The organism is Hyphomicrobium sulfonivorans (assembly GCF_013306565.1).
In the GTDB taxonomy this organism is placed as follows: Bacteria; Pseudomonadota; Alphaproteobacteria; order Rhizobiales; family Hyphomicrobiaceae; genus Hyphomicrobium_A; species Hyphomicrobium_A sulfonivorans.
In genome coordinates this window covers 459,564-516,087 of the sequence record NZ_PZPO01000001.1, presented here as the reverse complement: position 1 = coordinate 516,087, position 56,524 = coordinate 459,564, and the positions used below count along the sequence as shown (strand labels likewise).

50 protein-coding genes, 1 tRNA gene and 1 pseudogene (2 of these 52 only partly in view) are annotated in these 56,524 nt (G+C 61.7%); 23 read left to right on the top strand and 29 right to left on the bottom strand.

The genetic code is table 11. The annotated features are described in order from the left end of the window. Window positions 1–96, bottom strand: a pseudogene (gene rplU / locus C6Y62_RS02325) (50S ribosomal protein L21); its annotated part reaches 207 nt to the left of the window's first position; the annotation flags it as partial. Between the two features lie 385 nt (window positions 97–481). Between rplU and C6Y62_RS02320 the strand changes: the two are divergent. Next, window positions 482–1,453 (top strand): hypothetical protein, encoded by a 972-nt coding sequence (locus tag C6Y62_RS02320; protein ID WP_338074308.1) that lies wholly within the window; start codon window positions 482–484, stop codon window positions 1,451–1,453. Between the two features lie 43 nt (window positions 1,454–1,496). Here C6Y62_RS02320 and creD read toward each other — a convergent pair whose 3' ends face one another. Further along, on the bottom strand, window positions 1,497–2,903 hold the full coding sequence (gene creD, locus C6Y62_RS02315) for a cell envelope integrity protein CreD (RefSeq protein ID WP_173952628.1): 1,407 nt from the start codon (window positions 2,901–2,903) through the stop codon (window positions 1,497–1,499). 241 nt (window positions 2,904–3,144) lie between these two features. On the opposite strand from creD, the gene C6Y62_RS02310 reads away from it, so the two are divergent. From C6Y62_RS02310 to C6Y62_RS02300, 3 genes are read left to right on the top strand one after another with little or no spacing between them, the layout of a single operon-like run. After that, window positions 3,145–3,732 (top strand): GbsR/MarR family transcriptional regulator, encoded by a 588-nt coding sequence (locus C6Y62_RS02310; protein ID WP_173952627.1) that lies wholly within the window; start codon window positions 3,145–3,147, stop codon window positions 3,730–3,732. Between the two features lie 16 nt (window positions 3,733–3,748). Then, window positions 3,749–4,531: a DUF4166 domain-containing protein gene (locus C6Y62_RS02305; protein WP_246274233.1), complete on the top strand. Its 783-nt coding sequence runs from the start codon at window positions 3,749–3,751 to the stop codon at window positions 4,529–4,531. 40 nt (window positions 4,532–4,571) lie between these two features. After that, window positions 4,572–4,802 (top strand): hypothetical protein, encoded by a 231-nt coding sequence (locus C6Y62_RS02300; RefSeq protein ID WP_157066794.1) that lies wholly within the window; start codon window positions 4,572–4,574, stop codon window positions 4,800–4,802. Window positions 4,803–4,992: 190 nt separating this feature from the next. Here the strand turns inward: C6Y62_RS02300 and C6Y62_RS02295 are convergent, their stop codons facing one another. Continuing rightward, window positions 4,993–5,445 carry a hypothetical protein gene (locus C6Y62_RS02295; RefSeq protein WP_173952626.1) on the bottom strand — a complete coding sequence of 151 codons (453 nt, stop codon included), beginning with the start codon at window positions 5,443–5,445 and terminating at the stop codon, window positions 4,993–4,995. 365 nt (window positions 5,446–5,810) lie between these two features. On the opposite strand from C6Y62_RS02295, the gene C6Y62_RS02290 reads away from it, so the two are divergent. The 5 genes from C6Y62_RS02290 to C6Y62_RS02270 all read left to right on the top strand — a co-directional run bounded on the left by C6Y62_RS02290 (window position 5,811) and on the right by C6Y62_RS02270 (window position 10,817). Continuing rightward, complete coding sequence (locus C6Y62_RS02290; protein WP_068463251.1) at window positions 5,811–5,996, top strand: hypothetical protein; 186 nt, start codon at window positions 5,811–5,813, stop codon at window positions 5,994–5,996. Window positions 5,997–6,302: 306 nt separating this feature from the next. Further along, window positions 6,303–6,392: transfer RNA gene (locus C6Y62_RS02285), tRNA-Ser, on the top strand. 448 nt (window positions 6,393–6,840) lie between these two features. After that, window positions 6,841–7,365, top strand: coding sequence for an RNA polymerase sigma factor (locus C6Y62_RS02280; protein WP_173952625.1), 525 nt, complete (start codon window positions 6,841–6,843; stop codon window positions 7,363–7,365). Window positions 7,366–7,443: 78 nt separating this feature from the next. Next, the gene (locus C6Y62_RS02275; protein WP_173952624.1) at window positions 7,444–8,370 is read left to right on the top strand and encodes a FecR family protein; all 927 of its coding nucleotides are present in this window, start codon (window positions 7,444–7,446) and stop codon (window positions 8,368–8,370) included. A 98-nt stretch (window positions 8,371–8,468) separates the two neighbouring features. Beyond that, entirely contained in the window at window positions 8,469–10,817 is a 2,349-nt protein-coding gene (locus C6Y62_RS02270; protein WP_173952623.1) for a TonB-dependent receptor, read from the top strand. Window positions 10,818–11,236: 419 nt separating this feature from the next. Here the strand turns inward: C6Y62_RS02270 and C6Y62_RS02265 are convergent, their stop codons facing one another. From C6Y62_RS02265 to C6Y62_RS02215, 11 genes are all read right to left on the bottom strand, one after another. Continuing rightward, window positions 11,237–11,821 (bottom strand): energy transducer TonB family protein, encoded by a 585-nt coding sequence (locus tag C6Y62_RS02265; RefSeq protein WP_246274231.1) that lies wholly within the window; start codon window positions 11,819–11,821, stop codon window positions 11,237–11,239. 238 nt (window positions 11,822–12,059) lie between these two features. After that, window positions 12,060–13,088 carry an energy transducer TonB family protein gene (locus tag C6Y62_RS02260; RefSeq protein ID WP_173952621.1) on the bottom strand — a complete coding sequence of 343 codons (1,029 nt, stop codon included), beginning with the start codon at window positions 13,086–13,088 and terminating at the stop codon, window positions 12,060–12,062. Further along, window positions 13,088–13,672 carry a TonB system transport protein ExbD gene (gene exbD / locus C6Y62_RS02255; RefSeq protein ID WP_173952620.1) on the bottom strand — a complete coding sequence of 195 codons (585 nt, stop codon included), beginning with the start codon at window positions 13,670–13,672 and terminating at the stop codon, window positions 13,088–13,090. The genes C6Y62_RS02260 and exbD overlap by 1 nt, the downstream gene beginning before the upstream one ends. A 6-nt stretch (window positions 13,673–13,678) precedes the next feature. Continuing rightward, window positions 13,679–14,902, bottom strand: coding sequence for a tonB-system energizer ExbB (gene exbB, locus C6Y62_RS02250; protein WP_246274229.1), 1,224 nt, complete (start codon window positions 14,900–14,902; stop codon window positions 13,679–13,681). Continuing rightward, window positions 14,880–15,401, bottom strand: a complete 522-nt coding sequence (locus C6Y62_RS02245) for an RrF2 family transcriptional regulator (protein ID WP_173952619.1) — start codon at window positions 15,399–15,401, stop codon at window positions 14,880–14,882. Before C6Y62_RS02245 ends, exbB begins: the two co-directional genes overlap by 23 nt. After that, complete coding sequence (locus C6Y62_RS02240; protein ID WP_173952618.1) at window positions 15,392–15,796, bottom strand: YbaN family protein; 405 nt, start codon at window positions 15,794–15,796, stop codon at window positions 15,392–15,394. Before C6Y62_RS02240 ends, C6Y62_RS02245 begins: the two co-directional genes overlap by 10 nt. A 55-nt stretch (window positions 15,797–15,851) precedes the next feature. Then, on the bottom strand, window positions 15,852–16,247 hold the full coding sequence (locus C6Y62_RS02235) for a hypothetical protein (protein WP_173952617.1): 396 nt from the start codon (window positions 16,245–16,247) through the stop codon (window positions 15,852–15,854). Between the two features lie 215 nt (window positions 16,248–16,462). Then, window positions 16,463–17,089, bottom strand: coding sequence for a biliverdin-producing heme oxygenase (locus C6Y62_RS02230; RefSeq protein WP_173952616.1), 627 nt, complete (start codon window positions 17,087–17,089; stop codon window positions 16,463–16,465). A 402-nt stretch (window positions 17,090–17,491) separates the two neighbouring features. After that, window positions 17,492–19,993, bottom strand: a complete 2,502-nt coding sequence (locus tag C6Y62_RS02225) for a TonB-dependent receptor (RefSeq protein ID WP_173952615.1) — start codon at window positions 19,991–19,993, stop codon at window positions 17,492–17,494. A 290-nt stretch (window positions 19,994–20,283) separates the two neighbouring features. Next, window positions 20,284–21,243 carry a FecR family protein gene (locus tag C6Y62_RS02220; protein ID WP_173952614.1) on the bottom strand — a complete coding sequence of 320 codons (960 nt, stop codon included), beginning with the start codon at window positions 21,241–21,243 and terminating at the stop codon, window positions 20,284–20,286. Window positions 21,244–21,308: 65 nt separating this feature from the next. Next, window positions 21,309–21,929, bottom strand: coding sequence for an RNA polymerase sigma factor (locus tag C6Y62_RS02215; RefSeq protein WP_173952613.1), 621 nt, complete (start codon window positions 21,927–21,929; stop codon window positions 21,309–21,311). Between the two features lie 374 nt (window positions 21,930–22,303). On the opposite strand from C6Y62_RS02215, the gene C6Y62_RS02210 reads away from it, so the two are divergent. Next, on the top strand, window positions 22,304–23,152 hold the full coding sequence (locus C6Y62_RS02210; protein ID WP_173952612.1) for a fumarylacetoacetate hydrolase family protein: 849 nt from the start codon (window positions 22,304–22,306) through the stop codon (window positions 23,150–23,152). A 117-nt stretch (window positions 23,153–23,269) separates the two neighbouring features. Here C6Y62_RS02210 and C6Y62_RS02205 read toward each other — a convergent pair whose 3' ends face one another. The 3 genes from C6Y62_RS02205 to C6Y62_RS02195 form a co-directional block, all read right to left on the bottom strand. Continuing rightward, window positions 23,270–24,646 (bottom strand): vWA domain-containing protein, encoded by a 1,377-nt coding sequence (locus C6Y62_RS02205; protein ID WP_173952611.1) that lies wholly within the window; start codon window positions 24,644–24,646, stop codon window positions 23,270–23,272. 177 nt (window positions 24,647–24,823) lie between these two features. Continuing rightward, window positions 24,824–28,066, bottom strand: coding sequence for an SLC5/6 family protein (locus tag C6Y62_RS02200; protein WP_173952610.1), 3,243 nt, complete (start codon window positions 28,064–28,066; stop codon window positions 24,824–24,826). Window positions 28,067–28,397: 331 nt separating this feature from the next. After that, window positions 28,398–29,552 (bottom strand): thiolase family protein, encoded by a 1,155-nt coding sequence (locus C6Y62_RS02195; RefSeq protein WP_173952609.1) that lies wholly within the window; start codon window positions 29,550–29,552, stop codon window positions 28,398–28,400. A 240-nt stretch (window positions 29,553–29,792) separates the two neighbouring features. On the opposite strand from C6Y62_RS02195, the gene C6Y62_RS02190 reads away from it, so the two are divergent. From C6Y62_RS02190 to C6Y62_RS02165, 6 genes are all read left to right on the top strand, one after another. Continuing rightward, on the top strand, window positions 29,793–30,296 hold the full coding sequence (locus tag C6Y62_RS02190; protein WP_068463205.1) for a Fur family transcriptional regulator: 504 nt from the start codon (window positions 29,793–29,795) through the stop codon (window positions 30,294–30,296). 5 nt (window positions 30,297–30,301) lie between these two features. Next, window positions 30,302–31,213, top strand: coding sequence for an ATP-binding cassette domain-containing protein (locus tag C6Y62_RS02185; protein ID WP_173952608.1), 912 nt, complete (start codon window positions 30,302–30,304; stop codon window positions 31,211–31,213). Beyond that, window positions 31,207–32,022, top strand: coding sequence for a metal ABC transporter permease (locus C6Y62_RS02180; protein ID WP_173952607.1), 816 nt, complete (start codon window positions 31,207–31,209; stop codon window positions 32,020–32,022). The genes C6Y62_RS02185 and C6Y62_RS02180 overlap by 7 nt, the downstream gene beginning before the upstream one ends. A gap of 194 nt (window positions 32,023–32,216) precedes the next feature. Next, complete coding sequence (gene ispG / locus C6Y62_RS02175; RefSeq protein WP_420844136.1) at window positions 32,217–33,494, top strand: flavodoxin-dependent (E)-4-hydroxy-3-methylbut-2-enyl-diphosphate synthase; 1,278 nt, start codon at window positions 32,217–32,219, stop codon at window positions 33,492–33,494. Between the two features lie 30 nt (window positions 33,495–33,524). Further along, complete coding sequence (locus C6Y62_RS02170; protein ID WP_173952606.1) at window positions 33,525–34,064, top strand: EF-hand domain-containing protein; 540 nt, start codon at window positions 33,525–33,527, stop codon at window positions 34,062–34,064. Window positions 34,065–34,354: 290 nt separating this feature from the next. Then, the gene (locus C6Y62_RS02165) at window positions 34,355–35,059 is read left to right on the top strand and encodes an outer membrane protein (RefSeq protein ID WP_173952605.1); all 705 of its coding nucleotides are present in this window, start codon (window positions 34,355–34,357) and stop codon (window positions 35,057–35,059) included. A gap of 87 nt (window positions 35,060–35,146) precedes the next feature. Here C6Y62_RS02165 and C6Y62_RS02160 read toward each other — a convergent pair whose 3' ends face one another. Continuing rightward, a complete protein-coding gene (locus C6Y62_RS02160; RefSeq protein ID WP_173952604.1) occupies window positions 35,147–36,046 on the bottom strand; it encodes a polyprenyl synthetase family protein in 900 nt (299 codons plus the stop codon). A 383-nt stretch (window positions 36,047–36,429) separates the two neighbouring features. On the opposite strand from C6Y62_RS02160, the gene mtgA reads away from it, so the two are divergent. The 3 genes from mtgA (at window position 36,430) to C6Y62_RS02145 (ending at window position 39,197) form a co-directional block, all read left to right on the top strand. Next, window positions 36,430–38,118, top strand: coding sequence for a monofunctional biosynthetic peptidoglycan transglycosylase (gene mtgA, locus C6Y62_RS16160; RefSeq protein WP_198491317.1), 1,689 nt, complete (start codon window positions 36,430–36,432; stop codon window positions 38,116–38,118). A gap of 224 nt (window positions 38,119–38,342) precedes the next feature. After that, window positions 38,343–38,528: a 50S ribosomal protein L32 gene (gene rpmF, locus C6Y62_RS02150; protein WP_068463193.1), complete on the top strand. Its 186-nt coding sequence runs from the start codon at window positions 38,343–38,345 to the stop codon at window positions 38,526–38,528. A gap of 258 nt (window positions 38,529–38,786) precedes the next feature. After that, entirely contained in the window at window positions 38,787–39,197 is a 411-nt protein-coding gene (locus C6Y62_RS02145; RefSeq protein ID WP_068463191.1) for a hypothetical protein, read from the top strand. Window positions 39,198–39,366: 169 nt separating this feature from the next. Here C6Y62_RS02145 and phaR read toward each other — a convergent pair whose 3' ends face one another. Next, window positions 39,367–40,032, bottom strand: coding sequence for a polyhydroxyalkanoate synthesis repressor PhaR (phaR, locus tag C6Y62_RS02140; RefSeq protein WP_173952603.1), 666 nt, complete (start codon window positions 40,030–40,032; stop codon window positions 39,367–39,369). A gap of 244 nt (window positions 40,033–40,276) precedes the next feature. Between phaR and C6Y62_RS02135 the strand changes: the two genes are divergently transcribed. After that, on the top strand, window positions 40,277–41,464 hold the full coding sequence (locus C6Y62_RS02135; protein ID WP_068463188.1) for an acetyl-CoA C-acetyltransferase: 1,188 nt from the start codon (window positions 40,277–40,279) through the stop codon (window positions 41,462–41,464). Window positions 41,465–41,567: 103 nt separating this feature from the next. Further along, entirely contained in the window at window positions 41,568–42,296 is a 729-nt protein-coding gene (phbB, locus tag C6Y62_RS02130; RefSeq protein WP_068463187.1) for an acetoacetyl-CoA reductase, read from the top strand. 303 nt (window positions 42,297–42,599) lie between these two features. On the opposite strand, the gene C6Y62_RS02125 is transcribed toward phbB, so the two are convergent. From C6Y62_RS02125 to gloB, 3 genes are all read right to left on the bottom strand, one after another. Next, window positions 42,600–44,519, bottom strand: coding sequence for an NYN domain-containing protein (locus C6Y62_RS02125; protein WP_173952602.1), 1,920 nt, complete (start codon window positions 44,517–44,519; stop codon window positions 42,600–42,602). Window positions 44,520–44,754: 235 nt separating this feature from the next. Beyond that, complete coding sequence (locus C6Y62_RS02120; RefSeq protein WP_173952601.1) at window positions 44,755–45,204, bottom strand: cupin domain-containing protein; 450 nt, start codon at window positions 45,202–45,204, stop codon at window positions 44,755–44,757. A 4-nt stretch (window positions 45,205–45,208) separates the two neighbouring features. Next, the gene (gloB, locus tag C6Y62_RS02115; protein WP_068460885.1) at window positions 45,209–45,982 is read right to left on the bottom strand and encodes a hydroxyacylglutathione hydrolase; all 774 of its coding nucleotides are present in this window, start codon (window positions 45,980–45,982) and stop codon (window positions 45,209–45,211) included. 152 nt (window positions 45,983–46,134) lie between these two features. On the opposite strand from gloB, the gene C6Y62_RS02110 reads away from it, so the two are divergent. Further along, window positions 46,135–46,929, top strand: coding sequence for a methyltransferase domain-containing protein (locus C6Y62_RS02110; protein WP_338074309.1), 795 nt, complete (start codon window positions 46,135–46,137; stop codon window positions 46,927–46,929). On the opposite strand, the gene smc is transcribed toward C6Y62_RS02110, so the two are convergent. From smc to C6Y62_RS02090, 4 genes are all read right to left on the bottom strand, one after another. Continuing rightward, complete coding sequence (gene smc / locus C6Y62_RS02105; RefSeq protein WP_173952600.1) at window positions 46,911–50,372, bottom strand: chromosome segregation protein SMC; 3,462 nt, start codon at window positions 50,370–50,372, stop codon at window positions 46,911–46,913. The genes C6Y62_RS02110 and smc overlap by 19 nt on opposite strands. 103 nt (window positions 50,373–50,475) lie before the next feature. Further along, the gene (locus C6Y62_RS02100) at window positions 50,476–51,279 is read right to left on the bottom strand and encodes a DsbA family protein (protein ID WP_173952599.1); all 804 of its coding nucleotides are present in this window, start codon (window positions 51,277–51,279) and stop codon (window positions 50,476–50,478) included. Window positions 51,280–51,293: 14 nt separating this feature from the next. After that, window positions 51,294–51,947: a DsbA family protein gene (locus C6Y62_RS02095; protein WP_173953050.1), complete on the bottom strand. Its 654-nt coding sequence runs from the start codon at window positions 51,945–51,947 to the stop codon at window positions 51,294–51,296. 199 nt (window positions 51,948–52,146) lie between these two features. Then, entirely contained in the window at window positions 52,147–52,752 is a 606-nt protein-coding gene (locus C6Y62_RS02090; RefSeq protein WP_173952598.1) for a DUF721 domain-containing protein, read from the bottom strand. Between the two features lie 151 nt (window positions 52,753–52,903). On the opposite strand from C6Y62_RS02090, the gene mutY reads away from it, so the two are divergent. Next, complete coding sequence (gene mutY / locus C6Y62_RS02085) at window positions 52,904–53,947, top strand: A/G-specific adenine glycosylase (RefSeq protein ID WP_246274331.1); 1,044 nt, start codon at window positions 52,904–52,906, stop codon at window positions 53,945–53,947. Window positions 53,948–54,012: 65 nt separating this feature from the next. Here the strand turns inward: mutY and C6Y62_RS02080 are convergent, their stop codons facing one another. The 3 genes from C6Y62_RS02080 to C6Y62_RS02070 form a co-directional block, all read right to left on the bottom strand. Then, entirely contained in the window at window positions 54,013–54,453 is a 441-nt protein-coding gene (locus tag C6Y62_RS02080) for a hypothetical protein (RefSeq protein WP_173952596.1), read from the bottom strand. After that, entirely contained in the window at window positions 54,401–55,627 is a 1,227-nt protein-coding gene (locus C6Y62_RS02075) for an AAA family ATPase (RefSeq protein ID WP_173952595.1), read from the bottom strand. Before C6Y62_RS02075 ends, C6Y62_RS02080 begins: the two co-directional genes overlap by 53 nt. Window positions 55,628–55,712: 85 nt before the next feature. Continuing rightward, window positions 55,713–56,524: the final stretch of a hypothetical protein gene (locus C6Y62_RS02070; protein ID WP_173952594.1), read on the bottom strand. It continues 1,114 nt past the right edge of the window; the window shows 812 of its 1,926 coding nt (coding positions 1,115–1,926); its start codon lies beyond the right edge, outside the window; the stop codon is at window positions 55,713–55,715.

The following is a 56,524-nucleotide window of genomic DNA, read 5'->3' as shown; positions in this document are numbered from 1 at the left end:
ATCCGAACCGGCCTCGCCGGCGATCTTCTCGATTTTGATGACGTCGTCAGCAGCAACACGGTACTGCTTGCCGCCCGTCTTGATGACAGCGTACATAGCTATTCCTTCAGCATTTTCCGCGCCCTATGGCGCCGCAGGCTAGCTGCGGTCTTTATAAGATCGCCTCGAAAGACGGGCGAACAGGCCTCGGGCAGCGCGTTGCGCGCCCCCGGTTAAGGGTGCGCGAGAAGGCGGGTTTATCCTAGAATATGAGCTAGTTGTCAATCGGTTCCAAAGTGAACGGATCGATCCGCCTCGCTTGGTGCCGGGCGGCCGGTTGCAGCGAAGCCGGTCGCGCCCAAATATAGTACCGTCCTGATCTGCGATAGCGATAATTGCTCAGAAGTTCAAAAGGTTGGTTGATGCAACCGTTAGCCGCTGCCGATTGGGGCGCTCGATGAATGCATTCGAGGGGAGGGTGGGACTGCCGGGGATCCCGGTCGTGCAGGCGGGCACGGCCTTTCCACTTGAGACGCTGCAGCAGCATGAGGCGCGGGCGCATGCGCTGATGGACTGCGCAACCGCGGGCGTGTCGCAACGCACGCTGCGGGCGCTGGATGCCGTATCCCGCCGCTGGCTGGTGAAACAGGGCAACGCGCTGCTGCCGGAAATCGACGCTATCGCCGAACGATTGGGGCGGCCCGGCGCCTATTTTCTCTCGGTCAATTATGAGTGGGGCTGCACGTGCCGCGTGGCCCCTTCGCCAGATGGGCGCAGCGCCCGGCTTGTGCGGGTGCTCGACTGGGTTACAGGTGGCCTCGGCCGGTATGTGCTCGCGGCCCACGTGGTGGGCGGCAGCGTCGGGCCGTTCGTGGCGCTGACCTGGCCGGGCTACACCGGCGTGCTGCAGGCGATGGCGCCGGGGCGTTTTTCAGCAGCGCTCAATCAGGCGCCGATGCGCCAGCACACAGGGCTGTTCCATCTCGATTGGGCGCTGGGGCGAGCGCGAGTATGGCGGCTGAACCATCCCACGCCGGCGCAGCTGCTGCGGCGCGTGTTCGAGACGGCCGCGGATTTCGCAGAAGCCAAACGGCTGCTGGCTGAAAGCCCCATCTGCGCGCCGGCCATCTTTTCAATCGCGGGCATCAACGCGCACGAAACGGCGGTGATTGAACGCACCGAAACCGATGCGCGCGTGCATGAGGGAAACACCACAGCGGCCAACCATTGGCAGGCACCCGGCTGGCGCGGGTTAGCGCGCGGCAATGACAGTCCGGGGCGAGCGTGTGGGATGCACGGTGTGAGCACCGAGATGGATACGCGGTTCGCGTGGCTGCGTCCGCCGATCCTCAACTGGAATACGCGGCTGGTGATGATCGCGGATGCGCGGCAGGGCCGGCTTGTTGCGCAAGGGTTCGAGCCGCAGGCCGATACGGTGTTGCCTGCCACCGCGCCGCTGGAACTTGCAGTCTGAAGGCCGCACGGCTGACTGCTGCGCGGCCTTCCGGTGGATTGGTCTAGGGTTGCGCCGGTGACGCCGTGATCGCCTTCGATGCAGCGCCGGACCAATCGACTTTCAGCGTTGCGAACATGACCGTTGCCAGGATGACGAAGCCTGCGATCGCTCCGGCCAGCAGCGCATAGTCCTCAAGCTGCAGGATGAGATACAGCAGCCCATAAATGCCCAGGAACACGCCGCCCATGAGGAGTCCTTTGCTCATGCTGTTCTGCACGCGTGCAACATAGGCACTGAGCAGTCCTCCGGTGGCGAGCGATGCGGCGATGTAGGCTTTCAGGAAGCCGATGTGTTCCGCCAGCGATAACAGCAGCACATAGAAAAACACCATCGACAGGCCAACGAACAGATATTGCACCGGATGCACCTGCCGCCTGGAACGCAACTCCAGCAGAAACACGGCCATGAAAGCGGTGCCGAGAAACATGGTGGCGTATTTCAGCGCGCGGCTGATGACCTGATAGAAATCGACCGGCACCATGAAGCGCACACCGAACGCGTAGGGCTTCATACGCTCGAACTCATGGTCATTGAGGCTCCAGGCCTGCGGTACGCTGCGCGCAAGATGTGGCACCTGCCATTCGGCCGAGAAGCCATCGGCGCTGATGTGCCGCTCGGTGGGCAGAAAGCCGCCGGTGAAGCTTGGGTCGCGCCAATCGGATTTGATCGCGACGGTTGTTTCCTGAGCCAGCGGAGCAAACTTCAGCTCGGATGAGCCGTTGAGCGTGAGCGCAAACTTGAAGCTGAACGGTTTGATGCCGCTGGCATGGCCGTTAGCGACTGCTGCGCCGTCGAACAGCCCCGATACATCGGCAAGGCGCACATGGATGCCGCCACCCATCATTCTTGGGATGCCGATGCTGGGTTCAAAGTCCAGTTTGTCGCTGTTGTTGATGATCAGCGATGCGGCATCCTTCAGGCCGGAAACATCCCTGACGGCAACGGCCAGAATGGCATCGCGCCAGCGGACTTCCAGCGCTTCGCTTGTCGCTTCGGCGATCTCCGGCGCGGAGAATGCGCCGGTGAAATTCAACACGCTTGAATAGACGGCGACGTCGTAGATCGATCGGTGCAGAGTTTTGGTGGATGTGTCGCCGGTGATCGCCAGTGATTTGGGCAGGAAGATCGCGCGCCGCTCGACGATTTCCTCGATACGCTTGTCGCCTTCGCCGGTCACGCGCTTCATTGTGTAAGGAACGACCAGCAACGGGCCGTCGATGTATTGAGAGTCGCCCCATTCCTGCGCCACCGTGCGACGGACCTCCGCCGCGCGTTGCTCGCGTTCGCTGGTGAGGCCCCACACGATCAGCAGCGGAATTCCCAGCAGCAATATCAGGCCGCAAATCAGAAAGAACTTGAAGCCCGGACTGGCTAGCAATCGCCCGATTGCGGCAAGCAACGCGTCCACATTCGTCTCCGTCGATCAATCGTTCCGGCGGAGCAAAGAACGCAGGCAGATGGCGCGAACAAGACCACGGCAAGCCTTTTGGGTGACCAACCGGCGGCGTTTCGCGGAGCACATCGGGGCAACTAGGATGTCGGCAGCCAGGCGATACTGAGGCCGGCCTGGGTGCCTGGCAAAGAAGGGTTGCGTGCAGCGCAGGCCTGAGCCCATTGACGGCAGTTCTTTTGTGTCGCAAATTTCTGTCATGACAGAAATTAACGAAACAAGCGGTGGTGTATCCGGTCCGGTGGAGCGCTTCGTTCTGCACTGGGGCGAGATGGGAACGGCCTGGGGTGTGAACCGGTCCGTCGCTCAGATCCATGCGCTGCTCTATCTCAGCGACGATCCGCTGACCGCCGAGGAAATAGCCGAGCGGCTCGCCATGGCCCGTTCGAACGTCTCGAACAGTCTGCGTGAGCTGTTGGGGTGGAATCTCATACGGCGCGTGCATGTGATGGGGGATCGGCGCGATCACTACGAGGCGGAAGTCGACATGTTCGAAATGGTCCGCCGCATTGCGCTGGGCCGCAAGGCCAGGGAGCTCGATCCCGCGCTGGACGTGCTGCGCAACTGCATGAGCGACGCAGAGGCTGACACTTCGATTTCGCCGACCGTGCGCAAGCGCCTGGCGGCGATGCATGACTTCGCTGAGACGGTGGATCGCGGCTTCAACGAGATCATCCGTCTGCCGGGGCCAACGCTGTTGAAGCTTATACGCATGGGCGGAGCCATCGCGCGCTTCGTCGGTGGCAAGGACGCTAAAAAGCCGGAGCGCCGCGCGCGCAGGACTTAATCGGGAGGGGATCGCCATGCAGCGGATTGTTGGGTCGGAGGCACAGCCACAGATGCCGAAGTCCGCGCTGCTGCACGGTGTGTCGGTGTCGCTGCCGATCGCGCCCGCAGTAGTCAAGCGCGCTGCGGGGCCGTTCGCCGGTTCTGCTCCCGCCGCCTCTCCGACGCCGCCAGTTGTTGGCGAAGCTGTCGGGCCAGCCGGCGATCCGCGTTTCCGGCAGCTGGTGGGCGACGCTGCGTGGAGCGAATTGCCGGCCGCTGTACAGCGCAGGTTCTCCAAGCGGCTCGGGGCCGATGAAACGGCGATCTATCGCGGGCAAGTGCTGTCGACGCGGCTTTCGCGGGCGGGGCGCGTGCTGGCGTGGATGGCGCGGTTGATTGGTGCGCCGCTGCCGCTGGTTGACGGCGCGACCGGTCCGGCGGCGGTTGTCGTCAGCGAGAACCCGCTGCTGGGTGGCCAGACCTGGCTGCGGATCTACAACCGTCCAGGCAGCTTTCCGCAGGCGATCCACTCCGCCAAGCGTTTTCAGGGGCCGACCGGGCTGGAGGAATATGTCGGCTGCGGCATTGGCATGACTTTGCGCGTGACCGTGGAAGATCGGGCGCTGGTGTTCCGATCGGCTGACTACTTTCTGGAGGCTGGTCGCTGGCGGTTCACGCTGCCGAAGTTTCTGCAGCCGGGGCGGATGTGCATCGTGCATCGCGATCGCGGCGACGGCAGTTTCGATTTCGGACTGCAGCTTTGTCACCCTCTGTTGGGGCGGCTGGTTGTACAGGATGCTGTGTTCCGCGACGTGTAAACATTTGTGATGCACGGCGGCCATCGCGGATCATGGTGCGGTGCGCTATAGTGTCGGCATGACGCGCCGCACCGTGAGATTGTTTTGGGGGATGACCGGCCTGTGCCTTGTGGCCGGTGTTATAGCGAGTGCAGCCATCTGGCTGGGCGCGCCCGATCAGCCGTGGCAGCGCGCGGTGCAGGAGCTTTCTACGCTGCTGGACGTGCTGGCCCTGCTGTTGTGGATGGGGATTTTCGCCATCTACTGGTCGCGCAAGCGCCGCTCTAGCTAGCCGTTCAAGCCGACAGTCCGACAATGTCCGCCAGTTTGGCAGTTTGGGTAACGCCGGACCCGGTCGGGTTTGAGGCTAGCTGTCTGGCAGGCAGCCTTTCCAAAATGCGCAACGCGCCGGAGTCACCCCGCTAAGGCTCCGACGCGCTCCGCTGTTCGCAATCCCCGAGAGACCGGAAGGATCGCGATCGTCAATCGGCTGGAAATGCCACCTGGAAGCCAACCATGTCCGGGGAGGCCGCCGCCGGGTTTTCGTCGGCGAACGAGCGGACCCGGCGCGTGTAGTCGACTTCGCAAACCTCGACCGTGGCGGTTTCAGACATTTCGGCCTGGTTCGAGGTATGCTGAACGCTCCAGATCCAGGGCATGGCGGCGTTTACCTGTGAGCCGGCAGCAGCCAGATCGGGCTCAGCCTCAACCTGCTCGACCACACAGGTCACGTGGAGGTCATAGCGGATGCGGGAAACGCGCGTTGCGTTGGCGTTCGCGTCCCGCAGGATGCGGGCGGTTTCAGCGCGCATCTGCGCCATAGCTGCCTGTGCTGGCGCGCTTTTCTGTGGGCCGGCTGATGCCGACACTGGTCCGTAATCGTTGGTTGCAGGGCTCTCGGCATCGGTCCAGTGGAAACTGCCCGGTTGAGCCAATTCTATTTCGCTTGCACGCGACGCATTACCAGTTTGCGGCAATTCATGAGCTGCTGCCGGAAGTGATCCCAGAGCAATTACAAAAACAAGACAATACGCTTTCAATTTACCACCTCATCCCATTTCGAGCGGTGACGCCTGATTTTGGTAGCACGCCGAAATGTCGTCACCAATCCGCCCCTTTTCGTTTTGCCCGCTATGCACATGGTGGCGTTGGCCTGTGCATTACTTGCGGTTGGCGTGGTGTGATTAGCCGGCGCATATGCATCACAAGATGCAATTGATGCCCGCGAACAAATCACGTATTTGCAAGGTGTTAACCTTATCGGTTAATAATTGACTTCGCATTGCTGGAGGGCAGGGAAATGGCGGAAGCGTTGAAAGCGATGGCGCTCGACGGCGCAATGAGCGGCTATACAAAAGTGCGCGATGTGGTCGGCGCGCATGATCGCAACTGGTGGGCCGGCGTTGGTCTCTATCTTTGGACGGCGTTTCTGTTCGGAAATGTCGTTGGTGAAGTGTGGGGCGTCTTTGGGCTGCCAATGGCCTGATTTGCGGTCGACTGGTTTTGCCAAAACGTCGGCATTTCCATTGATTGTTTCCGCCGATTAAAGCGAAGGGGCTGATGGCCCCTGTCGCGCGGACGGCTGTCAATGCTGCGGTGAGCGCAGGCGCCCCTATATCGTCGGCACGGGGTCGGCAGGACCTGAGGCCATCGGCTTGATGGCATTCCCACGCCCGGATGCAGTTAGAGGCTTGTCAGGGGCGTGCGTTTCTCTTAAGAGCACCGTTCCGATCTCCGGGGTGCTCTGATGCGGCGGCCATGCTGTCCATCATTTCAGCGCCCCCCAAGGTCAGGAGAGGTGGCTGAGTGGCTGAAAGCACCGCACTCGAAATGCGGCATACTCGCAAGGGTATCGTGGGTTCAAATCCCACCCTCTCCGCCAGATCGGCTTAGCCCACCACTTTTCACGACATCCCAGAACGCCTCAAAATCCTTGTAAAACTACGGGGTTAGACCTTCCTGCATGTGTGCAGAAGGGTGCGGGACGGCTTGCAAAATCCCACATCGGCGCAACAATAAAGGGGACGCTGAATCCCGGCGTCAGTGCCTCCGCCGCTCAGCCTGAATCTGTGATGCGCGCGCAACACCGGGCGAGAGGAATGCAATCGGCGTTCGCGCCGCCGCTGCCGAGCCAAACACCGCGCAACTCAGCAAATACGCCGAAACATGACGATTAACGTCCAGTTTCCGGCAACGCAGGGGCAAGCCTTTAGAGCGGGTCTAAATCATCGCCGTTGAGCACAGCGAGCTGGGGCGTTAGGGGATTTTATACGCCACGCTTGGCCGCGGCGCGCTTCAACGCAGTCCGACTAGTGTCAGTGTCCAGTGTTATGACCTTGCAGCCAGCCGCCAACGATTTTGATCGCCTGTTTCGGCTCTATCATCGCGATCTCGGCGCGTTCGCGTACGGTCGGCTGCGTGACAGCGAAGCTTCTTCCGACGTGGTGCAGGATGCGTTCGTGCGTTACATCGCGCACACACGCACGGCGCGTGAGGCACCGGAAGCGCCGCGCTTTTTCCTGTGGCGCATCGCCAGCAATCTCATTTTGGATCTGGGGCGGCGTGATCGCCGTCGCGGCCGCATGGCATCGTTGGACGATGTAGCGGCTGAACTGGCCGACCCGACGCCATCGGTGGAGCATCAGCTTTCGGCGCGCGAAGAGTATCGCATTTTCATGCAGGCGCTGAACGAGCTGCCGAAGAACCAGCGGCTGGCGCTAGTGCTCAACCGCGTGGAGCAGATGACCCACGCTGAAATTGCGCGCAGGCTCGATGTCTCGCCCAGCATGGTCAACAAGTACATCATGAAGGCGCTCAGCCATTGCGCCATCAGGCTGATGCAGGCGGGACGCTGATTTTGTCGCGCCCACGCTGTCAACTCTCGTCGCTGCAACGTCTTGAAAGATAGATGACGCATGCGGCAGCAAACCCGAATGACTGATCAAGGCGCAGGCTCGCTCGATGCTCTCACCGAGGAGGCGCTGGCATGGCTGGTGCGTTTGCATTCGGGCGAAGAGACCGACCAGGACTGGCACCTTTATCACGACTGGAAGGCGGCCAGTGCTGAGCAGCGCGCTGCGGCTGAGCGCGCCGAGGCGATGTGGAGCCGGCTCGGTCCAGCGCTGGCGGGCAAGAAATCGCGCAAGATTTCTGGCGCGCTGGTGTTGATGGTCGCCCTGCTCGGCACCGCAGCCTATTCGGGTATGCTGGGCCGCTCCAATCAGTGGCTGGCGGATGAAGCCACCGGGATAGGCGAGCGCCGCACAGTGCATCTGGCGGATGGCAGCGCCGTGGTGCTCGATTCCGTCACCAGTTTCGACGTTGAGTTTTCGAATGACGAACGCCGCATCAAGCTGCGCGATGGCCAGATTTACGTAACCGTGGCGCCAAATCCTGCCCGTCCGTTCGTCGTTGAGGCGCAGGGCGGCGACGTGCAGGCGCTGGGCACCGCGTTCAACGTGCGTATCGATGAGGCCGATGTAAGCGTTGCTGTGACCGAGCATGCGGTGCGCGTCGGCATGATGAACGCGCAGAGCGTGGATGTGTCGGTCGGCTATGGCGTCGATTACAGCCGGGCAGATGGGCTGGGGAAGGTCGCTGCGGTCGATACCGCTTCGATCACCGCCTGGCAGCGGGGCGAACTGGTGTTCGACAATCGCCCGTTGGGCGACGTTCTGGAAGACATGGAGCGTTATGAGCACGGTGCGGTGATCTTCACCGATGCGGAGCTGAAGCAGCTGCCGGTGACGGGTGTGTTCAGCACGGACGATCTCGGCGCATTCTTCGATGCGCTGGAGCACGCGCTGCCGGTGCGTGTGACGCGGCTGCCGCTGGTGACGGTGATTTCCCGCGCTGAATGAAAATCAGAGCCGAAAAATCTATTCGATCGGTGTCAGGTTTTTTGAGTCCAGCGTCTTTCCCTTTGTAGGCCGGATCGTACCGGCGCGTGGGGGACAGTATGAGTATGCGTATTGCCGAGCGATCGGCATTGATGAACGTATTGCGTGCGGCGTTGCTCGGATGCTGCGCGGCGACGGCGGTGGTGGCAACGGCGCCGGGGGCGCAGGCGCAGACCGCGTCCAATTCGGTTTCTTACAACATTCCGGCGGGCAGCCTCGGGTCGGCGCTGACAAAGTGGGCGCAGGCATCGGGGTTGAAGCTGCTTGCATCGGGCGGCGTGCTGCAGGGGCGCTCAACGGGCGGACTGTCGGGCGCCTATGAGCCCTATCAGGCTTTGGGCATGTTGCTGGCGGGCAGCGGTCTGACATATTCCAGCAGCGGCACAACAGTAACGATCGCCGATCCCAATGCAGGCGGCAATCAGGCCGGTGCAAGCGTTGATGGCGCGATTGCTCTTGATACGATCGATGTGAGCGGTGGGCAGAGCAATTCGTGGGAAGGCAATCCAGATCAGGTTTACGCAACGCCGGCGGGTGTCAGCGTTGTAACCGGCCAGGACATCGCCGAGAAGTTTGGCGGCAACGTTGACAACGCGCTGCGTTCAACCCCCGGCGCGTTCACGCGCATGGCGGAATCTTCAGCCGGTATTGCCGTGAATATCCGCGGATTTGAAGGCTTCAACCGCGTCAACATGATGATCGATGGCGTCCGGCAGAACTTCCGCGTTTTCGGGCATGGAATGAATGGCGGCAACGCGTTTGTCGATCCATCGCTGCTGGCTGGCGTGGACATTGCGCGTGGCTCTGTTATCGGCGCTTCGGGTGTTGGTGCGCTGGCCGGATCGGCCAATTTCCGCACGCTCGATGTAGATGACATTCTTATGCCGGGCCGCGACTGGGGTCTGTTGGAAACGATCCGCGTCGGAACCAACGGCTACAACGCTTCCGTTATGTCGGCGGGCGCTATACGGCGTGAAAATACCAGCGCCAGCATCGCTGTCAGCCATCGTGGATCGAATGATTATCGTGACGGTGACGGCAAGGTGGCCAACGGTACGGCGGAAGATCTGACGTCAGGCGTTGCCAAGCTCAACTTTGGTGAGAACCAGCCGCATCGGCTTAGCCTTGGCGCGGTCTGGTATGACAACGACACCACCCTGACCGGGGCAAGTTTCCCGATCGAAAATCAGACCTACACGGCGAAGTATCGGTTTGTTCCGAACAGCGATCTCGTGGATCTGCGCGTCAACGCCTACTACAACGTGACTGAGGCCACCTTCACATCGAACATCAACGGCCAAAACGCGCCGGTGCAGAACAAGGGCCTGGGTGTTGATGTTACGAACACCAGCCGTGTCGCGCTTTCCGATGCCGCGGCGGTCACGTTCGATTACGGCGCCGCCTACTATCGCGATGAGGTCGACAATGGCGGCAGCGTGCTGCTCAGCGTTGCTCCCGGCCAGCAGGATGTAGCCGGTGCATTCGCTTCGGCGCGCCTGAACTGGAAGATGCTGGAGGTCATTGGTGGTCTGAAATACGACTATTACGCCATTACCGGAACGAGCGAGGCGTTTCTGTTTCCTGCTGCGCCCGGCGTCGAAATCGAAAACAGCGCAAGCGCCTGGAGCCCGAAGCTGACCGTCGCGGTAACCCCGTTGGACTGGCTGCAGCTCTATGGCACGTATGAACATTCGTTCCGGCCGCCGAGTGTATCCGAAACGATGTTCCCCGGCGCACACGGCACCAGAAACGGCGCTCACGCCAACCCAAATCTAAGGGGCGAGCGCAGCAAGGGCTGGGAAGCGGGCGTCAATATCCGCAAGGATGGATTGCTGCTGGCGGATGATAGTTTCCGCTTCAAAGCGAACTATTTCCAGAGCGATATTCGTGATTACGTCGCGTTCGACATCACCGACTTCAACACATTTCGCATCCAGTTCACGAACCTTCCCGGTGTGACGCCGATATCCGGCGTTGAGCTGCAGGGCAGTTATGATGTGGGCGTTGCCTATGCGAATGTCTCGTACACGACCACTGACATTCTGCTTCCGCAAGGCATCTATACGGGCTCGGGTGCCGGCGATCTCGGTTTGCTCCCGGAAGATTATCTGACCGTAGATCTGGGCGTGCGTCTCTTCGACAAGAAGCTGACACTTGGCGGCCAGATGCGTTGGATCGGTGAATCGCTGCGCACGAATATTCTGAGTTTCCCGATCCGTCCGCCGCTCACCGTCGACGCCTACAAGCTGTTTGACGTCTACGCCAACTATCAGGCGAACGAGAACGTCAACTTGTTCGTCAACGCCGAGAACGTGACTGACGTCATGTATCATCCGGCGTTGAAATCGCACACCGGAGATGCCGGGCCTGGCCGACGCGTGGTGGGCGGCATCAGTCTCAGGTTTTGAGGCGATGCACTGACGATATAGCATCGATAGGAACTGGAAAATTTCAGGGGTGCGCGGGTAAATCTCGCGCACCCTTTTTGTATGTGGGGAGTTTGAGCTAACAGCGCATGCATCGCGCCAGCGTTGGTCAGACGAAGCAAGGCAAGCAGGAGGCAGCAGCCGCGTGCGACGGAACTGCGCCGACGGCGAGAGCGCTTCTATGCTGAATCGGTCGGTCACCGTTGTGCTTCGACACAGCAGGATGAGCCGGTTGGGATTGCGTGTGAGGAGAAGACAAATTTCCGGGGCGTGCCGACGGGTAGCCCCGGATTGCGAAATAGTTTCGGTGCTTAAAAGTTATTCGATCTGAAATTCGATGTGACTTGTTCGTTGCAGGCTGGTCAGGAAGGTAAGCGACGTTCTTGTCTGTGCTGTAACGGTCAGTTCGAAAAGCGAATGGGAACCGTCAGGAATAGGGTTTTGCCGGTCACATCGGCGGGCGGTGGCGGCACAGGGCTGGCGCGCTTCGTCAGCGCCATGGCTTCGGCATCAAGCGCTTTGTTGCCGGAGCTTTTGACGACCTGCGTGGAGAGCACCTTCCCGCTGCGATCGATCTTGAATGCGACCGAAGCAGTGCCCGCGCCACCGGCGAAGCCGCGCTTGTGGCTGTTGATGTGCGTGAGCAGCTTCTGGCGCCATGGCGCGAGCGACTTTGGCGCGGCGGCGGCCTTCTTGGGCGCATTTGCCTTTGGTGTCGTTGTAAGCAGCGGCGCAGGTGCATCGCCGGCCATCGGCGGTGGTTCGCCTTCCTGTGCGCGGGCTGGCGCATAATGTGCAAGCACGGCAAGGGCGAGTGCCGCGGCCAGCGGCAGGGCGGCCAACGCCTGCAGTTTCCAGGGCAGCGCTGTCAGCAGCGGTGCAGGTGTCTGAGGCGTTAGGATAAGTGCGTGCGAGGAGCGCAGGGTAGCGGTATCTGCGGCAGCAGGAGCGCGCCCGGATGCATAAGCCGGGGCGCTGGAGTGCATGTGGAACGGCGCAGGTGCGCCGACGGGCGGAAGCGCGTGATTACGCGGCGCTCCTTTTAATGATCGTGAAGCGATATAATTTGACATGACGCATACTCCTACAACTTAAACTTACGCAGGTTTCGAAGAAGGCAGGTGGGTGAGGGGTGATGCCGGATGCTGGCCGTCAAGTTTGCGAGTCGCACCGTTTCCCGCTTCCAGCGATCAACATTCGGAAATTTCTAGTCGCGCCGACGCGTCATCTCCCGATGCGTACTGGAGCGGTCATCAGCAGTGAATTGCCTGGCACGTTGGCTGGCGGCCGTGGCACCGGGTTTGCGCGGCGGACAAGCGCGAGTGCCTCCTTGTCGAGAGCAGAGTTGCCCGACGAACGCACCAGACGCGCCGACTTTACGGTGCCGTTGCGATCGATACTGAACGCAACAGTCGCTGTGCCTCGGGCGCCGCCGGGTGAGCGCTTCAGGCGATTGAGATGCGCGATTACCGTGCCGCGCCACGTCGCAATCGACGCTGAAGATGCCGTGCCGGACGAAGGCGCAGCGTTGACCTTGGCGTTTTTCTTATCCGAAGGCTTCGGAGCTGTCGGGACTGTCGGTGACTGCTGCGGCTTGGGTTTCGGCTTGGGCTTCTTCTTCGGCGGCTCGGGCTTTTCCTCTTTTTCCGGTTCTTTCTCTTCCGGCTTTTCCTTCGGCTCTTCCTGCTCGGGTTGCGGCTTTGCCGGCGCTTCCAGAATAGCTTCAGCCTTGTCGTTTTCGACCAGCTCGGGGTTGTCGTTCTCGGGCTTGACCTCTTCGATTACCGGCTCTTCGATTGGCTCCGGCGGGGGCTCCGTCTTTTCCGGTTCCTTGACCGGCTCCTCAAGCTTGGTTTCTTCGATCGGTTCTTTGACGTCCTCTGTCGGATCGCTCGGTTGCTGGACGTTGTCCTGCGGGATGCCGACTGCGACGTCTTGTTCTGGAACGTCCGGCGCCACGGCCTCCGGTGCCAGTTCGACCATTACGGCTGCAGGCGGCTCACCTGCCGGTGCCTGTTCGCGCGGCCAATACACAACGGCATAGACGGTGCCAGCGTGCAGCATGCCGACGCACAGCATAGATGCGGTCCAGCGCATCAGCAGCTTGCGACGCGTCTCGTGGTCGCCGGGCAGGCCAGCCTCTTCTTCGTCATCGCCGAGGGCTTCGAATAGCTCGGGATGCCCGTCGTCGGCGGTATAGATGCCTGCCTGGGGATGAGAACCCCATGGAGAAGTGAAACGCGACAATGCCATCAAGGTGAATCCGATGCTGGCGCAGACGCTGGAACTGATGCGGGTGTGGCTTGGGAGGCTGGTGCTGCCGGAGCCTCGCTGGCAGGTGTAGGTGTCGAGACGCTGAGCGGATTGCTGCCGGCTGCTGCTGCCGCCGGATTTGTCGGTGCCGGTGCGGCACCGGGCAGCGCTTCGAGACCGACGAGGCCGATCTTGAGATAACCCGCCGCGCGCAGCTCGTTCATCACCTCCATCAAGTCGCCGAAGTCGACCGTCTTATCGGCGCGCACGTAAATGCGCTCATCCGTGTTGCCGCTGGTTCTGGTGTCGAGCGCACTTTTGAGCGCGGTCCGTGTGACTGGATCGTTGCCGAACGCAAGCGTCAGGTCCGATTTCACCGTCACGAAAATGGGCTCGTTGGGGCGCGGTGTCGGCTGCGCGTTAGAGGCAGGCAGATCGACTGCCACGTCAACGGTCGAGAGCGGTGCCGCCACCATGAAGATGATCAGCAGCACCAGCATCACGTCGATGAACGGCGTGACGTTGATCTCGTGATTGACGTCGAGTTCGTCGCTGTCATCGCGCGCGTTAAGACTGCCAGCCATGGATGATTACTCCGCAGCAAAAGCTGTTCCAGCGCCGGAGCCCGACACTGGTGCTCCGAGGTTGCCAGGGGTGGCATGGGGAGCAGCGCCAGCGTTGATGGCCTGAGCGGTGCTGGAAGAGGAATAACCGGTAGCCGCAGCTTGCTGGTGCTCGCGCTGCATACGGTTGAAGTCGAGGTCGCGGCTAACCAGCCGTTCGATCAACGCGGATGTGTTCGCCAACTGCAGCCGATAGCCGGCAATCGAGCGGGCAAAGTTGTTGTAAATGATGACGGCGGGAATGGCCGCCACCAGACCGATGGCGGTTGCGAGCAGAGCTTCGGCGATGCCCGGTGCAACGACGGCCAGATTGGTCGTCTTGGTTTCCGCGATGCCGATGAACGAATTCATGATGCCCCACACGGTGCCGAACAGACCTACGAAGGGAGCTGTGGCACCGATGGTTGCCAGCAGGCCTGTGCCGCGCGTGAGACGGCGACCGGCATCGGCCTCGACGCGCGAAAGCCGCGAGGTGACGCGCTCCTTGATGCCGTCGGCACCCTCGCCGTAGTCGATCAGTGCTTGCGATGCGCGCATTTCCTCGGCGGCTTCCCGGACGAGATAGGCCCCGGTGCCCCGCGTACGACGAACGAAGTCCAGTGCTTCGCTCAGCGACGCTGCAGAGCGCAGGCGCTTGAACGTGCGGCGGACGCGGCGCTTGGCAACCGAGAGTTCGAATGCCTTGGCCAACCAAACGGTCCAGGTGGCGAAGGATGCGATAGCCAGGCCAATCATCACCGCCTTAACGACGATGTCGGCGGCCATGAACATGCCCCATGGCGACAGATTGTGGGGCAAGACTGGATTGTTGGCAGCTTGGCTAGCGGGTGTGGGCAAGGCGCTGTCAGCGGGCTGGCTTGCGCCGACGGTGCCGAGACCTTCGCCGGCAGCGGTCGAGAGACCGGGTTGCGCGCCGTCTGGTGTGGGCTGTGCATCCGCACCAGCGGATTCAGCGCTGGCTTCAGGCGGCGAGGACGGCGACAGCGCAGTTGCTGGCCCATCTGTTGCGGCTGGAACCGGCTGCACAGCTTCAGCGCCGTAGGACGGCGCACTCTCCTGCGCGCGCGCTGTGTCAATGGCGATGCTGCCGACGAAACCGCAGGCGAGCAGGCACAGGAATGCTGCCGTCAAGCTTTTACGGGGGGCGCGGCGTGGTGACGTGTTGCCGTTAGCCATGGAGGTGGGCTGCATGAGCTTCGAGACTCTCGGTTGACAGAGCGACGGGGGAGGCTGCCTTGGACAGGCGGCAATCTTGGCAGGCGAGGCGCAGCGGCGGCTGCTCAACCAGCAGGTCGGCAATCGTGAAGCGGTTCATCAGGCTGATGAAGCTGGCCCAGCCGGTTTCAATGATGCTGGCGAGGGCAGTCGCACCGGTACCATCAAAACCCGCTTCGTTCGGGCCGCCGAGAACGTCCTGGCGGTCGACGCGCGAAATTTCCGGCTGTGTATGGCGCAGCACCTCGCCAATCGAGATCTGGCGCGCGGGCCGGGCAAGGCCGATGCCGCCGTTGCGGCCGCGCACCGAAGTGACGAATCCGGCGCGGCGCAGCAGGTGCGCGATCTTGGCCGCGTGCTCTTTGCTGGCTCCGGTTCCCGATGCCGCTTCGAAAGTCAGCAGATAACGGTCAGCAGAGCGCGCGCAGGCAACAAGGATGCCGATCGCGATCTGCGATTGCCGAGTTAGCAGCATGGGAGATTGTCCTTCGTTTGATCGAGGGCAAATTTTGCGGGTGTCGGCCGTGAAACGACGTACGCGGCCGATGCGATAAAGAAGCCCGCGACACACAGCGCCAACCAGAGATCCGGATGGGCGCCAACGAGAAATACAGCGAAGCCGACCGCCATGCCGACGCAGGCCATGGCCTTTGCGCCGACGGGAATGGCGCCGCTTTCGTTCCACGCGCGCAGGGTGGAGCCGAAACGGGGGTGGTTGTGCAGCCAGGCTTCAAGCCGCGGTGACGAGCGGGCGAAAAACCAGCTGGCGAGGATCAGGAATACGGTCGTCGGCATCAGCGGCAGAAAGACGCCAATGACGCCAAAGGCGACCATCAACCAGCCGAGACAGAGGTATGGAATTCGCGTCATGCCTGCCGATGCCTGAAGTTCGATTGCCGTATGCCGTGCCGCTGCTGCTGATTGTTCAGGACAGGGCACGCTGCGGTGCAGTGGTTGGTGTTGTGTTGTCGATGCAGGAAACAGTTGCTTTTGCGGAGGCGCGCAGATGGGGCAGAAATCCCGCATCCATCAGGCCGATCACTGTTTCCTTGCCGTCGCGGATATCCGCGCGCGTCATCGCCAGATTGAGATTGTCGGCAATGATGGCGCCGAAACGTCCGTCATCGCAGCGCGTAAGGAAAATGGTGCCACGGGCGCCAAGGCGCGCGATTTCGTCATTGAGAAGCAATGTCGTTTCGTCCAGCAATCGCCGCGCGTGCAGCCCGTTGCTGCGGGGCGATGCGCTCAGCCCTGATAGATCTGCCTGGGCCTTTGCAGGCGGCAAATAGCTCGACAGGATGCTCTTGATGCCGATGCGCATTACATTGCTCCGAACGCAGACGATTGCGAAAAAACGGTAGTCCTGTTCTGAGGGAAGCGCGTGCGGTTGCGCTTCCCCCGTATTTCTGGAGTGGCCGCAGCGCTCCCCACGCCAAACCCCATCGATTGCCGCGCAGGCTGTGTTGCCGGCGTGGTTTGATGGATGGGTGATTTGGACATGGTCGACATCATGCGGTGCAGCCCGGCCTCCTGAGCTCAGGCCGCTTCCGGCAGCGGCATAAGATCGTCGACGAGGCCACGCACGCGGTCGAATGCGGCGACGGCGTTGGCGATCACGCGCTCATTCTCTGCGTCCGACAGCGTGACGGCGTCGAGCGCGGCGGTGAAAGTGCGCCAGTGCAGGCCGCGCCCTTCCGGAGCACCAGCCAGATGGCGGGCGCCGAAGCCTTCGTTGAGTTCCAGCTTCACTGCTTCCTTCAGCAGGAAAGCGGCACCGAGATTGGAACCCTCTGCAACATAAAGCCAGCCGAGAGCTGAAGGCAGATCCACATCCGCGCCGGCAGCAAAGTGCGGCTCAGTGTCGATGGCAGGAATGGCGATGCCGAGATCAGTGAGGTCCGTCTGGATCTGGCCAAGGCGACGGCGCCCAGGTAGATCGGGCAGCAGGCCATCGAGCATCGTGTTGTCATAGAGAGCGTCGATGTCGCGATGAAACGCGTGCTGCACCAGCAGGAAACGACCGTAGCGGGCGCGATCAGCGAATGGCGCGGCGGCCATGATGCGCTTGTCTAGCCGGTCGTGGGCACCGTGGGTGGCTGCCCGCAGGTCCTTGGCCCTGCTTGGCGTTTCTGCCTTCGGTGCGTCAGTCAAAGTCGTCGTCATCGTGTGTCTCGTTTCCCTGTTCGAAAAGACGGCCTGCATTTGGAAAAGCGGGCCGCCTCGTGGCCCCTCTATTGAATAAGACGTTCGAGACAGCCGGATTTTCAGCTCCGCAGCCCGGAAAGACGAAAAAAATTACGAGGGTAGTATTGAAATCGGAGGTTGTGGCTTGCCGGCATCATTGTGCGCAGTGGCGCATGCGTATGCAGGATGGCGCTTGGCCCGCACGCGAGTGGCCGGAGCGGCTTACGCAGGCATAGGTGGTAATACCGCTGGCAGGATGCGGCGCAGGACGGGCCAAGTGGGCCAGTAGTCCGCCGGAACGCGCAATGGCGATCAGCACAATTGCGCGCTTGAGCGGAGTAACGACGGCGGCTTAGTAGCCGCCGCCGGTCGTTAGCGGGCTCAGAACTTCGCAGTCATGCCGAGACGCACGGTGCGCCCTGGTGAAGGCATCCAGCCGTTAAGTGCGTCGACGTAATAACGGTTGGTCAGATTTTCGACGTTCAGCGAGAAGGTCGTATTGTCATTGAACTCGTATGAGGCAAATCCGTCATACACAGTGTAGGGGACCCAGAAGTTGGTTTGTTGAGCGCTGACCGGCAACGGTCCCATGCGTTTGCCTACGTCAATGACGCGGCCGCCGACAACGAGCTTTTCATCGAACAACCGCACGCCGAGTGTAAGGCTGCGTGAGATCTCCGGTGGCAGGTGATTAGCCGCATAGTCATTGGGCAGATTGGCGGATGCACAGATCGACTTGGTTTTGCAGAACTCAAAGTCTGTGTAGTAGGTGAGCGATGCCTGCGCGAAGAAGTAGCCGATGTCATACTCCGCCATGGCCTCAAAGCCGTTGAAGCGCGCGGTTGCGATGTTGTCGACGCTGTAGAACGGCAGCCCTGGGCCAATGTTGGGATTTGGGACGCGGGCGATATAGTTTTCGTAGCTGTTGCGGAAGTAGGCGAACTTGAAGCGGGTTTTGTCGTTGTCGGCCAGCAGACCATCCTTCAGGTAGTTGACGCCGAACTCCCAATTCTTCGCCAGCTCGGGCTCCAATGCCGGATTGGGTGCGAGGGTGGAATCGCTGCCGATGGTTTCCCGCAGGCTGGGTGGACGGAACCCTTCTTCGTATTGGGCATAAAACTGAAGACCATCTAGCGGCGTTACGGTAACGCTTGCCATCGGGTTCAGGCGGCTACCGCTTTTGTCGGCGTACACCGCGGTGTGCACATTGTTGCCGCTTCCCCAGACGCGCGTCCCGCCTTTGTCTTCGATGCTGAAGTAGTCATAGCGCAGACCGCCATTGAACTTCAGCCATTCGCTTGCTTTCCACTCGCCGTCCAGAAACGCGCGGGCTACTTCTCTGGTGCCGACACTGCCCTGCAGCGGAACACCAATTTCGGTCGCGTATCCTCGCGCGCTTAGGTATGGCCTGCCTTTGGTATCCTCCAGCGTGTAGGCGGCTCCGTAACCGAGTTTGAGATTGCCGATTGCGGTATCAAGAAGGCTCGTATTGGAGATATCGGCGCCGTAGGTCCAGGTCTCCGAGTATCGGGTGTCGCGTGCGGGTGGTCTCATCTCTGGAGTGAGGAATGGAGGCACATAGACAGCAGGTCCGACAGATACGGTTCTCGACTGCACGTCAGTAGCCCAGGCGTTTGCGCGCAGATCAATCAGGTCGCTTTGCGGATTCCAGCGATATCGCGCTGTGTATGTGTCAACTTCCGCATGGGCGAGTGGCAGCTGCCGGAACACATGGTCGCCCGTTACCAGCATGCTGCCGATCGTTTCGCCAAACATGCTTGAGAATCGCTGGTAGCCGATATCGAGAGTTTGTTCTTCATCCAGTCGAATGGTTGCTTTGGCCAGTGCCGAAAACGATTCCTCAGAGCTGTTGAACACCTCTTCGCCGGGCTTGGTGTATGAGAGTGGGGAAGCCCAACCATCGAAGGTGCGGTATTCGGTTGGGCCGTTTTTGCCGGCGAAATAATTGCCGCGCTTTCTTTTCGCGACCGCGACAAGAACATCGAAATTCTCGCGCGTGGCGGCAAAGGCTGCACTTCCGGTCTTGTTCTCGAAATCAAGCAGCCCGGGTGCGTCGGTGCTCTGATCGAACGCATTCTCGCGAATGTTGCTGGTTGCGTTGTCGTTGGTGCCCATGCGCAGGCGAACACCTTCAGTTTTTCCCGGCAGCAGAATATCATTGACGCCAATGGTGCTGAACTCGACAACGCCGGCGTTCGCGCCTGCGCCTGCCGCGCCACCTGCAGGTCCCTTTTCGATGCTCACGCCGCTGATGAAGTCAGGGTCAACATAGGTGCGATCGTCGGCGCCAAGGTATCCACGCCATGTCGAGGTGGTCTGCTGCGTACCATCGATCGTTACCTTCACACGGTTCATGCCTTGCATGCCGCGAATGTTGACGTCGATAGACGAACCGTTGTGGTTCATCGCAGAGATAACGCCGGGCGTGTTCTTGAAGATGTCGCCGGCTGTTGTGCTGGGAAAGCGCTCGATCTGCGAGGATGTGATGAATGAGGTTGAGCCCGGCGTTTCATAGGGCGTGTCGGCGTTGGCTGCCGAGCTCTGTCCACCGCCTACATCGATTGTGTCGAGAGCAATCGCGCCATCGATATTGGCGCCGGTGTTGGTCGAGCCGGGACCATCAAGCGTGATGGTCGACTGGCCGGTGTAGCGATAGGTGATGCCGGTGCCAGCGAGAATGTTCGACAGCGCCTGATTGGGCGTAAGCGATCCTGAAGCGCCAGTCGTGGACTTGCCATTGGCAAGGCTGGCGTCGAACAGGATTTGCAGGCCCGATTGTGCCGCAAACGAATTCAGCGCGCTTGTCAGTGAGCCGGCAGGAATGGAAAAGCTTTTGGTGGTGCTCTGTGTGGACTGAGCCATTGCAGGCGTCACTGCGCCGGGCGCACCTGCTAGCAAAGCGGCAGACAGACACAAAATCGCACGGTGATGGAAATAACCTGCAGCCCCGCTGACTGCGGGCCGCAATTTACGCCTCGACATACTACGCTACCCTTACGCAACTCACACAATGTGATGCGCCCCCCAAAGGCGCTCACTGGGTAGACGAACAAGGGTCGTCCAAAAGGACTCAAAAAGTAGCGAAAAAATTCATGCCTCGTGTTGCGACATTTTTTGTCGGCATTCGCGGCGTGGTTGCGTGGTGGGATTTATCAGCCGCGTACGATCACTACCGGGCCAAGGCGTGTAATCGTGATGCCGAGCGAAGCACCGATAAGATCCAGCGCCATGTCGGGATCGGCGATGGCAAATGTTCCGCTGACACGGCGTTGGGCCAGTTCGTCCGAGGCAATGATGATGCTGCCGGAGAAATGACGTCGGATTTCGTCGATAACCGCTTGCAGCGTTACGTTGTCGACAACGAGCTGTCCGCGTCGCCATGCCAGCGCGACGGCGGGATCGACCGTGCGGACTTTTCCTGCGCGCCCGTTGGTGCAGCAGACCACTTCTTCTCCCGCACTGACGCGCACTTTCGGCGTTTCCGACATAAGCGATGCAACTTCCACCGCGTGCTCGGTGACGATCACCTGCGTATCTGCAGCCAAACGGACATTGAAGGCGGTGCCAAGCGCGCGCGCTCTGGTGTTGATTGTCTCGACGGTGAAGGGACGACGCTTGGCATCCTTTGCGACGTCAAAATACGCTTCGCCACGCAGCAGATGAACGATGCGTTCGTGTTCGCCGAATTCGAAGCTGACGGCAGAGTTGGCGTTCAGCTGCATGGTTGAACCGTCCGCCAGCGTGATGGTCGGCATTTCTCCGGTGCCGCTCATCAGATCGGCTTGCATGCGGATCGGCCCGTCGAGAGTGTAGAAGGCGACGGTCGCGGTGCCGATCAGCATCGCAAGTGCGGCTGTCTTGGTGCGTGCGGAACTGCGCTTTTTTGGCTTCAGCGCGGTCAGCTTCGGATCAGAGAGAATGGCGGAGCGGGCCTCGCCCATCAGTGCGCGCACCTCTTCATAGACCTCGGCGTTCAGGGACGAACGGGCGACCCAGGCTTCAAGCGCCTTATGCGCCGCCGTTGCCTGGTCGGGATCCTGGGTGCGCAAATGCAGATCGATGGCCTTCTCGCGGCGTTTCCGCTGGGCCTGAGCATCGTCGGTGGGTGCCATTGTTATCTCGATCTTCGACCGCTTCTAAAGTGAAGACGATTGAAGCGGCCAAATCGGCGCGTCCGTCAGTCAGATTCTGTTACACGTTCCAGACAGTGCAACAAAGCGGCACGCAGATGGCGATCCACTGTGACGCGGGTAATGCCCAGTTTTCGCGCAATGGCATCGGGGGGCAACTGGTGCAGGCGGTGTAGGACGAAAATGGCGCGGCGGGTGCGCGGCAGCTCACCGATCGCGTCTTTTAGCCGGCGCAGCCGGTCCGTGACCTCGAGCATGAAGTCCGGCGCCGGGGTGGATGCCGGAACAGCCAGTCCTTCAGCCTCGCTGCCAGAAAAAATGCGTTGTTCCAATCCGTTACGCCGGGCGCGGTCGATGCCGAGATTGACAGCGGCGCGGGAAAGGAAGGCGCGGATCGAATGGGCGCGGCCAAGTTTCTCGGGCTGTTCGGCAAAGCGAATATAGAGCTCGTGGATGATGTCGGCGGCGTCGCTGCCATGCCCGCGCCGGCGCAGCGTGGCCTTCATCTCCTCGTAGTGCTCTTCGATCGCTCGATTGAGCAACCCGAGACTGTCGATTTCAATGGGGTGGGCCACGTGTAAACCGCGATCTGCAACAGGATGGATGACGGTTGGAATGCGGATCTGCAGCGGCGGATAGCCAATGTCACGCAAACCATTCGACCGCATAGAGCCATTTCTTGACATGTCTAGTCAACATAGTAGCGCAAGGATTCGCGTCATGCCCACTTGGGTCGTGGCCATCGCGCCACGTTTTGGATCTGTTCCAGCATGTGTCGGACACTGTAAGGCCCCCCGGCGCGCGCGATGCCGCATCGGTGGTTTGCTAAATTTGCATCCGGCGGTGTGCCGCTGCCGGCCGGCGTGGGGGGAGCGGTGTAAAACGGGCGTTTCCGCTTGCGAATGACGCCTGCATTGCTGCGTATCGCGGCTTCGCGCGGCCTTTTTGTCGGTGTCGGCGAGTTGCCGTCGCGCGCCGAGTGATATAGCGAGTAGCCGCATAACCGCATTCCCTTCCACTCAAAATTGCGAGCGCCGACCCCATGAAGCTTGTGCGTTTTGGCCAGCCCGGTAGCGAAAAGCCGGGTCTCATCGATAGCCAGGGCAATATCCGCGATCTTTCCGCCCACGTTGACGATTTCACCGGCGCGAACCTTTCGCCGGCGACGCTCGACAAGCTGCGTGCCATCGATCCGGCGAGCCTGCCGGAAGTGCCCGCCGGCACGCGCCTCGGCGCACCGGTCGCAGGCACGCGCAACTTCATCGCCATCGGCCTCAACTACGTCGATCACGCGAAGGAAACGGGCCAGGAAATCCCGGCCGAACCGATCCTGTTCAACAAGGCGCCAAGCTGCATCTGTGGGCCCAACGACGACATCATGTATCCGAAGAACTCGGAGCACATGGACTGGGAAGTTGAGATCGCGTTCGTGATCGGCAGCCGCGCTCGCTACGTCGAGGAAAAGGACGCGCTGGCGCACATCGCTGGCTACTGCCTTTGCAACGACGTTTCGGAGCGCAGCTTCCAGGTCAAGCGCGCGGGTCAGTGGGTGAAGGGAAAGTCGGCTGAAACGTTCGGCCCGCTGGGTCCGTGGCTGGTGACGCCGGACGACATCGCCGATGTGCAAAATCTCGCGCTCACGCTCGATGTAAACGGCGAGCGCAAGCAGACCGGTAATACCTCGACGATGATCTTCACCATCGCGCAGCTGCTCTCCTACATCAGCCAGTTCATGGTGCTTGAACCCGGCGATGTGGTGACGACGGGCACGCCTCCGGGTGTTGGTTCGGCGCGCAAGCCACGTGAATACCTGAAGGCTGGCGACGAAGTGGTGCTTCGCATCGACGGACTGGGCGAGCAGCGTGCCAAGATCGTGCCGTTCAAGCTTTGATCTGTTGCGCTTCGAGAAGTCGAGGCGACCTAACTGAGATTAAAATAGCGCCGTCCGGTGAATGCCGGACGGCGCTATTGTTTTGCAGGACGTATAACAACAGGAGGCGGCTGGCGATCAATAAGCCTGCTGTACTTTTGCCTTGTGCTGGTCGTGGCGCATCATCTTGCGCGTGCGATCCCACGATCCGGCATCGAGATTGCTCGCTGCGTCGCGGCTTTTGCTCTCCATGTCGTTGAGCTTGCTGATCGCCGCCGTGGATGCCGGCGTGCTGCCGGATGAATAGTAATCGCGCGAGCTGCGAATGTAGGCGGCGTTATCTTCCAGCGTCTTCTTGGCGGCGGCGAGATCGCCCTTGTCGCGCAGATCCACAGCGCGCTCAGTGTTTTCGGTCGCGATCTGTTCGGTCACCTGGCTCATGACTGACTTGTTGATGCCGCGCTCAACCGCTTTCGCATCGGCTGAAAACTCGATGCTCGCTTTGGAATTAACGTTCGCCTGCCGGCCACCATCGACGAGATCGGCGTAGCTGATGGAAATGTCAGCCACGTCGGCGGCGCCGGTTGCGCGGCCTGACGGCGCGTCCAGCTCAACAATCACATAACGCTCATTGTCGGCCTGAAGCTGATTGAGCTTCAGCGTTACGCGCTGGCCCTCGATGTCACCGTCGCGGCCCAGGATACGTTTGGGCGTGAAGCCGGAGCGGCATTCGATGGTGATGGTGATGTCGCGTGCTGCAACCGACAGCGCATCACCGAACTCACGATCGAAGATTTCGGCCAGATCGCTCGGGCGTTCGACGAAGACGTGATTGCCGTCAGAGGCCGCGGCGAGGCGCTGCATCAGGTCTTCGTTGTAGTCGAGACCAAGGCCGATGGTGGAAACGGTGATGCCTTTCGATGCCAGCTTGCGTCCAAGTTGCGCAAGGTCGTGTGGCTGAGACGGCCCAACATTGGCGAGGCCGTCGGAAAGCAGGATGACGCGATTGACGTTGTTGTCGGAGATATATTTCTCGACCTGTCGACCGCCCTCCTGCACGCCGCCGTATAGCGCGGTGGTGCCGCCAGCCTGCAATCCGTCTATGGCCTTCTCCAGACGTTCGCGCGAGCTGCGCAACGGAGCAGAGGCGCTGAGGATGTTGACGTTATGATCGTAGGCCACGAGCGCAACGGTGTCGTCGGCGGAGAGGCGCTCCAGCGCAACGCGTGCGCCTTGCTTTGCGGCAGCGATGCGGTCGCCGTCCATCGAGCCGGATTTATCGATAACAATCGCCACGTTGATCGGCGCGCGCCGTGCAGCGTTTTTATTGGCTGCACTCTTCAGATTGAGCCGCAGATAAACACTGCCTGCTTTGGATGTGTTGACGACCGTGTTGCCGAGATCGGCTTCCAGCTTGAGGGTTTGTGCCGATGCCGGCGGTGCAATGCTGAAAGCAGCAAGTAGCGCTGTGCCGGCGAGCGTGGTTACGTGCACCGCGCGCGAGAACATGGTCATCGCAAATCTCCATGTTGAAATGTGCGCGAAGGTTAACGGCTGTCCGCGGCGGAAGCGGGATCGCGGCGTGGCGAAACAGCGTCCATTGCAAGGCGCAACAACTTTGCGCCGGGACAAAAACAAAAAGCCCCGCAGGCAGGTGCCAAGCGGGGCTTGACTGGCGCTAAGCGCCGGATGTCAGTTCATCAAAGTGCGTCCATCGTCGGACGACAGCCGCGCTTCAGCATGGGGCATGTCTTCCAGGAACAGCTGCAGATGCCGCCAGGATGTTTCGTTGGCGCGGTTGTTGGCGCGGAATGCCTGCAGCATCGTGCGTGTGATGTCGAACAGCGCTTGCTGTTCGCCGGTGAGGCGTCCGTCGCCTGCGTCAGCTTCCAGATCCTCGACCATATCGCGCAGCACGGTTTCGAACGGGCCGTTGGGCAGCATCATCAGCACCGGCCAGCTCTGCGCCAGATCATGATACGCATCGTCCAGCATCTGCCTGTCCCAACCGGCCTGCGGACCGTGCAGCTTGCCTTTCATCAGCGTGTAAGCTTCGTCGAACGATGTGCGGGCCTCGTCTTCGCGCTGGCGCATGGCGCTGTCGAGCGCGGTATTGATGCGCCGCGCCCGCACGAACGCTTCGTTGGCGGCGATGGCGGTCACCAGAGCATTGCCGGGCGTGCGGTTCCAGGCCGCCGGCTCTATGCGCATGGCGGTCAGCAGCCGGGTGACGAAGCCTTCACGGATTTCGGTTGGCGAAAACTCATCGTCGGGCAACATGTGTTCGATAGCGGGCGCGCGCTGCGTAAGTGATCCGCCGAAGTGTTGACCCTGCTGCGCAATCGCAGCGGGTGCATCGGCCTGAGCAAGTCGCGGCTGTGCGATGTTAGCTGACAGCGTGCGGGCGCGGATGCGTGCCAGCGTCTTATAGAGATCGCGGTGGATGTAGTAATAGCCGGTGTCTTTGCCCGCCCGTTGCACGCGGCCGAGTGTAGCGCCGGCATTAAGCGTTGAGCGCACGATGCGGCGATCTTCGTCCAGCACTTCGGCCAGATTGATTTCTGCGGTGAAGCCTTTTTCCGGATCGATCGGCTGCATATACGACAGCACGATTTCAGCGTTGCGGTTGAGATCCGGCAGCAGTGCCACGCCGACAATCTTCTCCAGCTCGGCCAGATCGACGTTGTCGCGATTGGCTTCGAACGAGCGCTTGGCAACGATGGACAGGAACTCGAACAGCTCCGAGCGCACCAGATAGCGATTGGTGGCGGCATCTACCGCAACTGCGCTGATGGTGGCGCCTGCGTTCAGCACATTCATCACCTGATGGCGCGTGTGTGGTTCCAGCAGCTCCGGGCGCACCTCGGCCATGTAGCCGTCGGCGTTGGTGATTGGCCGCATGGCATCCAGCGCGGCGCGAGCATTGTCGAAGGTATCCGGCAGCAGCGCGTTCTCGATGATCGCTTCAAGCTGCTGCGAGTTGCGGCCCTTGCTGGTGGGCACGTCAGCCAGCGGCGAGCGCACAGCGTTGGCGCCGAAAAGACCGGTCATGAAGATGAGCGAGTCGATGCCAATGGCGATCGCGAGGGCAAGGTAGGCGAGGCGGTTGCCATCCTGAAACGCGTTCCACGAAACAACGAAGCGATGCGCGCGGTCGTCGCGGTTCATTTCGGCGAACGCAATCGTGCCGCGCAGCTCGTCGGTTTTCTGGCTGGGCAGGCCGCTGTCGGAAAGACACTTCACCGCGAAGCCGAACAGCGCATCGGTGGAGCGCTGGGCAGCCAGCTTGTCGCCACCGACGCAGTTGGCGTTGAAGGTTTTCACGCCGGCCTGCAGGGTGAACAGCGCGGCTGCTGCTTCGCTCGCCTGCTTGGGATCGCAATCGATGCCGGCCACCTTCTGCTTGGTGACGTCAGCGGCATACATCGCGCTGTAAAGCTGGGTGCAGCGTTGCTGCACCAGAGCAAGACGCTCGGCGGCGGGCGACTGGCGGAACTCGGCGCGTGCTGTTTCGAACGCGGGCAGCACCCGGCCGGGATCGACGCGCGGGGCTGCGTCTTCACCGCCGGTGTCGGTCTGCATCATGCCGATGCGCTGGGACGCAGTTTCCTGCTCGCCCTTATACTTCGCCAGTTCACCGTCGATGGACGCCAGCTCGCGCTTGATCTGCGCGATGCGCGTGTCGGCGGTGTCGAGCCGCTTCTTGGCGTCCTTAACGCGATCGTCCTGAATTTTGTATGCGGCCTGCATGCGCGATAGATCGCCCATCAGCTGGCGATATACCGGCCCGCGGCCTTCCTTCAGCGTGCCTTCGACACCTTTGCTCTCGGCCATAGCCTCGACGCGCTTGGCATCGATCGCCTTGGCGCGCGTATCGAGCTCGGTCTTTGCGGCCGAATGATCGGCGGCGAGTGTGGAGCGGTCGCTCTCAAGGCGCGCAAGTTCGTCCGTGATGCTGGTCTTCTTGCTGCTCAGGCCTGCCTGTCCGCTCTGTGCGGTGGCGATACGCTCCTGCTGCTCCATGATGGAGCGGTTGCGGGTCTCGATCTGATCGTTGAAGTAACGCTCGATCTCGCCTGAGGAATCCTGCGCAATCGATGCCAGCCGGTCGAGCTGGTCTTCATACTTGTGCCAGCCTTCGCTCTGGAACAGCGACGATGTTTGCACCTGCTCTTCGTTGGCGATGGTAGCGCCAATATCGGCGATGATGGCGGATACCTGATTGGTAGCACGCAACTCGGAAACGCGCTCGCGCTGGTCCTGCGGGAACACGACGTTGAAGCGGCTGTCGAACGAGAAGAACACCGATGTCGCCATGGTGGCGAGAAACATCACCCACAGCATCGAGTTCTTGGCCATGATGCGCAGCGCCTGTGCGTACGGTGCGACGACATCGGTGCGCGCGAACACAACGATGAGGCCGAGCACGCACAACACCGCTCCGCCCGCCAGCAGCGTGTTGATGACGTAGCCGGTATCAAGGCCGTAATTGTATTGATAAACGGCGATGCCCGCGATCAGCAGCGCGGCACCCAGTATTAGAATGACGATGAGCGGAGCGGTGACGCGGGCAAGGCCCGAGCGCGCAACGGTGTTCATGCCGGTGGCGAAGGTTTCGCCGATCAGCCAGGCGCTGATCAGCATCACGCAGTGAATGCCGAAGGTGAACATCAGCGACAGCACCGGTTCGCCGGTGAAGTTCGTCATGCCGTCCCATGTGGTCCAGCCGCCCGCCAGCGAAAGCGCGATCGCGGCTGAGCCCAGCATCGCGAGCTGCCAGTTGGTGAAGAACACGTCCTCGATCACGCGCCAAAGCCGCGGTCCAACCTTGAACATGGCGACCGTCGCGGCGATCACCAGCACGGCAATCAAAACATATCTGGCGTACCCGGCCGGGTTCGCCATCACGGCATCAACTGCCTGACTGAAGTCCATCGGTTTCCTGTCCCATCGGGCGGCCGCAGTACGTGCCCTCTGCTGCTTTTATCACAGCGGCGCAAAGGTCACGCGATGCAGGATAGGTACAGCACCGGACCACTTATTGGCAGGAATTGGGCGATCAAGGTTTCATGGAGAGCTTTTAATGTCGTTCCGGCTGGTGAATCCGCAGCATCGGCCGGGCACAGAAGATGCTTTCAAGGCACAAAATGCGGCCGGCAAGAATATCGGTCGACGTATTATTCGTCAGGTCTTTGAGACATGTAGCAAATGACGTTGCCGCGGCAGGATAACGCGGCATGCCCTGCAAAATACTGGCGCGCTCTCCTCAGACTGCCTCGAACAGTGCGGCAAGTCCCATGCCGCCAGCAACACCAAGCGCGGCCACACCGAGCGAGCCGCCTCGGCTTTCCCCGCGTGCCATGCGGGTGAAAAGTCGCGTGACGAGCACCGAGCTCGCCGCGCCCAGGGGATGACCACGGGCGATAGCGCCGCCGTCGGCGTTCAACAGGTCTTCGTCAAGCTCAAGGCTGCGGGCGAAAGCGATGGCCTGCGCGGCCGAAGTTTCATTCAGCTCTATGCAACCCAGATCAGCAACGCTGAACGGGCGTGGGCCGCCCGCGAGGCGTTGCATCACCTCAATCGGCGCTGACGCTTCATGTTCAGGGGAAACGCCGCGCGCAGCATGGCTGAGAAAGCGTAGGCCACGTGGCTTGCCGAGCGACGCCCACACATCCTGCGAGACGACGATCGCCACTGACGCGCCATCGTGCAGGGAAGCGGTGTTGGCTGGCGTCAATGTGCCGTCCGGCAGAAAGGGCGCCTGCTGGGCGAGGTCTTTGAAGTCGGGCGCGATGGAACTCTGGTCGCGCGCTTCCTCAGGATTGGAGCGCAGTGGCGATATTTCGCCGACAAACCGCTTTGCTTCCCGGGCCTGCTCGGCCTTGAGATGCGAACGTAACGCGTAGGCGTCCTGCTCTGCCCGGCCGATGCCGAACTTTGCTGCCAGCGCTTCGGTGGATTCCAGATGGGCGGGGCCGTCCCGCTCCTCACCCGAGCCCGGTTCCGGGCTGAGAAAACGCGGCAGTTGCGTCAGGTTGCGGGGCTTTGCGACCCGCCACGGCGCGGTGGAGATGGCTTCAACTCCGGCGGCAACGACGGCGTTGACCTCGCCGAGCGATATGGCTCGCACTGCGGCCAGGATCGCATCGAGCCCTGACGCGCATTGCCGGTCTAGCGTGGCGGCAGGCACGTGCTCGGGCAGGCCAGCCGCAAGCGCGATCAGACGGGCCGGGTTGCCGCCTTCGGTGGTGTTGCCGACAATGAACTCGTCGATGCTGCCGGCCTCAAGTCCGCTGTCGCTCAGCGCGACTTCGACCAGAGGCGCGCACAAATCTTCAGCGCGACGGTTCTTGTGCAGTCCGGCAATGCGGCCTATGGCGGTGCGCCGCGCCGCAACGATGTACGCCGATGGAGAATGCATATGCGCGTTGTCGTTCTCGAATAATCAATACGCTAGGGAGCGGGGCAAGACATTCGCCAGGCCTGCCCGGTGCCTGCCGCCGTTGTTCTGTTTCTGCAATCAGTTAGCAAACACACGATGGTGGCGGAAAAGGGATGCTCTGAAGGAGGGATTCTGCGGGCGGTGTCGCGGCTATGCCCCGGCGGCCCGGTGGTATAAAGTAACGTTTCCGAATTTGCCCGGAGCAATTGGGAAGTCGCGATGACCGAGGCGCAAGCCAAGCCGAACGGGCCTATGCCGTCCGCTCAGATGGAGCGGAAGCTGGCTAAGGCGGTCGAACGGGCCCAACAGGCATTCATGGAAAAGAACTTGCGTTTCACGCAGCTGCGCCAGGACGTTTTCGCGGAGATTGCGGCCACCCACGCGTCGATCGGCGCATACGATATTCTTGCGCGGCTGGCAGAGAAGGGTACGCGGCTGGCGCCGATCTCGGTTTATCGTGCGATAGATGCGCTGCTGGAAGCTGGTGTCATTCACCGGCTGGAAAGCAAGAACGCTTTCTTTGCCTGCCGTCGCATCGAACACCGCACTGGGCGTCGTCCCATCTTCCTGGCCTGTGAGAACTGCAATGGAGTGCAGGAAGTGGACTCGGACGGTATTTTTGAAACGATCGACCGGCTGTCCGCTGCAGCATCCTTTCAGCCGCGCGTGAAGTTCGTCGAGGTCTCGGGCCTATGCGAAGCGTGCCGGCCGGGTAAGGACTGACGCACATGGCCGGCACGGATACAAACCTGACAGCCGCAGCGGCGGCTCCGAACGCGTGCGGTCACGCGTCCAGCCACGGATGCGCGCACGCCCAGGCCGATCATAACTGTGCCGGAGAGACGCCCGCGTTCAATCCCGACGCGCTCATTTCCGCCCGTGGGGTTAGCGTAACGCGCGGCGGGCGCGACCAGCTCATCGACGTGAACCTCGACATCAACGAGCGCGAGATCGTTACGCTGATCGGCCCCAACGGTGCGGGCAAGTCGACGCTGGTGCGCGTATTGCTGGGCCTGGAGAAGCCGACGCGCGGTGAGGTGCATCGGCGGGCCGATCTGCGCATCGGTTATGTGCCGCAGCGCTTCGACAGCGATGTATCCGTGCCGATGACGGTCGAGCGGTTCCTGACGCTTGGCCTTGGCCGCAACGGTGGTCGGGTTGAGGATCTGCTGCGGCAGGTGGATGCTGCATCGGTGGCGCAGCAGCAGCTCGGCCAGCTTTCCGGCGGCGAGTTGCAGCGCGTTTTGCTGGCCCGTGCGCTGCTGCGTAAGCCGAACCTGCTTGTGCTTGATGAGCCAGCGCAGGGCGTCGATTACAGCGGCGAAGCCGATCTCTACAACCTGATCGGGCGTCTGCGCGATGAAGCCGGTTTTGGCGTGCTTCTGGTTTCGCACGATCTGCATATCGTGATGGCGCGCTCTGACCGCGTGGTCTGCCTCAATCGCCATGTGTGCTGCTCGGGGGTGCCGCAGGCGGTGGCGCAGCATCCGGCCTATGGTCGTCTGTTCGGCCCGCAGGCGGCGCGGGCGTTCGGCATCTATCGGCATGAACACGATCACCACCATGACCTGGCCGGGATGCCCCATCCCGCCTCGGGCGACAACGATAGCGACAGCCCGGAGGGCGGCAGCGCGTGCTGATATTTGAACCCTTCTTTCTGCGGGCGCTGCTGGCCGGTATCGGTTTGGCAATCGTCGCGGCTCCGCTCGGATGCTTCGTCGTGTGGCAGCGTCTTGCCTACTTTGGCGAGACGGTTGCGCAGGCCGGGCTGATCGGCGTCGCGCTGGGCCTTGCGCTGCATATGGATGTCACCTGGGGCGTGCTGGTGGTTGCTTTGCTGGTGGCGGCGCTGCTGCTGTGGTTCGGCCGCCAGAAACTGGTCGGCCTCGATTCCGTGCTGGGCCTTCTGCACCATGCCGCGCTTGCCGCTGGCGTCATCGCAACCTCGATGCTGGATGGACCGCCGGTCGATCTCGCCGGGTTTCTGTTTGGCGACGTATTCGCGGTCAGCTCGACTGATGTGACGATCATTTATGTCGGCGGGGCCATCGTGCTGGCTGGCATCCTGCTGCTGTGGCAACCGCTGCTGCGACTGGCGGTACACGAGGAGCTGGCTGCGGCCGAGGGCGTGAAGCGCGACAGGATCCGCGCCGCGTTCATATTCCTGCTGGCGGTGACGATCGCCGTCGCGATGAAGATCGTCGGCATCCTGCTGGTCATGGCCTTTCTGGTGGTGCCAGCCGTGGCGGCGCGTCCCCTTGCCGGCACGCCGGAGCGGATGGTGCTGCTGACGGCTCTGATTGCGGTCGCCAGTGTGGTGGTGGGGCTATGGCTGTCGTTTGCCTTCGACGCCTCCGGTGGCCCCTCGATCGTGATCGTAATGTCGCTTGTGGCCGCGCTTTCTCTGAGCTGGGCGGCGCTGGGTCGCGGCAGCGGGGCCACGCGATAAAGGATTAACCGACGCCAGCCGATGCCAGCCCTCTGGCCAATCGGTGGCAGCTGCATTAGACCATGATCGCTGCGGACCCTGTCAGCCCGCAGCGTGAATCATCGGTCTCATAACGACGAGAGCCACATCGCGGTTTAAAGAAACGGGATCGTGCTCTAGTTAGACCCTTGGTGCCAATGGCGGATATGCAAGCCATGCAGGCTACGGCCACTCTCTTGATTGCTCCCCGGCGCTCCTCCCATTCCGTCCGCGTCTCGGGCGTTACTGTGGGGGGCGGCGCCCCCGTCGTCGTGCAATCGATGACCAACACCGACACCGCCGATATCGAATCCACCGTGACGCAGGTTGCGGCGCTGTCCCGGGCCGGGTCGGAGCTGGTGCGGCTGACGGTGGACCGTGACGAGGCGGCGAAGGCTGTGCCGCACATCCGCGACCGGCTGGCGAAGCAGGGCGTTTCGGTGCCGCTGATCGGCGACTTCCACTACAACGGCCACACGTTGCTGGCGGACAATCCAGCCGCAGCGGAAGCGCTAGCGAAATATCGCATCAATCCGGGCAACGTCGGCTTCAAGGACAAGAAGGACCGCCAGTTCGCCGCCATCATAGACACGGCGCTGCACTGGAAAAAGCCGGTGCGTATCGGCGTCAACTGGGGCTCGCTGGATCAGGAACTTCTGACGCGGCTGATGGATGAGAACGCACGCGCGGCAGAGCCTAGGGATGCGCGCGCGGTGATGCACGAAGCCATCGTGCAATCGGCATTGATTTCAGCGGCGCGTGCCGAAGAACTCGGCATGACCGCTAACGACATCATCCTGTCGGCGAAGGTGTCGGCGGTGCAGGATCTCGTCAGCGTTTACACCATGCTGGCGGCGCGCAGTGAATACGCGCTGCACGTCGGCCTGACGGAAGCGGGCATGGGCTCGAAGGGCATTGTCGCCTCCACGGCCGGCATCGGCATTCTGCTGCAGGCGGGCATTGGCGACACGATCCGCGTATCGCTGACGCCGGAGCCGGGTGGCGCGCGCACGCTGGAAGTGCGAGTGGCGCAGGAAATCCTGCAGTCGATGGGGTTGCGCTCGTTCATGCCGGTGGTGACGGCCTGTCCCGGTTGCGGCCGCACCACGTCCACCGTGTTCCAGGAACTTGCCCGCAACGTGCAGGACATGATCACCGACCGGATGCCGGACTGGCGCCGGCGTTATCCGGGCGTCGAGACCCTGAATTTCGCCGTCATGGGCTGCATTGTGAACGGGCCGGGCGAATCCAAGCAGGCTGACATCGGCATTTCGCTGCCGGGCACGGGCGAGACGCCGTCCGCGCCGGTGTTCATCGACGGCGAGAAGGCCATGACATTGCGTGGCCCGAACATCGCGGCGGACTTCCAGAAAATCGTGGAGGACTACATCGAACGCCGGTTTGGGAACTCCAAGGCTGTTGATGTGGAGACGCAGGAGCGCCATACGGCATAGGGCGCTGCCGCAACCCGTGGGGGAATACGAATGACAACAACAATCAAAACGCCCACGGTGCGCCTCGGCTCGCGGACAATCCTGACGGCTGCGGCGCTGGGTGCGGCGGTTGTCGCTCTTGGCGGATGCTCCGGCTCAAGCCTTCCCGATACCGACCGCGTGTTTCTCTCCGCCGCTGGCGGCTGGGACCGTAACCGCGACGGCGTGGTGACGTGCGAGGAGTGGAAGGAATACGCCACCGAGCTGTTTAACGCCGCCGACGGCAACGGCGATGGCAGCCTGGACCGCACGGAATACGCCAAGATCATCTCCACCGATCGCATGTTCCAGACCGTGGACTTCAGCTACTACGACGCCAACGGCGACGGCAAAGTTGATCGCACCGAATTCGTCGATAAGCCCAATCGCGCGTTCGCGCTTCTGGACAAGGACAATTCGTGCCGTCTGACCGCTAATCAGGTCGCTGGCGCGCGCGCTAACGCCGAACAGATCTTCGAGCACAAGAAGGCAGAGTCCGGCGACCCGCGTGAATCGCAGAAGGGTGGACCTGGCGTCGGCGGCGGCATGTAACCGGGGGGCGACACGCCCTCCGCACCCTTCCGCAGTGGCCCCGAATACCCCGCCGCATTCTTAGCCGATTGTTAGGGCTGATGCCGCTATCTGAGCGGCGCGTTGTGGCCACATTCATCCCGGAAATGGGGCAGCTTCGCCACGTCCCTGCCAAGCTCACGCCATTGGCAAATCCTAAGCTCGAAGCGACGTCATCGAATTGGTTAATTCGATGAACTTTTTTGCTGCCGGAGCGTTAACGCGTGGCTTCAAAACGAACAAACATCCGCAAAAATCAGGAACCCCTCGCCATGAACAGATTGCTGCTTGCAGGCGTTGCCGCCGCTGCGTGGTCCAGTGGCGCGCTAGCCGCCGATCTTGGCCCCTATAATCCGCCGCGTGCCGAGCCTTACTACGAGCCGGCCTATGTGCCGGTGCAAAGTGGCGTATGGAACTGGCAAGGCCTCTACATGGGCGTCAACGCCGGTTATGGCTGGGGCAACGATAACGCCGTTTCCTTCAACGGTATCGGCGGCGGCGTTGGCAACACCAATCCGGACGGTTGGTTCGGCGGCGGCCAGATCGGCTACAACGCGCAATTTAATTCGCTGGTGCTTGGCGTCGAATGGGATATTCAGAGTGCTGATCTCAGCGATTCAACCGTGCTCAGCAGCGGCTTCACCGGTGTGACGAGTGACGTCGACTGGTTCTCAACGTTGCGCGGCCGTATCGGTTATGCAGCCGGTCCGGCACTGCTCTATGTAACCGGCGGTCTCGCCTTCGCCGATGTGCAGTTCAACGGTATGTCGCCGACCACCAGCATTTCCAGCAGCGAAATCCAGACCGGTTACACGGTTGGCGGTGGTATCGAGTGGGCGTTTGCGCCGAACTGGTCGCTGAAGAGCGAATATCTCTATGTCGATCTCGGCAGCGAGACGTTCTCGACGCCATCCGGCACTTACACGACCGAGACCGATTTCCATAGTGCGCGCGTGGGTCTCAACTACCGCTTCTGAATCCAGCGCTGAGGCTGTAAAGCGCAGCGCGCCGCGATCGCACCACATTGCAAAAGGCGCTCTTCGGAGCGCCTTTTTTGTTTGCGGTCAGTGCTCGCGTTTAGCCGCGAAGTGTGCCGCCTGAATGAGAGGTGAGGCGCGTTCGCCAAACTGTGCCAGCGCTGCTTCAGCGCAGCGTACTGCTTCAGAAAGCTGCGCGCGTGCATTGTCGATGCCGATGAGATCGACAAGCGTTGCCTTGCCTGCCGCTGCGTCCTTGCCCGCAGCCTTGCCCATGGTTGCGGCGTCGCCTTCGGCATCGAGCAGGTCGTCAGCAATCTGAAACGCCAGCCCCAGATTTTCGCCGTAGGTGCGCAACGCGTCACGCTGGACGGGCGAGGCTGCGCCCAGCACTGCACCGGCTTCGCATGCCGAAGCAATCAGCGCGCCGGTTTTCAGCGCTTGCAGATGGCGGATGTGATCAGCGCTCGGCCGTGCAGGTTCGTTACGTTTTTCCGCTTCAAGATCGAGCATCTGTCCCAGCACCATGCCGCGACCGCCAGCGGCCTTCGCCAGCAGGGCCACCATCTGTGCACGAACCACCGGATCTGCGTGTGCGCTCTCGCTTGCCATGATCTCGAACGCCAATGTCAGCAATGCATCGCCGGCAAGAATGGCGGTCCATTCGTCGAAGGCCTTGTGAACCGTGGGACGCCCCCGGCGCAGATCATCGTTGTCCATCGACGGCAGGTCGTCATGGGCAAGCGAATAGCAATGAACGCACTCGAATGCGGCAGCCGCATCAAGCGCGCTCTCGGTCGGAACGCCGAACAGCGCCGCGCTCTCGATCACCAGAAACGGGCGGAACCGCTTGCCACCGCCCAGCAGCGCATGGCCCATGGCAGCGTTCAGTCGGCTGCCTTTTTGCGGCCCGTATTTTGCAAGCATTTCCGCGAGGTGCTGTTCGATCCGCTCCGCCCCGGTGGCGAGCCTTTGCACAAAGGTCATTTTTGGCTACCTAACTGCGATCGGACCAGCGCGCCAGAAGCGGATGGGCGCTAGAGTGCTTCCGGAAAATGGGAACCGATTTTCCAAAAAGCGCGATGGAAAAACTGGCTAGAGCTGTTTCCTGATTCCATCAGGAGCGGAACGGCCCTAGAGCGGTGAGACAAGCCGCGCATATAGCATCGGAGCGACGCAAACACAGTATGGAAAGGTCCGATCCTCCACGGCCGCCCGCCAAGGCCTTTCCCGCGTCCCCGGATGGGCAGTCTAAGCCATCGGATCAGGATGGGACTGTCGCTGGCGTTGAGGCGTATGCAGCGCCGCAGCCGCCCTTGGGAACAGCCGAGGGGCCGGCGGGCGAGGGGCCATTCTTAGGCTTCAGCAGCATGATCGGCCCGAATGCGGATAGCCAGCCCAGCGAAGCTGCTGCAGCGGCCGCCGGTGACGAGCTGGACCATGTGGGGCACCCCGCCGAACCTGCGCCGAGCCAAGTGCCTGAGCCTGCTCCTGAGCTTTCCTTGCCGCCGGCACCGATCTCAATCGCCCCGCAGCCGGACGTGTTTTCTGATGGAGCGGATGGGACGAGCAATCCGCAGGTGGTCCAGTCGCCGATCGTGCCGGACGAAGCCGCATTAGTGGATCACGCCGCGCCAGCGCCAGAAGCCGAAGGCGTTCCTGCATTGGAGCCATGGCCCGATCCCCTGGAAACGGCACAATCTGATGGCGCCCCGGAAGCCTCGCAAATGGTGGCGGCTGATGAAAATTTCGGTTCGCAGGCCGCAGCAAACTTTGCTGATGTTGTGAAGGCCGGCAATCCTGCGAATGAGGCCCCGGAGCCAACGCCAGCGGGCGCTGCTGTGGCGGGCTTTGCGGCAGGCGATAACGACGACGAGGCCGTAGAGAGCGCTGCGGAGCCTGTGGCGCGCAATGCATCGCCTGCATTGGTTGCGGCTGAGGCAACGGCCAGCAGCAACGATGCAGACGCTGTGTTCGGCTTTGCGCCGGCCGATGCCAATACCGCCGATGATGCGGCACCGTTCCTGCCCGAGATGTCCGAGCCTGTAACGGGGCCTGATATCGGTTCCTGGCGGGCGCCGGAGCCGGCGCTGCCCTCGCTGGATGCGCCGATAAACCCTCCGGCATCGAAGCTGTCGCTCCACCCGGATTCACATAGCGATTGGACGCCGAGCATAGAGGCGGCTCCGGCGCCGGCAGCCGCTGCGCCAGAGCCCGACTTCACAGAGCCCGACTTCAGCCGCATGTGGTCGGAGCCGCAGGCGGCAGCGATGGCGGCTCCTGCGTTTGCGTCTGCGGCCCATGCAGCTGATATCAGTTGGCAGAGCCCATCCTCCGCAGCGCCAGCCGCCGGGCAACCGGGGCGACGGGGCTGGAAGGCCTTTACCTACCGAGTGGCGCGCATCGGCTTCTTTGTGCTGGTGGGCTGGTTTGCGTTCGTGCTGGCGTTGGTGGTTCTATATCGCTTTGTAAATCCACCGTTTTCCATGCTGATGGCGCAGCAGTGGCTGACCGGAACTTCGATCCAGAAGCAGTGGGTGCCGCTGGAGCAGATTTCGCCCAACCTGCAGCGCGCGGTTGTCGTGTCGGAGGATTCGCGCTTCTGCCAGCACTGGGGCATTGATCTTGAGGAGATGGCCAACGCCATCCGGCGGTCGGGCGGCGGCTATCCGCGCGGCGCCAGCACCATAACCATGCAGTTGGCGAAAAACCTGTTTCTGCTGCCGACGAAGAGCTACCTGCGCAAGATGGTCGAAGTGCCGCTGACCGTGGCCATCGAGCTAACCTGGCCCAAGGCGCGGATACTGGAAGTCTATCTGAATGTCGTCGAATGGGGGCCGGGGGTGTTCGGGGCCGAGGCGGCATCGCGCACCCATTTCAAGCGCCCCGCTTCCGAGCTTACGGCCCGTCAGGCGGCGCAATTGGCGGTCTCGCTGCCGAACCCGATTGTGCGCAATGCCGGCCGCCCGGGGCCGCTGGTGCGCAAGCGCGCTGGCGTCATTCAGCAGCGTGCGGCGGGTGCCCGTGGCGTGCTTTCGTGCATTAGCCAAGGGCGTTAACGCTTTGTGAGGTGGTGCGGCTGTCTTCCATGACAACGCCAGACCACTGGAACTCGGCGAAGAATGTAGTATAAGGCGCCCCAACAGGCTTCCCGCTGGCTTTGCCGCCGAGGGGCGCTTAGTGGATATTCGCTTTCACAGTCGGGATTTGCAGGGCCCGAAAGGCCCGGCAGCGGTGTCTTTGGCTCCGCGCCAGCCCGACTTTCACCTCGGAGTTTACTCAAATGGCCGTTCCGCGCAAAAAAGTATCGCCCATGAAGAAGGGCCAGCGCCGTTCTCATCACGCAATCGCTAACCCGTCCTATGTCGAAGACAAGGATTCGGGCGAGCTGCGCCGTCCGCACCACATCGATCTGAAGACCGGCAAGTATCGCGGTCGCCAGATTCTTGAGCCCAAGGCTGACGTCTGATCCTTTTTTGGTGCCCGGAATCATGTTCCGGGCGCAAAAAATTGTGGGTTGACGCATTGAGACAGCGTGCCGCATCTGTGGTGCGCTGCAATGTCATGCCGAATTCAGGGCGTTGCGCGAAAAAATTCTGCCGCTCCGGAAATGGCCAGAAATCGGCGTAATGTCGGGGCAGAAGTAGGCATCTGAAACCGCTGGCGGGCAATTTTCGCCCGTTGTGCTCGTGCTCCGGCCAGTGCTGGCCAATAGGGGGAATGCGTTATGTCGCTCCGGTCCATCCCGTCGATCGTCTTTGCTCTGATCATCTACAACGCCGTTGTGTTCGTTTCCGGCGGCACTGAGGTTCTGGGCAATTCGCTGTTTGAACTGCCGATGCTGAGCGGTGGACACTGGAGCTTCAAGGTTGGCGACGCGATCATTCTGCTGACGCTGTTCCTGCTGTTCGCTGAGCTCATCAAGTCGACCTACACGTCCACGTCGTCGCTCGTCGATCACGGCCTGTCGATGGTGCTGTTCGTCGTCTGCCTCATCGAGTTCCTGCTTGCTCCGCTGGCGGCTACGTCGACGTTCTTCCTCATCACCGTTGCGACGGCTATCGACGTCATCGCCGGCTTCACCATCGGCATCCGCGTTGCGCGCCGCGACCTTGCCATCGGTGGCATGGAGCATTGACGCTGGCTGACGTGCGAACGCCAATCATTCAGCGAGCGCACGAACTGCAACGCTGCAAATAAAGAAAAACCCCGCGGGCCTGGCCAGCGGGGTTTTTCTTTGTGTCGAGATGTGCTGATCAGCAGGAAGCTAACGCCGCAGCAGCGCCGGAAATGCGCTGTTTTAGGCGCTAGTCGCGATCCTGCGAAAGCTTGTCCAGCTTCTGCTGCATGCTGGCGAGCTGTGCCTTCAGGTCGTCAATATCAGAGCCGGACTCCGCCGATGTTTTTGCTGCGGCGGGAGCTGGAGCAGGCTGGGGCCGTGCCTGTGGTGGCTGCGCACCCGGAGGCTTGGGCGCGCCGGGCATGCCCTGCGTGAATGGATTGCTCCACATCGAGACCGCCTGCTCGAACATCTGCATGTTCTTGCGCGCGAGGTCCTGATAAACCTCGAATGCAGCTGTCGGATTGGAGAATGCGGAAGTGAACTGCGAGCGCAGCTTCTCCTGATCCTTGACCAGATTCTCCATGCTGAACTGGAGATATCCCGGCACCATCCGACCGATGCTGTCGTCATAGAAACGAATGAGCTGACGCAGGAACGGCACGGGAAGCAGGGTCTGACCGCCGACGCGGTTCTCCTGCTCAACGATGATCTGTGTCAGGACGGAGTGCGTGAGATCGTCGCCGGACTTGGCGTCGTAAACGACGAAGTCGCGGTCGGATCGAACCATCGCAGCCAGATCCTCGAGCGTCACGTAGGTGCTCGTTTCTGTATTGTAGAGCCGGCGGTTGGCATATTTCTTTATGACAACCGCTTCTTTCTTTTCGGCAGAGGGGTCGGGTTTGTTCAACATTCCTGAGAGCCGCCAGACGTATTTTGCACCGCGGCAGCGTAACACACCCCGGACCGCATGGGCCAGCCGTTTGTGTTGACCGTTGCAGCCAGATGGCGCATTAGCTGGCGGCAAGCCTAAGCTTTGGTAATTCGTGGTTTACGCCACGGCCGGGCCGGCCCCCAGTTTTAACGGGTGCTGCCCGCCTTGGGCGTGGCGCCCCAATTCGCAAACTCCACATTCTTCACAAAAGGAGCCTTCCCGAATGAGCGACGACAATACAACCATCGTCATTGCGAGCGCGGCGCGCACTCCAGTTGGCTCATTCAATGGTTCCCTCGCGACTGTGGCCGGCCATGACCTCGGCACGATCGCGATCAAGGCCGCGCTCGAGCGGGCCAAGGTTGAGCCGGGTGACGTGTCGGAAGTGATCCTCGGCCAGGTGCTGACCGGCGCCCAGGGCCAGAACCCGGCCCGTCAGGCTTCGATTGGCGCCGGTATCCCGGTCGACAGCCCGGCCTTCACGGTCAATCAGGTTTGCGGCTCGGGCCTGCGCGCTGTCGCCCTCGGTGCCCAGCAGATCCTTGCAGGCGATGCCAGCATCGTCGTTGCAGGCGGTCAGGAGAACATGAGCCAGTCGGTGCATGCTTCTCACATGCGCAACGGCACCAAGATGGGCGACGTCAAGTTCGTCGACACGATGATCAAGGACGGCCTGTGGGACGCGTTCAATAACTACCACATGGGCACCACCGCCGAGAACGTTGCTCGCCAGTGGCAGATCTCGCGCGAAGATCAGGACAACTTCGCCGTCGCTTCGCAGAACAAGGCTGAAGCCGCGAAGAAGGCCGGCAAGTTCAAGGATGAAATCGTCGGCGTCACCGTCAAGGGCCGCAAGGGCGACGTCATCGTCGAAGAGGACGAGTACATTCGCGACGGCGCCACGCTGGATAGCGTTGCGAAGCTGCGTCCGGCTTTCGACAAGGCTGGTACTGTCACCGCCGGTAACGCATCGGGCATCAACGACGGTGCCGCTGCGCTGGTGCTGATGACTGCCGCCGAAGCCAAGAAGCGCGGTATCGAGCCGCTCGCACGCATCGTTTCGTGGGCGCAGGCCGGCGTTGATCCGTCGATCATGGGCACGGGCCCGATCCCGGCTTCCAAGAAGGCTCTGGAGAAGGCCGGTTGGGATGCCAAGGATCTCGACCTCGTCGAAGCCAACGAAGCGTTCGCTGCGCAGGCCTGCGCAGTCAACAAGGGCGTTGGCTGGGACACGGACAAGGTCAACGTCAATGGCGGCGCGATTGCCATCGGTCATCCGATCGGTGCTTCCGGCGCCCGCGTGCTGACCACGCTGGTGCATGAAATGAAGCGTCGCGGCGCCAAGAAGGGCCTTGCCACGCTTTGCATCGGCGGCGGCATGGGTATCGCCATGTGCGTTGCACGCGACTGATTTAAAGAACGGGGCTTTGACGCTTAGCGTCGGGCCCCGTTTTTTATCGCATCACTGAAATCGTCATTATCCAAATCAAGAGACCAATCGAGGGAGGTTCTTCATGGCTCGTGTTGCCCTGGTGACGGGTGGTACGCGTGGTATTGGCCACGCAATTTCCGTCGCCCTGAAGAATGCGGGCTACCGCGTCGCCGCCAACTATGCTGGCAATGACGCCGCCGCGCAGCAGTTCCAGGCCGAAACCGGCATTCCTGTTTTCAAGTGGAACGTTGGCGACTATGACGCCTGCGCCGCTGGTATCGAGCAGGTGACGAAGGAAGTTGGCCCGGTTGACATTCTCGTCAACAACGCCGGCATCACGCGCGACGCCATGCTTCACCGCATGACGAAGGAGCAGTGGAACGAGGTCATCAACGTCGATCTCGACAGCCTGTTCAACATGTCGCGTCCGGTGATCGACGGCATGCGCGCGCGCAACTTCGGCCGCATCATCAACGTTTCGTCCATCAACGGCCGCAAGGGTCAGATGGGCCAGACGAACTATTCGGCCGCCAAGGCTGGTGCACACGGCTTCACGAAGGCTCTGGCCGCGGAGAGCGCTGCCAAGGGCATCACCGTCAACACCATCGCTCCGGGCTACATCGCCACTGAGATGGTTGCAGCGGTGCCGAAGGAAGTGCTCGACACCAAGATCATTCCGCAGATTCCGGCCGGCCGTCTGGGCGAAGCCGACGAAATCGCGCGCGCCGTGGTGTTCCTTGCTGCCGACAGCGCCGGCTTCATCACCGGTGCCTGCTTCGACATCAACGGCGGCCACTACATGGCTACCTAAGTGCTTCCGGAAAAGTGGGAACCGGTTTTCCGACAAGAAGCACGACCAAACAAACAGCTAGAGCCTTTCGGCGATTCAACGAAACGCTGAAAGGCTCCAAGCCAGCAGCCAAGATCTGTTTTTGGAAATGGCCGGGCTTCTGTCCGGCCATTTTTTTTGGCCAGTTGTGTTTAGTGTGGCGTGCACTCAGGCGCAGGGGCGGCGACGTTTTCGGAGTGCTTGAATGCGCCGATGCCCGCAGCCCAAAAGAAAACGGCCGGGGAAGCCCCGACCGTTGAAGTGATCTTGAAGTTTATGCGTCTCTTATCCGCGCAGACGGGTACGGATGATGCGAGGGAAGTCGTCTCCACCCGTTCCGGTCGCCTGTCCGGTATCTTCATTGCCCCACCAACGCTGGTTTGGGTCGCCCTGCTGGCCTGACGGATCCATCATGCCTGTCTGCGATGGCTGGGCCATGCCGGGCTGCTGCTGCCACGTCGGCGCGTAGCCATCCTGCTGTTGCGGAGCGCGCTGACGCTGCTGCGGCTGGGCTGCTGCCACGGGTGCAGCAAACCATGCTTCGATGAGATCCAACTCGTCAGCGGAAAGATTGAGCCCCTGTCCACGGCAACGCGCGACGACGAAGTTGCGGAACCGTGATGCAAACAGGCTGGGCGATGCACCCTGATCGAACCAGGGATCAGCCTCGCTCACCACATCGAGAACAAAGCGGACGTCATCACGGCGCACGCCGATGCCAACGCTCTCAGCGCGCTTCACGATGTTCGCCAGCGTTTGCTGACCTGCCAGACCATTGGCAGAAATTTCCTGCGCCATCACATCAAACAGCGTGCGGTAGTCCTGCGGTGACAGCGTCGGGGCCTGGCTGGCCTCGTGAATGCGAGCGATCGACTGCTGGATCGAAGCAGCACCCTGTGCGGTCCGCGGCGACATCGGCGCATGCTGTGCAGGGGCCTGCTGCGGCTGAGGCACGTGCTGGGGCTGCAGCGGCTGGCGGAACGCCCCCGGCTGGCCCGTGAGGGTCTCGGGCTGAGCCGGGGTCATCGGCTGATGCTGCTCCATCGGATTGGGGTAATCGTTGGGTGCAGCGATTTGCCGGTGATTGGGATTGGATTGCTGTGGGCCAAAGAAAGGCGCCAGCGAACGCTGTGACATCAACCCTTCAGCGCGCGAGGGATCGGCAACGGGCATCTCGGCCCGTGGTGCCACGCGCGCGTCCATGCGCGGCTGCTGTGCCGGCACCGGCATTTCTGCGCGGGGCTGCATCTCAGCGCGCGGCTGCTCCATCACGCGGTTTTCAATGCGCGGAGCACTCGCCTGCGCCGCGCGGTTGGCGTCGTAGACAAAGTACGGCGGCTGGGCCGTGAGCCGGATATCTTCCGGCAGACCGCGCAAAAGCAGGTCGCGGAAGCTTCCGGTGCCACCCCATGCCGAACCTGCGGTCTTTTCGTGCCCAAGAACGCGCACACAGCGGTCGGCGAGCGCTTCAAGCGGCACCGGCTGGTCGGCCGTGCGCACGATGTTTGCAACTTCGGTCAGGATTTCCTTGCGCACGGCTTCGATGGAAGCTGCGCTCGGCAGCGCCTGCTGCTGACCGCTACGCTGCTGCGCTTCCGACTGGTCGGCAATCTTGTTGCTGCCATCCGTCAGCAGCGCCAGGAAATTGGCTTCGCGGATTTCAGCATCGCAGATGGCGGTGTAGGGCGCAGCGGTGTGATCGTTCGAATAGATCACCGTGCGGCGTGCGTGGGAACGCAGACGGTGCAGAACGGGCGTGAAGTCGGCATCGGCGGAGAGGATAACGAACTCGTCGAAGCGGGTGTCGTGCGTGAGGATATCGCGCACATCCATGACCATGCGGATGTCGGCCGAATTCTTGAGCTGGGCAGTCAGCGGTGGGCAGTCGACCACTTCGAACCCGGCGCGCAGGAAGTGATGGCGCACGAACGGGAACGAGCTCATGTCGGTGGAGTTGTCGTTCTGATTGCGGCGGGGAACCGGATTGCCGTAGCAGCGGCAAATAACCAGACGCCGCTCAGCATCGGCCTTCGGCGCGTTGGTCGCCGTCATCAGAGATCCGTTGATGATCTCTTTGAGCCACGCGCCAGCATCCTTGGAGAACCGCTTCGCAGCGTCCTCACTCTTGCGCTTCAACGACAGATAGACGTTGTCGTAGTCGACAAACACCGCTGTCAGAATTGGCCCTGACGACTCGCGTTTCATAACCCACATCCCCCCGCATGGCCGTAGCAATCACGTTGCGAGAACCATTTGGTGAGTCGCATATGCGCGGCAACCGTCTGACAGCCAACAAGGCTGGAAAACTGTGTGCGAACGGTGGGTTAGAGATGATCAGCGTTGGTCGTTAGCGGTGGAAAACGCGATTCTGATGTTTCGATGCAACATAAGGGCTGTCTGGATGGCCACAAGCTGGCGCGCCGTGCAGTTCAATGTTTGGTCACGTGCGTGGCGGTGAAAAATCCGGCGGCCCGAGTTCAAACTTCTCGAACAGAAATCCCGGCGCTACCGTGCAGCTAACCAGCGTCCAAGCGCCCAGACTGCGCGCACTCTGCCAGTATCCCGGCGGAACAATGCCTTGCGGGCGCTCTCCTTCGACGAGATCGGAACCGACAATCAGATCGGTGATCGTTCCATCCGGCGGCGCGATGGAGAGCTGCAGTGGGGCGCCGGCATGCCAATGCCAGATTTCCACCGCGTCAACGCGATGCCAGTGCGATACCTCGCCCTGGCCCAGCAGAAAATAAATCGCTGTCGATGCGGCGCGCGCTCCGCCGTCGTCGGTCGCGATAGTGTTTTCGTCGCGAAAGGTTTCGCGGAAATGGCCGCCTTCGGGATGCGGCTTCAGATCGAGCATCCGGATGATGTCGGCGGCGGAGAGTTCGCTCATTGTGTCAGCTTCTGTTTTTCAGTTCGCGCACAGCCGCGAACACTTCCCAGTCCGCTGCATCCTTCAAGCCCAGCAGCGATCGTATCGCGTCCGAATGCGGACGCAGAAACGGATTGGCTTCCATTTCGAGGTCAAGCCGTGTCGGCAGCGTTGGCAGATTGTGATCGCGGAGCTGCTCGACGCGAGCGGCGAAATTGATGAGCGCCTGATTGTCGGGTTCCAGCGCCAGTGCAAAGCGCGCGTTGGATTGGGTGTATTCGTGACCGCAGTAAATTTGGGTGTCGGGCGGCAGACGCATGATTTTCTGCAGCGACTGCCACATCCCTTTCGGCGTGCCTTCAAAGATGCGTCCGGCGCCGAGAGAAAATAGCGCATCACCGGCAAACAGCACTTTCGCAGCCGGAAACCAGTAGGCGATGTGGCCAATCGTGTGGCCGGGGGTTTCCAGAACCTCGATATCGAAATTGCCAAAGCGCAGCGTGTCGCCTTCGCCGACGGCTTTGTCGATGCCGGGAATGCGATTGGCTTCACCGCGCGGGCCGCTGACTGTGCAACCTGTCGCCTGCTTCAGTTTCAGAATGCCGCCGGTGTGATCGTTGTGGTGATGGGTGACGAATATGTGTGTCAGCTTCCAGCCCTTGACGGCCAGCTGCGCCAGCACCTCTTCGGCGTCGGGCGCATCGATCGAGGCCGTTACACCTGCATCGGCATCGTGGATCAGCACGCCATAATTGTCGGACAGACAAGGAAACTGCTCGATTTCGAGCTTCGGTGTCATGCGGAGCGGCACCCTGACGAGTTCTGATGGAAAATTGAATGAAGCAAAGGGTAACCGTGCTGCGCAGGTATGACAACGTCATCGCGCCGAAGGCTTGAATTGGCGGGCGAAGCGGTCAGAGTGGCGGCTGAAGCAACTGGACGGACATACGGGTGCAGTCACACGCAGACGAATTGCAGGCTTTTTATGCAACGCCGCTGGGGCAGACGGTGCGCCGCATGCTGGCGCATCGCATCCGCGCGCGCTGGCGCGGCCTCAGTGGCATGACGCTGGTGGGATTGGGTTACACGTCGCCGTTTCTGGGCGCGTTTCGCGGTGAAGTCAGCCATCTCGGATCGCTGGTGCCCGACAGCATGGGCGGATGTGCGCGCTGGCCGACAAAAGGGCCGTCGCAAGCGGTTCTTGTCGACGACAATCGACTGCCGCTGGCGGATGGTTCGGTTGATCGCCTGCTGGGCGTACATTGCCTGGAGGTGGCCGATCACACCCGACACCTGCTGCGCGAGATGTGGCGCGTGCTGGCACCGGAAGGGCGGATGATACTTGTGGTGCCGAACCGCCGTGGCGTGTGGGCACGTCTCGATAAAACGCCGTTCGGCCACGGGCGACCCTATAGCCGGCAGCAGCTGACGCAGCTTCTGGAAGGCGCAATGTTCACGCCGATGGATTGCAATGGCGCGCTGTTTTTCCCGCCGTTCGGATGGCGTGTCATGCTGCGCTCATCGACGGCATGGGAGCGCGTGGGCGCAAATCTTTCGCCTGCGTTTTCCGGCGTGCTGATCGTTGAGGTTGCCAAGGAGCTGATGGCGCCGATCGGCGGCAAACCGCAGAAGGTCCGGCGGGCAAGGCAGCTCGCAACCGTCACCAATCCGGCGGCACGGCGCGAGGTTTCGACGCCGCATGAGAGAAAAGCAAAGGAAGCGAAGGATCAGCCTGCTTCGCGATAACGCTGCGCGGTTTGCAGATCGACCGATACGAGCTGCGAGATACCCTTCTCCGCCATCGTGACGCCGAACAGACGGCTCATACGCGACATCGTCATCGGGTGATGGGTGATGACGAGGAATCGCGTTGCGGTTTCCTCGGCCATGTTCTCCAGCAGGCGGCAGAAGCGATCGACGTTGGCATCGTCGAGCGGCGCATCCACTTCGTCCAGCACGCAGATGGGTGACGGGTTGGTGAGGAACACGGCGAAGATCAGCGACATCGCGGTGAGCGACTGTTCGCCACCCGAAAGCAGCGAAAGCGTTGCCGGCTTCTTGCCCGGTGGCTTGGCTATGATCTCAAGGCCGCCTTGCAACGGGTCTTCGCCAGCAACCATTTCAAGCCGCGCTTCGCCGCCGCCAAACAGCGTTGTGAACAGCCGCCCGAAGTGCGCGTTCACCGCTTCGAATGCTTCATTCAGGCGCTTGTGGGCTTCGCGGTTGAGTTGGCCGATGCCGCCGCGCAGCTTGGCGATGGCGCTTTCAATGTCGGCTTTCTCAGTCTCCATCGTATTGGTTTGTGCGCTGAGCGTTTCCAGTTCCTGATCGGCAGCCAGGTTGACGCCGCCAAGGCGCTCGCGATCACCACGCAGACTGTTCAGCTTGCGTTCGACCTGTGAAAGCTCGGGCAACGGCGCACCCGGTTCCGGCTCAGCCAGCGCCAGACAGTTCTCCGGCGCAACGTCCAGTTCCTCGCGGATCTGGCGCGAAACATCCTGGCGGCGTGTGCGCGCGGCCTCAAGCCGGGCCTCGGTGCGGGCGCGGCCTTCGCGTGCTTCGGCGACGGCGCCCTGCGCCGCCCGCAGCGTCAGCACTGCGGCCTTGGCTGAGGTATCGGCTTCTGCGACGGCATCCGCCGCTTGCTGGCGCGCCGCTTCCGCTTCCGACAGTGCGGTTAGCAGTTTGCCGCGCTTCTCGTCGATTGCTGCGGGAATGTTGGCCAGCGTTTCCAGCTCCGCGCTTGCTTCAGCAAGCCTCGCCTTCAGGGCTTCGATCTGTTTGTCCGCACCGGCCGAGCGTGCCGTCCAGCGCTCGCGGTCAACGTTGATGGCGGAGCGGCGGTTGGCGCGCATGCGCCGGTCGCGCTCGATATTCGCCAGCGCACTGCGGGCGTCGGCCAGTTCCATGCGGCGCGCTTCTGCTTTGGTTTTAGCTTCAGCGAGCGGTGTTTCGAGGTCGTCGGCGGCGGCAAGACCAGCGGCGGCCTGCTCAGCTTCTGCCAGCAGAGATTGCGCCAACGCGAGTTCTTCTTCAGCGCGGCTGCGCGCGCCGGTAACGCTTGCCAGCTTGCTTTCAGTTTCGCGCGCGGCGCGCTCAATCGCGGTGAGATTATCACGCGTTTTCGCCAGCATGGTCTGCGCTTCGCGTCCAAGCTGACGCAAGCGTTGCTCTTCGGTGCGGGCGGCGGTGAGTGCTTCCGAGGCATGGCGCTCGGCCGCTTCAGCGGTAGCGACTGCGGTACGCGCTTCCGCTTCCTCCAGTTCGATGGACGACAGGCGATTGCGCTCGGCAAGGCGCTGCGCTGCGGGTGTCGCGCCCTCGGCCGCAGCGGTGAAGCCATCCCAACGCCACAGATCGCCAGCGCGCGTAACGAGGCGCTGGCCGGGCTTTAACTTCGCTTGCAACGCGCGGCCCTGCTCAACGTCATCGACGATGCCGGTCTGGCGCAGGCGGCGATCAAGCTCCGGCGGCGCCTTGACGTGCGCAGACAGCGATTTGACGCTGGCGGGCAACGCAGGGTCGGACGCGGCCGCAGGCACATTGCGCCAATGGACAGCCGCCTGCTCCGCTGCCGGGGCTTCGAGGTCGTCGCCAAGCGCGGCGCCGAGTGCGGTTTCATATCCGGCCGCGACGCGCAGGCGATCCACAATCGGCGGATAGTCGGCCTGGCGCGTGCCGATCAGCAGCTTCACCAGCGTTTCACGTTCTGCCCGCAGCGTTGCAAGCCGCAGCCGCGCCGCTGCACCGCCCTCGCGCGCAGCATCGTTGCTGACGATCAGCGCCCGCGCATGATCCTCGGCGGCCAGCGCCTGAACTTCCAGCTTGGCGATTTTTTCCGCGAGCTGTTTTCCAGCGTCGGTAATCTGCTGCAGCTTCTGCGCGTCCGGAGCACGGCTGGTGATTTCCTGCGTCTGCGCATGCAGTTCGTCGAGCTGGCGCCTCAGCTTGGCGATGCGCCCCTGCCGCTCAGACAGATTGGCTTCGATGGTCTGACGGTGTGCGCGCTGTTCAGCGAACTTGGTGGTGAGGTCGGCAAGGCGCGCTTCCGCGAGGCGCTGATTGTCCTGCGTTTCCTCCAGACGTTCGTGGGCGCGGTCTTTTGTTTCCTCGGCCTGTACATCGTCGAGCGCCAGTGTTTCCAGCTCGGCTGCGAGGTTGGCCAGGATCTCACGCGCTTCGGTAATCACATCCTCTTCGCGGGCGATGTCGGCGGTGAAGTGCTCCGCGCGGGCGCGCATTTCCTGCTCGCGGTCGGCGGCGCGTTTGGCTTCCTGCTCCAGATTTTCCTGCTCGATGCGCAGGCGTCCTACGGCTGCGGCGCGCCGGGCTTCCTCCTCGCGCAGCGGGTTCATCGTCTCGGCGATGCGCGCTTCTTCGGCCAGCGCACGCGCTTCTTCTTCGGTTGCTGTGCCGAGCAGCGCCAGCGCGTTGCGCAGATTTGTTTCTTCCGTGTCGACGTGCGTCTGCGCATCCACCCATGTCAGATGCATCAGTAGCGCTTCGGCACGGCGGATGGCGTCGGATATTTCCTTGTAGCGCCGGGCCGCGCGCGCCTGCCGCTTCAGGCCTTCAACCTGCGTGTTGAGCTGACCGAGAACGTCGGTGAGGCGTTCAAGGTTGGCTTCGGCAGCCTTAAGGCGCAACTCGGCTTCGTGGCGACGACTGTGCAGGCCGGCGACGCCCGCTGCATCCTCAAGAATGCGGCGACGCTGCTCCGGCTTGGCGTTGACGATTTCGGCGATCTGTCCCTGCCGCACCAGCGCGGGCGAACGCGCTCCGGTGGCGGCATCCTCGAACAGAATTTTGATGTCGCGGGCGCGCGCTTCACGGCCATTGATGCGATAGGCGGAACCGGCCTCGCGTTCAATGCGGCGGGTGATTTCCAGATGATCGGAGTTGTTGAACTCGGCTGGCGCCAGCCGTGCACTGTTGTCGAGGAAGATCGTCACCTCGGCGCTGTTGCGCGGTGGGCGGCCGGTAGTGCCGGCGAAGATCACATCGTCCATGGCGGCCGCGCGCATGCTCTTGTGCGAGGTTTCACCCATCACCCAACGCAGCGCTTCGAGCAGATTGGATTTGCCGCAGCCGTTGGGGCCGACAACACCCGTCAAGCCGGGCTCGATGACAAGCTCGGTCGGCTCGACGAACGATTTGAAACCCAGCAATCTGAGGCGCGTGATCTTCATCGCGGTTCCCAAACGGCAGCCAACGTGTCCGCGGCGCGGATCACGCAACCTTCATCAGCACCGGGCGCGGGCGGAAAACTCCGCGCCAATACGATGCCGTTGCTCAGTTCGGGACGGTGGTCGCCGACGCGGTCTGGCCTGCAAGCTGCGGGTCGACCATCGCCCGGATGTCTTCCATCGTCAGCTCTTTCTTTACGAGCCGGTTGCCGACGAAGAAGTTGGGGGTGCCGATAACGCCAAGCTTGCGCCCGCGGTCCTTCACCCACTTGAGCCCATTGATCATGGCTTGATTCTTCAGGCACGCATCAAACTGGTCGCGCGTCATCCCCACCTGAGCTGCAACCTTGAATATGGGGTCGAGGCGCACTTCCTGCGAGACCCAACTGGATTGTTGCTCAAGAAATTTTCCATGCAACGCCAGATATTTATCCGGTGGGGCGCAGCGCAGCGCGATGGTGGCGTTGCCCGAGGTCTTGCCGATCGGGAACTCGCGCAGGATCAGGCGCACCTTGCCGGTGTCGATATATTCGCGCTTCAGCTGCGGAAACGTGTTCAGGTGGAAGTGGCGGCAGTGCTGGCAGGTGAGCGAGGCGTATTCGACAATCGTCACCGGCGCATCGGCCCGGCCGATCGACATTTCCGGCAGCGAGCCGGTCAGCATCACATCTTCGATCGTTGGGTCCTTGATGACCTCGCGACCGCCTGACGGCTTGGCGGTCGGATCAGCGAACGGATGGAACCGCTCCGGTCCGCTGGAGGCAACATCCTCAGCGGTCGGGAAGGGGCTGTTGTCGTCGGCTGTGGTCTGCTCCGGCGACAACGATGCTGTGCTGGTCAGCGCGCTACCGCCGCATCCCGCGACCAAGGCGGACAACAGCAATGCGGCGGCGAGTGCGGCTGATTTCATCACGGGTGCGATGCTCAGTTCTTTTCGAGCAGCGGTTCGATGGCGGCGTCGAACTTGTCCATCGTGTTGCCGCCCTCAAGCTTCTTACCGTTGACGTAGAACGTCGGCGTGGCCGAAACTCCGAACACTTCCGAAGCGCGCGTGCGGCCGGCGGTGATGTCGTCCAGCAGTTTCTGATCGGTCAGACACTTGTCGAACGATTCCTGCGTGAAACCGGCCTGCTTGGCGATCTCGAACAGGCGCGGTACGGGGTTGCCTTCGCCGAATGCCCACTCGTTCTGCTTCTCGAACAGCACTTCGATCATCGGCAGCGCCTTGTCGTTGCCGGCGCAGCGGGCCAGCATCGATGCGGCAGCAGCCAGATTGTCGAGCGGGAATTCGCGGAACACGTAACGCACCTTGCCGGTGTCGATGTACTTCTTCTTGAAGTCCGGCCAGACGTTGTTGGTGAAGGTGGCGCAGTGACCGCAGGTCATGGAGGCGTATTCGACAACCGTCACCTTGGCGTCATCGGGACCGATAGCCAGATCCGGCAGGCCGACCGGCTTCATGAGTTCCGCGACCGGAACTTCGCTCGGACCGCGCGACTGGGCGGCAAGCGGCAGGGCAAGGGCAGCGCCAAGCGCGGTGGCGCAGGCGGCGGTGAGCACGGCACGCCGAGCGATCATATAGCGGCCGGATGAAATCTTGGATGCGGACACGTGCATGGCTCCTTGGGAGTAGGAATTATTGGGCGTTGTTTGTTGGCGCACCGCCCATGCCGTCAATCTTTTCGATAGGGCCGGGTTAGCACGCTATAGAGCGATGGAATAAGGCAAAACGGCCTTTGCTCCAAGCCGGTCAAGCTTAAGCCGCGCTTAAGCAAAGCTAGCTCAGCGGCTTTTGGGGGCGGCCCATCAGGCCGGTTTTCAGTCGGGTCAGGGCTTGCCGCAGGTGTTCGTCGGCAATATCGGCCAGTTCCGGCGCCGGTACGGGCTGGGCTGGGGGCAGGGTAGCGGAGGCGTCCTCCCGCTCCGGCAGTGGGGCCTGCAGGATGCGCAGCTCGGCCACGGCGCGATAGCCGAAATGGGCGTTGATGCGCTCGATAAGCTGTTGGCCCTTGTACTGAATGTCGAGCGCCCGGGCAGGGTCTACACGCAGGATCAGTGTGCCCCCAGGGCGGCTGGAAGCGGTTTCATCGGGATCAGAGTAGTCGACGCCACGCGGCCACTTCAGGCGCTCCGGCGCGGTATAGGCGGCAACGTCGCGACCGACGATCGTGGCCCATTCCAGAATGAGGGTGGCGGCAGCAAAGCCATATTTTTCAAAGGCTTTGTGGGTCAGCTTGGGCACGAAAGCGCCAACTGCGCGGGCCGAGATGTAGTCGCGCGACGAGCGCATCGGCTGATATGAGCCGGTCGGCGCTGCCGGATTGCGCTGGGTAGTCGAGCGCATCATCGGCCGGGAGCGTGGCAACGTGGCGTTGCTAGCCATGGGGATTGTCACCTTAGAACGTTTGCAGCCCGCTATGCGATGCTTACCATCAAGGTCATCGATTCGCCGGCGCCGGGAGAACATCCCCTTGACTGCTGTTGCGCGAAAGCAACTTCCGCTTAGGCCCGCTGGGCCGGACACGGTGGACGCGTTGCTTGCCTGGTACGACGAGGAGCGGCGGGAGCTGCCCTGGCGCGTAGCGCCGGGAAAGCGTGCCAATCCCTATCGGGTATGGCTAAGCGAAATTATGCTGCAACAGACCACCGTGAAGGCGGTCATCCCCTACTATCAGCGTTTTCTCCACCGTTGGCCGACGGTGAAGGCTCTGGCCGCCGCGCCGCTTGACGACGTGCTCGCGGCGTGGGCCGGCCTTGGCTACTACAGCCGCGCGCGCAACCTGCATAAGTGCGCCATCGCGGTAGTCGAGCAGTTTGGCGGCAAGTTCCCTTCAACGGTTGGGGAACTTCAGAAGCTGCCGGGCATCGGCCCTTACACCGCCAACGCCATCGCTGCGATTGCCTTCGGCGAAGCTGCAACGCCGGTCGACGGCAACGTGGAGCGCGTCGTGGCGCGGCTGTTCTCGGTGCGCCAGCCGCTGCCAACCGCCAAGACAGAGCTGAAGCGCCTTGCTGCCACGCTGACACCGGATCGGCGCGCGGGTGATTTCGCACAGGCGATGATGGATCTGGGCGCGGGCATCTGCACGCCGCGCCGGCCGTCGTGCCTCGTTTGTCCCGTGCAGAGCGATTGTGCCGCTGCCGCGCACGGCATGGCCGAGACGCTGCCGATGAAACTGGGCAAGGCCGAGCGGCCCAATCGCGTCGGTTTCGCCTTCGTGGCGCTGAGCGAGGATGGCCGCGTGTTGCTGCGCCGTCGCCCAGAAGCTGGATTGCTGGGCGGCATGCTGGAGGTGCCGGGGCCGGCCTGGGGAGATGAGCTGCCGCCGCGCAAGGATGCGTTGCGTTCAGCGCCGGTGCGCGGCGACTGGTGGGAGGTGCCGGGCACAGTGGTGCACGTGTTCACGCACTTCCGGCTGGAGGTGATTGTTTTCCGCGCGCTTGTTCCTGCCGATGCGTCGCTGACGTTCTGGGCCGAGCCCGACCGCTGCCAGTGGGTCGCGCGCCGCGATCTGCACGCCGCCGCACTGCCCAGCGTCATGCGCAAGATCATCGCCCACGCCCTGAGCGAGAACTAGCGCCGTACCGTCGATTGCTAACCCCTTGGTGGGCGGCGGCGCTCTGTGTTCGGCGACGAGCCCGGTCAGAATATTTCGCCGATTTTTCCCTTGCGGCTCTGAGCCCGCATGTCGGTGAGAGCCCAGGCTTCGATAGCTGCCAACGCTTCCTTACCACTGCGGAACTTTGCCTCGAAGCCGCGGAACCTGTTGGCGATGGCCTTGGTCTCAGGCACCTTGACCGACTTCATGTTTTGCAAAATGGCCGCGACAGCTTCAGGCGTCTGAGCGCTGCGCAGTTCTTGTACGTATTTGATGACAGCCGCTTCATCCAAGTTTGCTGGTTTTTTCGGCGCTTTTGGAGTTCCATTCTTTGCAGCCTTGGTTTTCGGCTTTGCTTTTTTGAGCGCCTCAAGAACTGCTGTCAGATCGTGGTCATCAAACTCGGCAATAGAATTTAAAAACGCTCTGAGATCATCCTCTTCGGCGCGCGGAAGCGATCGGCGTGACGCTTGCAGCGTATCCAATACCAGCATCCGGAGTTGGCCTATCTTCATTGGGGAAGATCCTTGCACTTATCTTGTCGCCGAGTGCGATGAACATGTCGCGCACGTCATTATCGGTACTGAAAGCGAGGCCATTGCCGGCAATTCTCGAAATTGCAGCCTTCCTGCAAATCCAGGCATCCGAGATGATTTCGGGGAAGGGTGCCTTTTTCCAGTACGATGGTATCAACTGGCGTAATTGCTCCAGCGCTTCGGTTTCGTTTGCGGAAAGCCGCTGAGATTGTGCGACGAAGGTAGGGAGCACTCCGACTATCTCCAGAGCAGGATTAAGCTCGGCCTTCAGCTCATGGAATACGCCCAATGTATTGATTGTGGCGTTGGTGCACAGGCCGTCCAGCATCGTCGGAATAAGAACATGTGTGCTGGCGCAAGCTGCATTGATGGTAGCTGTCATCAATCGCGGAGCGGCGTCGATAATCACAACGTCGAAGTTCCGTTGAACGATCGGATCAGACAGATAGTTGTGCGTGTTGAAGCGTATTTCAGGGGCGTTAGGCTGGGTGAGCCAGCGCAGCAAAACCTGATTTTCTACTTTGTTGAAGCCATAGAAGCACGGGAAGAATCGGCTCTGTGGCAGCTCTGGATGCAGGCTGTACGACTTCGCCAAAACCGCTTCTGGCGCATGCTGCCCTGAGATCAGGCCTATTGCGGAAGCCTCTAGCTTCGCCTGCTTGGAGGCTGCCATGAGGATTTCGGTCAACGATCCCTGATAGTCGAAATCGATCAGCAAAACGCGCTTGTTGAGATGGAGCTCAAAGTAAGCTGCGAGATTGGCGGAGACGGTGGTTTTTCCAACACCGCCCTTGAAATTTGCGACGGTGAGAATCGGAATGCTCTTGTGCAGCTGTTTGTAGTGCTGGCCAACATCATGGCTTGTTGGACGCAGCCAGATATTGACTGACCCGTCCAAAACATCCTGAACCTGCTGGAAGTGCGTCTCCAGCGCATCTGCGCGCTGCTTGTCTTGCAAGGCAGCTTCCGCAGCCTGCTCAAGCTTTTCGTCTATCGACTTTTGCGACAGGTTTTTTCCAAGGCGCATGCCCCCAAGAAAAATCGTAACTCCAGTTCCGAGCGCGGCGAATATTGCGCCAAAAATCGTGAGCTCGGTTACGAGCGAGGTCAAATCCCCCAGCACAACGCCACCCCATTACTCTTACGCGTAATATGAGGCCGAGGATGCCGCGCAGTTGTGCTCGGCGCAACTACTTTGTTAACGTATATTAACCCCTTGGTGGGCGGCGGCGCTCGGAGAACCACTCGCGGTATTCGGTCATTTTCTGGCGCTGCGTTCCGGGTGCGCGGCGCTTGCAGGTGGCGGCTTCGTCGCTGTCCGCCGATGCGCCCCAACGCAGTTCCACGCAGTCGTTGATGTTGTAAGCCATCTCCAGATTCGGCGTGCGCTCCACCACATCCTGCAGCGTCAGCTTCCACGGCGAGCCATCGGTGCGCGTATAAGTGAAACTGCGCGCCTTCAGCTCCGTCGCCAGTACATTTTCAAGCTCGGCTTTCACATCGGCCGCGGTTTTACCGGCCGGCATGGCGTAACGCTCCGGACGCCGGGCCACGCGCTCGGGGAATTTGCGCACGACATCGATCGCGATCAGCAACCGCAGATCGCGCGACGGGGTGGCGAAGTCTTCCCACGGTCCGGTGGTCTCGAAGATCGAAGCCCCATCCGGCATCGCCACCTCGCGGCCGCCGCCCACCTGATATTTGCGCCCGTTCTCAACCGACGTAACGCGCGCGTTGACCTGCTCGTCGAGCGCCGTGATCGCCTCCTGCATGGCGCGCAGCGGATCGAGCGGCCGTGGCGACATCAACTCGTCCATGCGGTCGTAAAAGGCTTCGAGATCAAGATCGGATTGCTCAAGCGAGAAATCGCCATAGTCAGCGTGCGCAGCAATTTCCTTGTTCGTCAGACGGCGCAGGGTGCCATCGCGCGACATGACGACCGGACGGAAACGCTTGAAGCCGGGGCTGCCGAGGGCGGGGTCTTGTGCGAACAGGAAGTTGCCGCGCCAGAAGCGTTTGC

What these genes read in the sequence shown, in the direction of transcription:
- C6Y62_RS02310 (WP_173952627.1), top strand. Translation starts at nt 3,145, where the DNA reads ATGACAGAAATTAACGAAACAAGCGGTGGTGTATCCGGTCCGGTGGAG.
- C6Y62_RS02305 (WP_246274233.1), top strand. Translation starts at nt 3,749, where the DNA reads ATGCAGCGGATTGTTGGGTCGGAGGCACAGCCACAGATGCCGAAGTCC.
- C6Y62_RS02290 (WP_068463251.1), top strand. Translation starts at nt 5,811, where the DNA reads ATGGCGGAAGCGTTGAAAGCGATGGCGCTCGACGGCGCAATGAGCGGC.
- C6Y62_RS02280 (WP_173952625.1), top strand. Translation starts at nt 6,841, where the DNA reads ATGACCTTGCAGCCAGCCGCCAACGATTTTGATCGCCTGTTTCGGCTC.
- C6Y62_RS02275 (WP_173952624.1), top strand. Translation starts at nt 7,444, where the DNA reads ATGACTGATCAAGGCGCAGGCTCGCTCGATGCTCTCACCGAGGAGGCG.
- C6Y62_RS02270 (WP_173952623.1), top strand. Translation starts at nt 8,469, where the DNA reads ATGAGTATGCGTATTGCCGAGCGATCGGCATTGATGAACGTATTGCGT.
- C6Y62_RS02265 (WP_246274231.1), bottom strand. Translation starts at nt 11,821, where the DNA reads ATGCACTCCAGCGCCCCGGCTTATGCATCCGGGCGCGCTCCTGCTGCC.
- C6Y62_RS02260 (WP_173952621.1), bottom strand. Translation starts at nt 13,088, where the DNA reads ATGGCATTGTCGCGTTTCACTTCTCCATGGGGTTCTCATCCCCAGGCA.
- exbD (WP_173952620.1), bottom strand. Translation starts at nt 13,672, where the DNA reads ATGGCTGGCAGTCTTAACGCGCGCGATGACAGCGACGAACTCGACGTC.
- exbB (WP_246274229.1), bottom strand. Translation starts at nt 14,902, where the DNA reads ATGCAGCCCACCTCCATGGCTAACGGCAACACGTCACCACGCCGCGCC.
- C6Y62_RS02245 (WP_173952619.1), bottom strand. Translation starts at nt 15,401, where the DNA reads ATGCTGCTAACTCGGCAATCGCAGATCGCGATCGGCATCCTTGTTGCC.
- C6Y62_RS02240 (WP_173952618.1), bottom strand. Translation starts at nt 15,796, where the DNA reads ATGACGCGAATTCCATACCTCTGTCTCGGCTGGTTGATGGTCGCCTTT.
- C6Y62_RS02235 (WP_173952617.1), bottom strand. Translation starts at nt 16,247, where the DNA reads ATGCGCATCGGCATCAAGAGCATCCTGTCGAGCTATTTGCCGCCTGCA.
- C6Y62_RS02230 (WP_173952616.1), bottom strand. Translation starts at nt 17,089, where the DNA reads ATGACGACGACTTTGACTGACGCACCGAAGGCAGAAACGCCAAGCAGG.
- C6Y62_RS02225 (WP_173952615.1), bottom strand. Translation starts at nt 19,993, where the DNA reads ATGGCTCAGTCCACACAGAGCACCACCAAAAGCTTTTCCATTCCTGCC.
- C6Y62_RS02220 (WP_173952614.1), bottom strand. Translation starts at nt 21,243, where the DNA reads ATGGCACCCACCGACGATGCTCAGGCCCAGCGGAAACGCCGCGAGAAG.
- C6Y62_RS02215 (WP_173952613.1), bottom strand. Translation starts at nt 21,929, where the DNA reads ATGCGGTCGAATGGTTTGCGTGACATTGGCTATCCGCCGCTGCAGATC.
- C6Y62_RS02210 (WP_173952612.1), top strand. Translation starts at nt 22,304, where the DNA reads ATGAAGCTTGTGCGTTTTGGCCAGCCCGGTAGCGAAAAGCCGGGTCTC.
- C6Y62_RS02205 (WP_173952611.1), bottom strand. Translation starts at nt 24,646, where the DNA reads ATGACCATGTTCTCGCGCGCGGTGCACGTAACCACGCTCGCCGGCACA.
- C6Y62_RS02200 (WP_173952610.1), bottom strand. Translation starts at nt 28,066, where the DNA reads ATGGACTTCAGTCAGGCAGTTGATGCCGTGATGGCGAACCCGGCCGGG.
- C6Y62_RS02195 (WP_173952609.1), bottom strand. Translation starts at nt 29,552, where the DNA reads ATGCATTCTCCATCGGCGTACATCGTTGCGGCGCGGCGCACCGCCATA.
- C6Y62_RS02190 (WP_068463205.1), top strand. Translation starts at nt 29,793, where the DNA reads ATGACCGAGGCGCAAGCCAAGCCGAACGGGCCTATGCCGTCCGCTCAG.
- C6Y62_RS02185 (WP_173952608.1), top strand. Translation starts at nt 30,302, where the DNA reads ATGGCCGGCACGGATACAAACCTGACAGCCGCAGCGGCGGCTCCGAAC.
- ispG (WP_420844136.1), top strand. Translation starts at nt 32,217, where the DNA reads ATGCAGGCTACGGCCACTCTCTTGATTGCTCCCCGGCGCTCCTCCCAT.
- C6Y62_RS02170 (WP_173952606.1), top strand. Translation starts at nt 33,525, where the DNA reads ATGACAACAACAATCAAAACGCCCACGGTGCGCCTCGGCTCGCGGACA.
- C6Y62_RS02165 (WP_173952605.1), top strand. Translation starts at nt 34,355, where the DNA reads ATGAACAGATTGCTGCTTGCAGGCGTTGCCGCCGCTGCGTGGTCCAGT.
- C6Y62_RS02160 (WP_173952604.1), bottom strand. Translation starts at nt 36,046, where the DNA reads ATGACCTTTGTGCAAAGGCTCGCCACCGGGGCGGAGCGGATCGAACAG.
- mtgA (WP_198491317.1), top strand. Translation starts at nt 36,430, where the DNA reads ATGATCGGCCCGAATGCGGATAGCCAGCCCAGCGAAGCTGCTGCAGCG.
- rpmF (WP_068463193.1), top strand. Translation starts at nt 38,343, where the DNA reads ATGGCCGTTCCGCGCAAAAAAGTATCGCCCATGAAGAAGGGCCAGCGC.
- C6Y62_RS02145 (WP_068463191.1), top strand. Translation starts at nt 38,787, where the DNA reads ATGTCGCTCCGGTCCATCCCGTCGATCGTCTTTGCTCTGATCATCTAC.
- phaR (WP_173952603.1), bottom strand. Translation starts at nt 40,032, where the DNA reads ATGTTGAACAAACCCGACCCCTCTGCCGAAAAGAAAGAAGCGGTTGTC.
- C6Y62_RS02135 (WP_068463188.1), top strand. Translation starts at nt 40,277, where the DNA reads ATGAGCGACGACAATACAACCATCGTCATTGCGAGCGCGGCGCGCACT.
- phbB (WP_068463187.1), top strand. Translation starts at nt 41,568, where the DNA reads ATGGCTCGTGTTGCCCTGGTGACGGGTGGTACGCGTGGTATTGGCCAC.
- C6Y62_RS02125 (WP_173952602.1), bottom strand. Translation starts at nt 44,519, where the DNA reads ATGAAACGCGAGTCGTCAGGGCCAATTCTGACAGCGGTGTTTGTCGAC.
- C6Y62_RS02120 (WP_173952601.1), bottom strand. Translation starts at nt 45,204, where the DNA reads ATGAGCGAACTCTCCGCCGCCGACATCATCCGGATGCTCGATCTGAAG.
- gloB (WP_068460885.1), bottom strand. Translation starts at nt 45,982, where the DNA reads ATGACACCGAAGCTCGAAATCGAGCAGTTTCCTTGTCTGTCCGACAAT.
- smc (WP_173952600.1), bottom strand. Translation starts at nt 50,372, where the DNA reads ATGAAGATCACGCGCCTCAGATTGCTGGGTTTCAAATCGTTCGTCGAG.
- C6Y62_RS02100 (WP_173952599.1), bottom strand. Translation starts at nt 51,279, where the DNA reads ATGAAATCAGCCGCACTCGCCGCCGCATTGCTGTTGTCCGCCTTGGTC.
- C6Y62_RS02095 (WP_173953050.1), bottom strand. Translation starts at nt 51,947, where the DNA reads ATGATCGCTCGGCGTGCCGTGCTCACCGCCGCCTGCGCCACCGCGCTT.
- C6Y62_RS02090 (WP_173952598.1), bottom strand. Translation starts at nt 52,752, where the DNA reads ATGGCTAGCAACGCCACGTTGCCACGCTCCCGGCCGATGATGCGCTCG.